This window comes from Nonomuraea coxensis DSM 45129 (assembly GCF_019397265.1).
GTDB classification, from domain to species: Bacteria; Actinomycetota; Actinomycetes; order Streptosporangiales; family Streptosporangiaceae; genus Nonomuraea; species Nonomuraea coxensis.
The window spans coordinates 4,052,080-4,106,227 of record NZ_CP068985.1 but is presented as its reverse complement, the minus strand read 5'-3'; the positions used below and the strand labels follow the sequence as shown (position 1 = coordinate 4,106,227).

Sequence of the window (54,148 nt, the reverse complement as noted above, 5' to 3'; positions counted from 1 at the left end):
GCGGCGGCGCACCGCCGGCCGGCCGAGCCAGTCGGCGGGGCGAGGGTGACGAGGGTGGCGGGCCGGGCCTACCCTGCGAGGACGAACCGCGGCAGGAACGACAGCCCGAACGCGGCGGCCAGGCCCTGCAGCAGGATGCCGGTCTCGTTGCCGAGGGTGGCCGCGAGGCCGCCGCCGCGGCCGGAGCGGATGGTCTGGCGCAGGATGACGGCGGTGCTGGCCCCGGGGGCCATGGCGACCAGGACGCACGCGCCGGCGAACGCGAGAAGGTACATGGCGGGCATCGTGACAGAGCCGGGGCGCCGCGCGCCGCCGTTTTCCCCGGGGCGCCGTCAGCCGTAGAGCTTGTGCAGCTCGGCGACGGCCTCGCGCATGAGGGCCCGCAGCTCGGGCGGCTCCAGCACCTCGACGTCGGCGCCCATGCGCAGCAGCAGCCAGCGTGCGTGCGTGATCGACTCGACCGGCAGGGTGAGCGTGAGCCAGCCCTCGGGGTCGGGCTCGCCGGCGGCGGCGAGCGCGGCCTCGACGACGTCGCGGCCCAGCGTGTACGCCAGCAGTTCCCCCCGGCCGGGCGCGAGCTTGACGACGCACTCGGCGGTGTACATCCGCTCGCGGAACTCCTTGGCGTAGCCGGCCCAGAACGTGGCCAGCTCGAAGCCCTCGGGCGGCTGGAAGTGGCCGGGCAGCGTCTCCAGCGTCAGCACCCGCGCGACCCGGTAGGTGCGGGGCGAGCCGCCGGGCGGCGCGGCCACGAGGTACCAGGAGCCGCCCTTGAGCACCAGCCCGTAGGGGTGGACCACCCGGTCGACCTCCTTCTGACCCCACCGCCGGTAGGTGATGTGGATCGGCCGCTGGTCCCACACGGCCTCGGCGACCTCGCCGAGGTACGGCACGTCGTCGCCGGAGCGGTACCAGCTCGGCACGTCCAGCAGGAACCGCTCGCGCATGCGCGCGGCGTGGGAGCGCGGCTCGGGCGGCAGCGCGGCCAGGAGTTTCAGCTCGGCGGTGGCGACGACGTCGGCCAGCCCCAGCTCGGCGGCCGGTCCCGGCAGCCCGGCCAGGAACAGCGAGGACGCCTCCTCGGCGGTCAGGCCGTTGAGCCGGGTGCGGTAGCCGTCGAGGAGCTGGTAGCCGCCAGCGGGCCCGCGGTCGGCGTAGACGGGCACGCCCGCCGCCGACAGCGCCTCGACGTCGCGGTAGACGGTGCGGACGGACACCTCCAGCTCGGCGGCCAGCTCGGGCGCGGTCATGCGGCCCCGCGTCTGCAGGAGCAGGAGCAGCGAGAGCAACCGGCTGGCACGCACCATTCCATTGTATTGCCGCCTTTCGCGGCGTTCATGGGGAAAGTACGGCGGGCCGGGGTGTCAGCCGGCGAACTGCTGCCAGCCCAGCCTCGCCACCATCGCGACCACCACGCACAGCAGCACGATCCGGACGAAGGCCGCGCCGCGTCTGATCGCCATCCGCGCGCCGAGCTGGGCGCCGGCGATGTTGCACACCGCCATGCCGAGCCCGAGCGCCCACTGCACGTGCCCCTGCGCGCCGAAGACGAGCAGCGCGCCGACGTTCGTCCCGACGTTGATGATCTTCGCGGAGGCCGAGGCGGAGACGAAGTCGAGCCCGAGGATGGTGGTGAAGGCGATGATGAGGAACGTTCCCGTGCCCGGCCCCATGATCCCGTCGTAGAAGGCGATCACCACGCCGGCCACCACGACGGCGGTCACGACCCGCCGGCCGGTCCGCAGCCGCGGCTGCGGAAGGGCGCCGAGCGAGGGCCGCAGCGTCACGAACGCCGCCACGCCGAGCAGCACCACCATCACGGCCGGGCGCAGCACCTCGGTGGAGATCGCGGCGGCGGCCCAGGCCCCGAGGCCCGCGCTCAGCACCGCCAGCCCGGCCCCCGGCAGCGCCACCCGGCGGTCGAGCTTGGCCGAGCGGGTGTAGGCGACGGCCGCCGAGGCGGTGCCGAACACCGACGACAGCTTGTTGGTCGCCATCGCCTCCACGGGCGGCAGTCCCGTGATCATGATGGCGGGCAGCTGCACCAGCCCGCCCCCGCCCACGACGGCGTCGATCCAGCCGGCGCCCGCCGCCGCGGCGAGCAACACCAGGACCTGCTCCAGCGGCACGCGCCACTCCCCCGATTTCCCCCGAGAAACCCCAAGAGTGTACAAGCGCCCCTTCAGCAGGTGGCGGAGGGGCCCGGACGGGGCCCCTCCGCGGATCAGCGCACGGCCAGGGCGTGGAGCAGGCCCGCGGTCAGCGCGGACCGTTCCAGCATTCCGGCGACGCTCACGTACTCGTGACGGGCGTGCGCGCCCTCGCCGACCGCGCCGAGGCCGTCCAGGACGGGCACGCCGAGCGCGGCGGCGAAGTTGCCGTCGCTGGCCCCGCCGACCGCGCACTCCCGCAGCTCCACCCCCATTTCGGCGGCCACCTCGCGGGCCAGGGCGAACAGCCGGGCGGTGCCGGGGCCGCGCTCCATCACCGGCCGGTTCCAGCCGCCCCGCACCTCGAACGAGGCCCGCCCGTCGTGGGGCCGAAGCGTGGCGAGCGCCGCCCCGATCCGGCCGGCCTCCGCCTGGCTGGCCACCCGGACGTCCACCTCCGCGTGGGCCGCCCCGGCGACCACGTTGGAGCCGGTGCCGCCCGACACGACGCCGACGTTGAGCGTGGTGCCGGCGTCCGGGTCGGCGAGGTCGTGCAGGTGGCGCACGGCCCTGGCCAGCTCGTCGATGGCGCTGGCGCCCTTGTCGGGTTCGAGCCCGGCGTGCGCCTCGACGCCGGTGATGGACAGGTGGAAGATGCCGACGCCCTTGCGCGCCGTCTTCAGCATGCCGTCCGCGCTCGCCTCGAAGACGAGCACCGCGGCGGCGCTCCTGGCGGACTCCTCGATGAGCGGGCGCGACAGGGGGCTGCCGATCTCCTCGTCGCCGTTGAGCAGCAGCCGCACCGGCGGGCGCGGCAGGCAGGCGGCGTCCAGCGCGCGCAGCGCCCACACGAGCTGGACCAGGCCCGCCTTCATGTCGAACGCGCCGGGGCCCGTGGCGAGGTCGCCGTCCACGGTGAACGGCCAGCCGGCCAGCGTCCCGGCGGGCCAGACCGTGTCGTAGTGGGCCAGCAGCAGCACCGGCGCCTCGCCGCGGCCCGGGTAGTCGTTGACGCGGGCGTCGCCGTACACGGCGGGCTCGCCGCGCCCGCCGGCCCCGCCGTGCGCGCCGCCGTCCATCCTGAAGGTGGCCGCCGGCGGCCCGATCCTGGCCTCCAGCCAGCCGTCGAGCCAGTGCAGGCCCGCGTCCAGCAGCGCCTTGTCGTTGCTGGGCGTCTCCAGCGACACGTACGCGGCCAGGTCGGCGAGCAGTTCCTCGCGATGCCCGCCGATCCAGTCGCGCAGCCTCACCGCGACGCCCTCCTCGTCGCTCGCCTCGTTCGCCGCCTCGTTCTGCGTGGTCATCAGGCGTCCTCCAGCGCGGCGAGGTGCTCCTCGCCCTTCGGCGCACGTCCGGCCTCCTCGTCGGCCAGGACGGCACGGTAGTGGTCGTGAACCTCGACGGGGCGGTGGCGGACGGCGATGTCGCGCCAGATGCCGCTGCGGTCCTTCGGCTGCGTGCGCAGCCATGCCGTCAGACGGTCCGTCGCCTCTTCACGTACCCGCTCCGGGGCCTCCGGAAGATAGGCGGCGGGCTCGAACGCGTCGAACGGCTCCAGCCGCCCGGCCACGGCGAACCCCTCGGCCCGCTCGTCGCCGCCGACCCGGTCGCCGGCACGTGCTCGCTCAGGTCAGCTCCTTGCCCTTGGTCTCCGGCATCGTGGCATAGACGGCCACGCCGACGAGCGCGGCGGCGGCGGCCACGTACATCCAGACCTGGTCGCGGTGGCCGTTGGAGGCCAGCCAGGTGATGACGTACGGGTCGGTGCCGCCGAAGACCGCCACGGACAGCGCGTACGGCAGCCCGATCCCGGTGGTGCGCACCTCGGCGGGGAACTGCTCGGCCATGATCGCCGCGCAGTTGGCCGAGTAGCCCACGATGAGCACCATGCCGACGATCTGGATGGCGAGCAGCGAGCCGAACCCGCCGTCCAGGAACTGGAACGCCGGCCAGGCCAGCACCAGGAACCCGAGCGCGAAGGCCAGCATCGTCGGCTTGCGCCCGATCCGGTCCGACAGCAGCCCGCCGAACGGCAGCAGCACCAGGAAGATCACCACCGCGATGGTGTTGGCGAGCAGCGCCCGGCTGAGCGGGATGCCGGTGGCGACGTGGGCGTAGGTCGGCATGTAGCTGATCCACACGTAGTAGATCAGCGTCCCCGCGACGGTCACCCCGGCCACGCGCAGCGCGGCGCGCGGGTGGTCGCGGAGCATCGTCCGCAGCGGGTCGGCCCGGGTGCGGCCGGAGGAGGCGGCCTCGGTGAACGCCTCCGTCTCGGGCACCGACACCCGCAGCCAGAGCCCGACCAGGCCGAGCAGCCCGCCGAGACCGAAGGCGACCCGCCAGCCCCAGCCGTGCAGCGCCGCCTCGTCGAGGCTGGAGGTGAGCACGAAGCCGAGCGCGGAGGCGATGAGCACGCCGCCGCCGACCGACACCTGCTGCCAGGAGCCGGCGAAGGCGCGCCGGCCGCGCGCCGCCGACTCGACGAGGAACGCCGAGGAGGTGCCGAACTCGCCGCCGGCCGAGAAGCCCTACGCGGGGGTCAGCCGGGTGGCCGGCGCGGCGGCGGTGGCGGCGCTCATCGCACCTCGGGCTCGGTGAGGGTGCGGAAGCGCGGGCAGCCGCGGCGCACCAGCGACTCCACGCGCCGTTCGGCGGTGGACTCGCTCGCGCCCACGAGCCGCGCGACGAGGCTCCAGGGGGCCCGGCCGTGGAGCTGGAGCGCGGCGGCCATGGCACGGTCCGGCTCGTCGAGTTCGACGCCATCCTGCATGGACCCATGTTCACTGACGAAATCCACCGGCGCGGCACGGAGAAGGCGGCGCGCCGTGAGGGAGGCACGCCGCCCTGAGGAGACGGAAGTGGGCTAGCGGGTGGGGACGAGGGTCCGTTTCCTGGAGGCGTAGATGTCGTCCACCAGCCGGTACGTCCGCGCCTGCTCGGCCGTGAAGATCCGGTCGCGCTCGATGTCCTTGCGGATCTCCAGCGTCGTCCGCCCCGTGTGCCGGGCCAGGATCTCCTCCTGCTGGTCGCGCATCCGCAGGATCTCCCTGGCGTGGATCTCCAGGTCGCTGCCCTGACCGCGCCCGCCCTCGGTGTGCGGCTCGTGCAGCAGCACCCGCGCGTGGGGCAGCGCGGCCCGCTTGCCCGGCGCGCCGGCCGCCAGCAGCACGGCCGCCGCCGAGGCCGCCTCGCCGATGCAGACGGTGTGGATCTCCGGCCGGACGAACTGCATCGTGTCGTAGATGGCGGTCATCGCCGTGAACGACCCGCCCGGCGAGTTGATGTAGAGGCTGATGTCCTGGTCGGGATCGATGGACTCCAGCGTCAGCAGCTGCGCCATCACGTCGTTGGCGACCGTGTCGTCGATCGGCGCCCCCAGGAAGACCACCCGGTCCTCGAACAGCTTGTTGTAGGGGTTGAGCTCCTTGATGCCGTAGGAGGTGCGCTCGGTGAAGGACGGCAGCACGTAACGCCCGCTCATCTCAGTTCATCCCTTCGGCGATGTGGTCGACGAAGCCGTACTCCAGGGCCTCCTGGGCGGTGAACCACCGGTCACGGTCGGAGTCGGCCTGGATGCGCTCCAGCGGCTGGCCGGTGTGCCGCGCGATGATCTCGGCCATCCGCCGCTTGGTGTAGAGCATGTTCTCGGCCTGGATCTGGATGTCGCTGGCCGAGCCGCCGATGCCCCCGAGCGGCTGGTGCATGACGACGCGGGCGTTGGGCATCGCGTAGCGCTTGCCCTTCGCGCCCGCCGACAGGATCACCTGTCCCATCGACGCGGCGAATCCCATCGCGACCGTCGCCACGTCGCACGGAATGAACTGCATCATGTCGTAGAGCGCCAGCCCGGCCTGCACCGAACCGCCCGGGGAATTGATGTAAAGGGTGATGTCGCGTTTGGGGTCCTCGGCTGCCAGCAGAAGGAGCTCCCCGCACAGCCGGTTGCAAATCTCGTCGTCGACCTCCTGGCCGAGAACGACGATGCGCTCCTTGAGCAGCCGCTGGCCGAGCTGATCCGGCCAGGCCGCGTGCTTGGTCTCCGTCATGAGGGTCGCCTTCCTGGTGCGGTTGATCGCTGCGGAAAACGCTAGTCCCGCACTTCCCGAATGACGGAGACTTTTCGCTGGCGGCGCATTTCTCTAAAAGCGCATTCCACCCTCGGCGAATTTATCTCGACAATTAATCGCCGATGTGCCGGGGACCCGGTGAACGCCCGTCAGCGCACGCCGCCGCGCCGCATCAGCTCGGCGGCGGGCAGCAGGGTCGCCTCGGTGGCCGTCAGCCCCGTGGCCTCCAGCGCGCGGTCCACCAGCGCCAGCCCCACCGCGTACCCGGCCATGTCCGGAATGCCGCGCGGCTCCTGGCCGAAGGCCCGCATCGCGCCGTCGCCCAGCACGTACGCCGGCGTGTGCCGCATCCCCTCCAGATCGAAGTCCTTCATGATCAGCTCGTACGCCCGGTCGAACTCCTCCCCCGTCACCATCGCCGACCACGGCCCCATCGCCTCCGGCCCGGACAGCTCCCGCACGAACGCCTCGGCCAGCCCCTCGGCGACCACGTGCTCCCCCACGGTCACCGTGACCGGGTTCCACTCCACGTTCGTGAAGCGCACGTTGTGGTGGAACTCGTGCACCGCGCAGTGCGCGATCCGCCCGATCACCTCCTCGCCGGGCCAGGCCAGCAGGAACAGCCAGCCGGGCGAGCCGCCCATGCCGTAGTAGCCGCCCGAGCGTCCCATCAGGTTCTCGTCGTCGGGGTTGCCGAGCACGAACATGACCTGCAACGACTCGGCCTGCGCGGCCCCGCTCAGCCGCTCGGAGGCGCGCTCCAGCTCCCGCCGCACCTGGCCGAGCACGTCGGCCTCGATCATCCGCTCGACGGCGGGCAGGTAGCGCGGGTCGTCGGCGTCCACCCGGAAGCCGCCCGACTGGTGGTGGATGTCCACGATGTCGCCCGGCATCGGGATGGCCGAGCGCATCGGCCCGAGCATCTCCGCCACCGCGGCCGGCCGCTCGTCCAGGGGCCGCCGCAGCAGGGCTGCCATCGCCGTCAAGGTGTCGTGCACGATGAATTCCATGACGGGGACGCTAGGACCTCACGTCACGTGAGGGTCAAACGACTAAAGCGGCGACTCCTCGCCGCTGTCGTCCCCCGGCGACCTGCCCGGCGTGAGCGGGCCGCTCTCCGTCGGCGACGGCGACAGCGACGGCGACGGCCGCGGCTCGGACGACTCCGGCGTGGGCGGCGCGGTCGGCACGAACACCGTCGGCGGCAGCTGCCGCGGCTGCGGCTCGCTGTCGCTGCGCCCGAGCACCAGCAGCAGCAGGATCGCCGTCACCAGGGCCAGCAGCAGCGCCAGCGCCAGCGCCGCCATCAGCACCCGCCGCCGCGTCTCGGTCAGCGGCCTCCGCCGCGTCACCGGCCCCGGCAGCGCGGGCGCGCGGTCGGTCAGCCAGTACGGCACGAAGTCCGGCCCGTGCGCATGCCCGATGAGCGTCCCGCCCACCATCACCGGCTCCAGGAACCACTCCGCGCCCGGCCGCCCCGGCACGTACGGCACCGCCACCCACGGCGCGCTGCCCAGCCGGCTGTCCAGCACCTCGGGCGCCCCGTCCAGCACGGCCGTCCGCTGCCGCCCCGTCCGCCCGAACCAGGGACGCCGGCCCGCGCGCTCGCCCCCCGCGCCCCTGATCGCGGTGATGAACCGCTCGCGCGCCGCGGCGTCGAACGCGGCGCCTCTCGTCAGCACGGCCAGCGACACCGCGCGCCCGTCGGACGCCTGGCCCAGGTACACGAAACCGGCCGGCGCCTGGTGCAGGCGCGCCTGCACCACGAACGGCCCCAGCCGGGGCGGATCACCGTACTGCAGCGGACTTGCCACGTTTGCCATGAAAGCACAGACGTGGCGTCGTGCACGTTTGCGGCGCGTTTGGTGGAATGGCGTCATGAGCGTCGCCGAAGAGTTGCCAGGCGGATCCGACGCGGCCCTGCTGCGTCAGAGCCTCGACGAGGTCCGGCGGGTCATCGTCGGACAGGAGCACATGGTCGAAAGACTCATCGTGGCCCTGCTCGCGCGCGGCCACTGCCTCCTGGAAGGAGTGCCGGGCGTCGCCAAGACCCTCGCCGCCTCCACCCTCGCCACCGTCGTGGGCGGCACGTTCGCCCGGATCCAGTTCACCCCCGACCTCGTGCCGAGCGACATCATCGGCACCCGCGTCTTCCATCCGTCGAACGAGAAGTTCGACGTCGAACTCGGCCCGGTGTTCGTCAACTTCCTGCTCGCCGACGAGATCAACCGCGCCCCCGCCAAGGTCCAGTCCGCCCTGCTGGAGGTCATGGCCGAGCGGCAGGTCACGCTGGCCGGCGTCACCCACCCGCTGCCCAGGCCGTTCATCGTGCTAGCCACCCAGAACCCCATCGAGTCCGAGGGCGTCTACCCGCTGCCCGAGGTGCAGCGCGACCGGTTCCTGTTCCGGGTCCGCGTCCCCCACCCCAGCGCCCACGAGGAGCTGGAGATCCTGCAGCGGATGAGCGTCACCCCGCCCGTCCCCGAGCGGGTGCTCGAACCCGACAAGCTCCTCGCCCTCCAGCGGGCCACCGAGGACGTCTCGGTCCACCAGCTCGTCGCCGACTACGTCGTCCGCCTGGTCATGTCCACCCGCGCCCCCGCCGAGTACGGCCTCGCCGACCTCGCCGACACCATCGAGATCGGCGTCAGCCCCCGCGCCACCCTCGGCCTCGTCGCCGCCGGCCGCGCCATGGCCCTGCTGCGCGGCCGTGACTACCTGCTGCCCGACGACGTGCGCGACGTCGCCGTGGACGTCATGGCCCACCGCCTCATGCTCACCTTCGACGCCCTCGCCGACGGCGTCGACCCCGAGCAGGTCGTCAAGCAGATCCTGCACGCCGTCCCCCCGCCCCTCGTCGTCTGGAACCAGAGCCGTTGAGCGCCTCGACCGCCGAGCAGGCGCTGCGCAAGCTGGAGCTCACCGTCACCAGGCGGCTCGACGGGCTGCTCCACGGGGCCCACCAGGGCCTGCTGCCCGGCGCCGGCAGCGAGGCCGGCGACAGCCGCGTCTACGTCCCCGGCGAGGACGACGTGCGCCGCATGGACTGGAACGTCACCGCCCGCACCACCGTCCCCCACGTCCGCGACCTCATCGCCGACCGCGAGCTGGAGACCTGGGCGCTCGCCGACCTGTCCCCCAGCATGGACTTCGGCACCGCCGGCACCGACAAGCGCGACCTGGTGGTCTCCGCCGTCGGCGCGATCGGGTTCCTGTCCAGCCGCCTCGGCGACCGGTTCGGCGCGCTCGTCATCCACGACGAGTTCATCCACCGCATGCCCGCCCGCACCGGCCGCCCCGCGCTCTACGGCCTCCTGCACTCCCTCATGGACGCCCCGCGCGGCCAGGCCGTGCCCGATCCACCCGACCTCGCCGAGGGCATCGAGGTGCTGTCCGCCACCCGCAGGCGCCGCGGCATGCGGCTGGTCGTCTCCGACTTCCTCGACGCCCGCCCCGAGCTCGACCCCGACGCCGAACGCCCCTGGGAGCGCCCCATCAGGCGGCTCGCCGCCCGCCACCAGGTCCTCGCCGTCGAGGTCATCGACCCCCGCGAGCTCGAACTGCCCGACGTCGGCCGGGTCGCGTTCGCCGACCCCGAGACCGGGAAAGTACGCGAGGTGCACCTGACGCCCAAAGTCCGCCAAGCGTACGCGGAGGCCGCGGAGCTGCAGCGCGAGGGCACCCGCCGGGCACTGCGCCGGGCCGGCATCGCCCACCTCGTGCTGCGCACCGACCGCGACTGGGTCTTCGACGTCGCGCAGTTCGTCCTGCGCCAGCGGCGCATGAGCCACGTGGCTCGCAAGGCCCACGGGAAGGTGACATGACGTTCCTCGCCCCCGCCTGGCTGTGGCTGTTCGTCCTCGTGGCGCTGCTGGTGGCCGGCTACGTCGTGGCGATGTTCGCCCGCCGCCGCTACACCGTGCGCTTCACCAACCTCGCCCTGCTCGACCTCGTCGCCCCCGCGGGACCCGGCTGGCGCCGCCACGTCGCCCCCGCCCTCTTCCTCGTCATGATGTCGCTCCTCGTCATCGGCGCCGCCAAGCCCGCCGACCAGGTCCGCGTCCCCCGCGACCGCGCCACCATCATGATCGCCCTCGACGTGTCGCTGTCCATGGACGCCGCCGACGTCCAGCCCAACCGCATCGCCGCCGCCAAGACCGCCGCCCAGAACTTCGCCCGCGAGCTGCCCGACCGCTTCAACGTCGGCGTCGTCTCCTTCGCCCGCTCGGCCAACGTCGTCATCTCCCCCACCACCGACCACCAGGCCGTCATCACCGCCATCGGCACCCTCACCACCCGGCCGGGCACCGCCATCGGCGAGGCCGTCTTCAACGCCCTCGACTCGCTGCGCTCCTTCGACCAGCAGGCCGCCACCGACCCGCCGCCCGCCGCCATCGTCCTGCTGTCCGACGGCGACAACACCTCCGGCCGCTCGGTCAACGAGGCCATCGAGGCCGCCCAGCAGGCCCACGTGCCGGTCTCCACCATCGCGTACGGCACCCAGGAGGGCACCGTCGACATCGACGGCCGCCCGGTCAACGTCCCGGTCAACAAGCAGACCCTGCAGTCGCTGTCCGACGGCACCTCCGGCCGCGCCTACACCGCCGAGTCCGGCGCCGAGCTGCGCGAGGTCTACGAGCAGATCGGCACCTCGCTCGGCTACAAGCTGGTCAACCAGGAGATCACCCAGTGGTTCATCGTGGCCGCGATCCTGGCCGGGCTGCTGGTGGCGGGAGCGGCGGTCATGTTCGGCACCCGCATCCCGTAACGTTTGACCACGTGGCCCACTACTTCTCCGAGCGGCCGGGCGTCGCCAGCCGGCCCGGCGCGGTCGACCTCGTCCTGCCCGACCTGCACCTGCGGCTGGAGACCGACAGCGGGGTGTTCTCCCCGGAGCGGGTCGACGTGGGCACGCGGGTGCTGCTGGAGAGCGTCCCGCCGCCGCCACAGGAGGGCGACCTGCTCGACCTGGGCTGCGGCTACGGGCCGATCGCGCTGACCATGGCCTCCCGCGCGCCCCGGGCCACCGTGTGGGCGATCGACGTCAACCGGCGCAGTGTGGAGCTGACCGCCCGCAACGCCCAGGCCGCGCGCCTTGACAAAGTAAGGTCGGTGCATGTGGACGAGGTGCCGGACGACGTCCGCTTCCGGGCGATCTGGTCCAACCCCGCCATCCGCATCGGCAAGCAGGCCCTGCACGACATGCTCACCAGGTGGCTGAACCGGCTGACGCCCGACGGCGTGGCCTACCTGGTCGTCCAGAAACACCTCGGCTCGGACTCCCTGCAGCGCTGGCTCGGCGAGCAGGGCTGGCACGCCTCCCGCGAGGCGAGCCGGGCCGCCTACCGCATCCTGAAGGTGACCCGATGAGAAGGCAGCTGCGCCCCACCGACGTCAAGCGGCTCAACCGCACCTGGCGCAGGAACACCGGCAACCGGCTGGGGATGATCCTGGAGTCGGTCACCGGCCCGTTCAACGTCGGCTCCATCTTCCGCAGCGCGGCGGCGTTCGGCGTCGACGAGATCTGGCTGGCCGGCAACGCCACCCCGCCGACCAACCCCAAGGCGGGCAAGACCGCGCTCGGCACCGAGCGCCTGGTCACCTGGCACGAGCCGGTGCCCGCCACCGAGGCGGTCAAGGCCGCCAGGGAGGCGGGCTACACCGTGCTGGCCATCGAGCTGACCGCCGAGGCGGCGCCGCTGCACCGGGCGGACCTCGCCCGCGACGTGTGCCTGGTGGTCGGCAGCGAGGACCACGGCTGCTCCCCCGCCCTGCTCGACGCCGTCGACGGCGCCTGCTACATCCCTCAGGTGGGGCGGGTGGGGTCGTTCAACGTGGCGGTGGCCGCCGCCATCGCGCTGGCCGAGGCCCGCCGCCAGGAGTGGCAGAATCTCGCCGATTCGTAACCTCAGCGTTCACCCCGAAAGGGCATACTTCTGGACGTGCTGAGCCGTCGATACCCCTTCCTCGACCATCCAGGCCCGCTCGCCTTCGCGCATCGCGGCGGCGCGGCGGAGGGCGCCGAGAACTCCGCGGCCGCCTTCGAGCGAGCGGTCGGCCTCGGCTACACCTACCTGGAGACCGACGCCCACGCGACGGCCGACGGCGTGCTGCTGGCCTTCCACGACCACACGCTCGACCGGGTCACCGACCAGCGGGGGCGCATCTCCGAGCTGCCCTACCGGGCGGTCCGGCGGGCGCGCATCGCCGGCGTCCACGAGATCCCCCTGATGGAGGACCTCCTCGGCACCTGGCCGGAGGCCCGGTTCAACATCGACGTCAAGGAGGCGGCCGCGATCGCCCCGCTGGCCGAGGCGATCCGGCGCACCAACTCCTACGACCGTGTCTGCCTGACCTCCTTCTCCGACGAGCGGCTGGTCCTGGCCAAGGCGGCGATGGGCCGCGACGTGTGCTCCTCGCTCGGGCCGCGCGGCGTGGCCGCCCTGCGCGCCGCCGCCACCACCTCCGGCTACGGCCGGCTGCTCGCCCGCCTGTCGCGCGCGGGCATCCCCTGCGCCCAGGTGCCCGTGGGCTTCCGCGGGCTGCGCGTCACCACCGGCCGCCTGATCCGCACCGCGCACGCCATCGGCATGCAGGTGCACGTGTGGACCATCAACGACCCCGCCCGCATGGAGCACCTGCTCGACCTCGGCGTGGACGGCCTCATGACCGACAACGTCACCGGCCTGCGCGAGGTGCTCACGCGGCGCGGCCAGTGGCATCCGGGCAGCCTGGCGGCCTAGCCGCTCCCCCGGCCCCGCCCGATCACGAACCCGGCCAGCGGTCTGGCCTCTAGGAGCGACACGACATCATGCCCGTACCCGCACCCCCCGCGGCTCTGGACGAATCCCCCGCAGCGCGCCGGCGCGAGCAGCGCGGCTGGTACTTCTACGACTGGGCCAACTCCGCCTTCTACACGACCGTCATCTCGGTCTTCCTCGGCCCCTACCTGATCCCGGTGGCGCGGACCGCCGCCTGCGCCCGCGACTTCCCCGGCGTGCCGGCCGAGCAGTGCTCGGCCGGCTTCGACGAGCTGATCGCCGCCAACCCCGGCCTCGGCTACGTGGACGTCCTCGGCGCCGACATCCGGCCGGCCGCCTTCTTCGGCCTGATCACGACGGTCGCGGTGTTCCTGCAGATCGTGCTGCTGCCGATCGCGGGCGCGCTGGCCGACCACACCGGCCGCAAGCGGGAGCTGCTCGGCGGGTTCGCCTACGTCGGCGCGCTGGCCGCGATGGGCCTGTTCTTCGTCGAGGGCGACCGCTACATGCTCGGCGGCGTGCTGTTCGTGCTGGCCAACCTGGCCTACGGCTGCTCGATCGTGGTCTACGACTCGTTCCTGCCGCAGATCTCCACGCCGGAGGAGCGCGACGGGGTCTCCTCGCGCGGGTGGGCCATCGGCTATCTGGGCGGCGGGCTGCTGCTGGCGCTCAACCTGGTGCTGTACCTGCAGCACGAGAGCCTGGGGCTGGGCGAGGGCGAGGCGGTGCGGATCTGCATGATGTCGGCCGGGCTGTGGTGGGCGACGTTCACCGTGGTGCCGCTGCTGCGGCTGCGCAACCGGCCGGTGCCCGCGCACGAGACGACGGCGCTGCGCTCGGTCGGCGGCAGCTTCCGCCAGCTCGGCCGCACGCTGTCCGAGCTGCGCCGCTATCCGCTGACGCTGCTGTTCCTGGTGGCGTACCTGGTCTACAACGACGGGGTGCAGACGGTGATCGGCAACAGCGCGGCCTTCGCCTCCGAGGCCCTGAAGCTGGATAAGACCGTACAGATCACCGCGATCCTGATGGTGCAGTTCGTGGCGTTCTTCGGGGCGCTGGCGCTGGGAGGGCTGGCGCGGCGGTTCGGCACCAAGCGGACGGTGCTGGCGAGCCTGGTGCTGTGGACGGCGATCGTGGCGATGGCGGTGTTCGTCCGCGAGGGCGAGGCGGTGCAGTTCTACCTGATGGCGTTCGCGATCGCGATCGTGCTGGGCGGCACGCAGGCGCTGTCGCGCTCGCTGTTCTCGCAGGTCATCCCGAAGGGGCGGGAGGCCGAGTACTTCAGCCTGCTGCAGATCAGCGACAAGGGGTCGGCGTTCATCGGCTCGCTGACGGTCACCGTCGCGCTGCAGCTCACCAACAGCTACCGCATCGCCATCGTGTCGATGGTGATCTTCTTCGTGGTCGGCTTCGTGCTGCTGGCGCTGACGAACCTGCCCAAGGCGATCCGCGCCGCCGGGAACGAGGTGCCGGCCCGCATCTGACCGGCGGCCGCCGACGCCCAGCAAACCCCTGCCGTCGGGGTCTTCCGACGTGGTTGACGCCCGATTCCATTCGGTTTCACAGCGAGACCGGGACTGACGGCTCAAGCGTCGAACATCACCTACGGGCCGATCGCGGTCAAGGGCGTGCCCGCGCTGGAGACCCGGCCACGGCCAGGACGACACGCAGCCACGGGCGGGCGGTGAAGGAGCGGTGGGTCAGCAGCCGGTGGAAGCCGACCGTCACTCCCAGCCCGGTCACCACGTAGAAGACGGCGGCCAGCAGCAGGTCGGTGAGAGTGATCCCGCTTCCCCACGCCCGCCAGATGCCGGTGCCCAGCGCGATGAACGGCGCGATGACGATCGCCGCGGTCAACGTCGCCGGGACGATGCCGGCCCGCGCGGGCTCAGCCGTGCGGGGGGACGGCGCATTGCCGTCATACCCCCTCGGCGGCGGTGCGGGTGACGCTCAGCGTGCCGGTCACGCCATGACCGGGAAGCGGTGGTCCAGGCCGGTGATGCGCAGCAGCCGGGCCATGCGCGGCGGAACGCCGGTCAGGGCCAGCATGACGCCCCGCGCCCGGGCACGGCCTTGCACGCCGACCAGGACGCCGATCCCGCCGGCCCCGCAGAAGGTGACCCGGGACAGATCCAGGACGAGCAGGTCGGTGCTGTGGTCGAGGGCGGTGATCAGCCGCTTGCGCAGCCGGGCTGTGGTGAAGATGTCGATGTCCCCCGACAGATGCACCAGGGTCGGCGCCGAGGCGCTCAACCCTGCGAGCGGGGCGATGTCGATGACGGTCATGGAAGGTCTCCTCACGGGAGAAGCTGGAAATGGATGAGATGCCTGCCGGCCGGAGATCGGCCCGCCGCCGGTACGGGCGGTGCCAGGACCGCTCGATCCAGCCGGCAGGCGGCACACGGGGTCATCGCGACGTTGTCGGCCGTCCCGTGACGGACTGCGCCGGCTACCCGATGACCGGCCCGCCCTCGTCCTCCCAGCGGGCCGAGCCGTCGGCCGTGGCACGCGGAGCGGGGCCGGCCGGCAGGTGCGCGAGGGTGAGGATGGCGTCGATGCTCAAGCCGGCGGTGTCCTGGGCGGTGAGCTTGAGCGTGGCCTGGGCGACAGCGGCGGCTGCGTGCGAAGGGATGATCAGCAGGACGACCGGCTCGCCGGCGGCGAAGCTGAGCGTGATCACGCGCGGGTCGGTGTGGCGGAACCAGCCGATGCGGACCTGGCGTCCGCGCGCCTGGATGCGGCGCGGGATGTTCTGCCACGCATCGCCATGGACGCCGATGCGGAGCGTGATGCGATCCAGCAGCCGGTCGACGGCGGCGATGAGGCCGGGCAGTTCTGCGGCCGCGTCGCGCGAGGAGGGCCACCAGGCCCCGTCCACCACCGCTCGCCGATTCGGCACCGGCCGGAGACTGAGGCGTAGCGCGGAATCGACCTGAGGAACTGCGGAGGAGGCGGCGCTGAGCGGCGCGGGGTAAGGGTGAAGCGTGGGTGTCATGATCTGCCTGACCTGTCCGGGCCCTGTGAAGAGGGCCGGTGGTGGTTCGCCGGGGGCGACGCAGACCTGAATGCCAACGCTCGGAAAGACCTCGGTACTTTCAGTGTACGTCACGGCCTCCGGAATTACGCGATTCTGGAGGTGGCGCTTGGCCGGCTCCAGCAAGACCAAGTATGTCTCCCGGCTGCCCGGCTACCGGCCTCGGCGAGGCATGCGGCATCAATGATGGCAAGCGAGCCGCGTACGGCAAAGGTGGGGCAGAGGACTCCATGACCAGATGGAACCTCGCCAACGCCGGATTCGTTCCACATCCCTGCGACCCCTGATGCGGCGCCCACAACCGAGAGCAGTGCTCTTGACGTATGCCGCCGCTCTGCGAGAGCATTGCTCTCGTCAGAGAGCGTTGCATCAATCAAGGAGCGCCGCATGCCCGTCCGTCTCACCTCCGCCGCCTTCGCAGGGACCGGCGTGCTGTTCCTGCTCTATCCGCTGCTGCGCCCCTCCACGGACGACGCCGCCGCGATGGCCTCCGCCGGCTGGGTCGCCGGGCACGCGGCGGCGATGGCCGGCTTCGTCCTGCTCGCCCTCGCGCTGCTCGGCCTGCACCAGGTCCTCGGCGACCGGCTGTCGCTGCGCGCGGCGGTGGTGACGTGGCTCGGCGCGGGCCTGACGCTGCCGTACTACGGGGCCGAGGACTTCGGGCTCAACGTGATCGCCCAGCGCTCCCTGCGCGACGGGACGCCCGCGCTGATGGAGCTGGCCGAGGAGTTCCGCTACGGGCCGGTGGCGGTGACCATGTTCGCCACGGGGCTGGTGCTGCTCGGCGTGGGCACCGCGATGGCGGCGGTGGCGGTGTGGCGCTCGGCCGCGCTGCCCCGGTGGAGCGGGGTCCCGCTGGCGCTCGGGTTCGCGCTGTTCGTTCCGCAGTTCTTCGGGCCGTACGCGCTGCGGATCGCGCACGGCGCGCTCATCCTGGCCGGCGCCTTGTGGCCGGCGCTGGCGCTGGCCGTCATCGGGCGGCGCACCACCCGCCCGGCGACCGCGTGAAGAACCCGAGCCCCTCAGCGCGATTGGATCTCCCCGAGGGTGGGAATCCCATCACGGTACCAAGCGTTAGACACCGTGGGAGACACCCCCCACGCATGGGGGCCCTGTAGGAGGCATTGAGACATGGGCGAGCGCGCGCTTCGTGGCACCCGGCTCGGGGCAACCAGCTACGAGAACGACCGTAACACGGATCTGGCCCCGCGCCAGGAGGTGTCCTATACCTGTCCGAAGGGCCATCGCTTCGAGGTTCCGCTTGCCGCCGAGGCCGAGATCCCCGCGACGTGGGAGTGCCGCATGTGCGGCGCGACGGCGCTCCGGGTGGACGGCGAGCAACCGGAGTCGAAGAAGACCAAGCCCCCGAGGACGCACTGGGACATGCTCCTGGAACGGCGGTCCATCGAGGACCTTGAGGAGGTGCTCAACGAGCGGCTGGCGGTCCTGAGGGCCCAGCGCCGCAAGAGCGCCTGACATCCTCTCACGGTGAAACCCCCGGGCCCTTCCGGCCCGGGGGTTCCTTCGTGCGTTCAGGCCCTCGGCGGGCGTCCCAGCGCGCCTCGCGGCTCCTCCTGGTCGCCGCGTTCCTCCCTGATCACCTCTCCGGTGACCACGCGGCCGCCGTGCGGCGCCTCGCCGCCCGGCGCCGTCGGGAAGAGACCGGCGTACGGGGACGCGGCGGCCAGGCGCTTGATCCGCCGCTCGAAGAACCACACCCCGAGCCGGCGCATCAGCGGCCGCGTCACCGGCAGCACGAAGGCGAGGCCGACGACGTCGGTGACGAAGCCCGGCGCCACCAGCAGCGCGCCGCCCATCAGCACGAGACCGCTGTCGGCCAGCTCGCGCTCCGGCATCCGGCCCGACCGCAGCGACTCCTGCAGCGCCCGCCAGGCCCGCCGCCCCTCGCGGCGGATGATCCACGCGCCGAGCAGGCCGCCGGCGACGAGCAGGGCCACGGTCGCGGGCCCGCCGATCGCGGACCCGACCTGGAAGAGCAGCCAGATCTCCAGCACGGGCACGATCAGGAAGCTCAGGAAGAGCAGCAGCCGCATCGTTCGTCTCTCCGATTCCGCACGCGCACGCCAGGACCGCGTACGTCAATGACAACGCCCGGCGGGCCCAGGACGTTCCTGGCCAGGACAGGTTCCTAGCCGCGCCCGCCCCTGCGGCGCAGCCGCCCCGGCAGGCCGGTCACGCCCCACAGGCCGATGCGCCACAGCGCCTCGGACATGATCTTCCCGCTCATCTTGCTCTTGCCGACCGTGCGCTCCACGAACGTGATCGGCACCTCCACCACCCGCAGCCCATGGCGGGCGGTACGCAGCGTGAGGTCGACCTGGAAGCAGTAGCCCTGCGACTCGACGCCCGACAGCCCCACCTTCTCCAGGGTGGCCGCGCGGTAGGCGCGGAAACCGGCGGTCGCGTCGCGCACCGGCAGGCCCAGCATGACGCGGGTGTAGACGTTGGCGCCCTTGGACAGCAGCTCCCGCCGCCGCGGCCAGTTGACGATCCGCCCTCCGCGGACGTAGCGGGACCCGATCGCCAGGTCCGCGCCCCCGTCCAGCGCCGCCAGCAGCCTCGGCAGCTCCTCGGGCTGGTGCGAACCGTCGGCGTCCATCTCCACCAGCACGTCGAAGCCCCGCTCCAGGCCCCAGCGGAACCCCGCGATGTAGGCCGCGCCGAGGCCCTGCTTGCCGGGCCGGTGCAGGACGTGCACCTGCTCGTCGCCCGCGGCCAGCCCGTCGGCGACCTCGCCGGTGCCGTCGGGGCTGTCGTCGTCGGCCACGAGCACGTGGGCCCGCGGCACGGCCGAACGGACACGCTCGACGATGGAGGGCAGATTGTCGCGCTCGTTGTAGGTCGGGACGACGACGAGCACCCTGCCGAGCGTCTCCATGTCCGGTCGTCCCTCACCCATCGACTCGCCGCCTGCCCCGCCATGCGGCGGCCCCGGCCGCCGCGACTCCCATCACCATCAATGCCCATTCCGGCCAGGCGCCCACCTTGGTGGCGAGCGTCTCCCCGGCGCGTACGGGCACCGTCACCACGTTCATGTCCGCGACCAGTTCGCGCGTCTGCCAGGAGACCTTACCCTCCGGTGTGACGAACGCGGAGATCCCCGTGGTGGCGGCGGTCACGACAGCCCGGTTGTGCTCGACCGCGCGCAGCTGCGACATGGCGAGCTGCTGCGGCGGCAGGTTGGACAGGGCGTAGCTGGCGTTGTTCGTCTGCACGACGATCGGCGTGCCGCCGGCCCGGACCGTGCCGCGCACGGTCGCGTCGTAGGCCACCTCGTAGCAGTTGACCGCGCCGATGGTGACCGGGCCGAGCCTGAGGTCGCCGGGCCGGTCGCCGGGCACCGACTGGCGGCCCACCAGGCTCGCCCGCTCCCACAGGGCCAGTACGAGGTCCTTGAACGGGGTGTACTCGCCGAACGGCACCAGGTTCTGCTTGTCGTAGTAGGCGCCGGGGCCGGTGACCGGGTCCCAGGTGAGGCTGCGGGTGGCGCGGCTGTCGTCGCCGATGGCCACGACGGCCCCGACGAGCGTGGGCACCCCGACGTCGGCCACCGAGTCCTGGATGATCTGACGGGCGGTCTCGTCGCGGTAGGGGTCGATGTCGGTGGAGTTCTCCGGCAGGACGACGATGTCGGGCCTCGGCAGCTTGCCGTCGCGGACGGCCTGGGCCAGGCGCTTGGTCTCCCCGGCGTGGTTGCGCAGCACGACGGCGGGCTCGTCGCCCAGGACGTACATGCCGCGGCCGGGGACGTTGCCCTGCACGATCCCGACGTTGACCGAGCGGCCCTCGTCGCCGGGGCGCGGCACGGCCAGGGTCAGCAGGGGCACCGCCAGCGCCAGGAACGCCGGAGCCGCCCGCAGCCACGGCCGGGCCGCAGGAGGCCGGACCAGGACGGCGTGGGCCAGCAGGGCGCCGCACAGGGCCACCGCGAACGACACCAGGGGCGCGCCGCCGAGCGCGGCGTACCGGGTGAAGAGCGACTCGCCCTGGCTGAAGGCCACCCGCGCCCACGGGAAGCCGCCGATCGGCACCAGGCCGCGCGCCCACTCCATCGCCACCCACAGCCCGCCGAACCACAGGGGCCAGGCGCGCAGCCGGAACACCGGCGCGGCCAGGGCGGACATGACGGCGTAGAAGACGGTCTCGGTGGCGACCAGCATCACCCAGACGTCGTCGCCGATGGTCCTGACCCAGGCGAGGGCCGGGAACAGGAACACCGCGGCGGCGAGCGCCCCGATCCAGGCCGCGCGCCTCGGGCGGGTGCCGTACAGGGAGCCGGCGACGAGCGCGAGGCCGAGGGGCGCGAGCGGCCACCAGCCGAGCGGCGGGAACGCGGCGAACAACGCCAGCCCGCCGGCCACGGCCGCCGCCGTCCGGCCCGCCAGCCGCCCCCGCGACTCCCGCCCGGCCCCGCCCCGCCGCCCCTCCCCAGGATTCCCGGCGAGGGCCGCGGAACCCCCGCCGCCCGGCGTCCCGGACGCGGCCGGCTCCCCTTCGGCCAGGACTCGGGCCGCGGACGACTCCCCTTCGCCCGGGACCTGGGCCGCGGCCGGCTCACCTTCGCCCGGGACCTGGGCCGCGGCCGGCTCACCTTCGCCCGGGACCTGGGCCCCCTCCGGCTCAGGGACCGGGGACAAGTCGGCGAGGTCAGAGCCCGTCGGGCCCGATGACAAAGTGGCGGGGTCGGAGCCCGTCGGGGCCGACGACGAGGAGACGGGGCCCGGCGACGAGGAGACGGGGCCGGTGCCGCTGGGGGCGGGCGGCGACGGGGCCGGGTCGGGGCCCGTGGGGGGCGGCGGGCTCGTGCGTTCCTGAACCACTCCGGGTCTCCTCAGCCACCGTCGAACACCTGCTTGCTCGCGAAAACGCTACCGCCCCGCGGCCGCGCTCAAGCCTGCGCGCGCCCACGCGAGGGGGATCGGAGGATGCGGAACGGGTGGCGGCAGGGTGATCCCGCGGCCGACGGGACCACCCGGCGCACTCGCAAGGTCCGGCGCACGGGAGCGGGAAGAGGGCCCGGAAACCCTTCGGACCGGACCCGTCTCGTCGGCGGCGAGCGCGGAATTCCGTTGTCTACTGGGCTCCCGGACCCGTCCCGGGTCCAACCCCCCGCCCGGTTGGGGTGCCCCGACTCGACGGACCGACGGCCCTGCACCTGGCTGTGTGGACGAAGTCACGCTCCGTCACGGACGCAGGATCCGGCGATGTCAGAGACGGCCAACCGGCCAAGTCCCGTGCTGGACTGCGCAGCAAACTACCGACTCCACCTCAGATGTCAACCGTGTCCCGATCAGCGGGAACATCAAGTTTCCGCAGGTGGGACATGCGGGGCCGACCGCCGCAAAGCCGATCAAAGCCCATCGGAGGGTGCTCCCGGCCTGCTCGGCAGCCCTCGCAGGGCCGTGGGAAGCGGCCGCTCGTGGACGACGCCGAGCCGCTGCGTCGCGCGCGTGAGAGCAACATACAGGTCGCTGAGCCCCCGTGGCGACTGGGCGGCGATGAGCTCGGGCTCGGCCACCACGACGGAGTCGAACTCCAGGCCCTTGGCGTCCGCCACCCCCATGACCGCGACGGGGGCGTCCAGCGCCTCCGCCCCCCTGGCCCGGCCGGCCCCCGGCGTGACGACGACCGCGCCGGGCACGACCTCGGCGACCCGCGCCCCGAGCCGGTCGAGCAGCGCGTCCGGCGCCACCACCGCGACCTTGCCGCCCTCCCCCACCTCGGCCTTGACCAGCTCGGGCAGCGCGGCCAGCGGGGCGGCCCACGGCTCCGCGCCGCTCTCGCGCACCGACGTGGGCGCCTTCAGCGCCGGGTCGATCGCGGCGAGGACGCCGGCGGCCACCGCCATCAGCTCGACCGGCGTGCGGTAGTTGACGGTGAGCCGCTCCTGCCGCCAGCGCCCGGCCACGTACGGGTCCAGCACCTCGCCCCACGACCGCGCACCGGCGGCCGAGCCGGTCTGCGCGATGTCGCCGACGATCGTCATGGACCGGGTGGGGCAGCGGCGCATCACGGCACGCCACGCCATCGGCGACAGCTCCTGCGCCTCGTCCACGATGACGTGCCCGTAGGCCCAGGTGCGGTCGGCGGCGGCGCGTTCGGCGGTGGTGAGGTAGGGGCCGCCGCCGCGCTGGCGCTCGGCCAGCCGCTCGGCCTCCATGACGTCGGACAGGCCGGTCAGCTCCAGCACCTCGCGGGCGTAGGCGAGCTCCGCCTCACGCTCGTGCTCCTCGGCCCGGCGGGCGGCGGCCAGCTCCTCCTCGGCCTGCATGGCGGTGGCGCGCAGCACCTGCTCGTCGATGTCGCCGAGCAGCTCGGCGGCCTCGTCGAGGAGCGGCACGTCGGACTCTGTCCACTCACCGGCCCTGGAGCCCTCGCGGCGCAGCAGCGCCCGCTCGGCGGGCGTGAGGTGCGCCGCGGCGTACCCCAGGCGCTCGGGCGAGCCGTAGAGGCCGAGCAGCAGCCGCTGGGGCGTCAGGTACGGCCACAGCCGGTTGAGCGCGGACTTGACGGCCGGCTCGGTGCGCAGCTCCTCGCGCAGGTCGGCCAGCTCGTCCTCGTCGATGAGCCCCTTGCCGATCTTGCGGGCCTGCTGCCGGGCGAGCGCGTTCAGCAGCGAGCGGACGAACACCGCCCGCGCCTGGTTGTGCGGCCGGCGCGAGCGGGCCGCCTTGTTCCTGGCCGCGTCCAGCATGGACCGGTCGGCGGTCAGCGTGATCCGGCCGAGGACGATCTCGACGGGCTTGCGCGGCACCTTCTGCCGGTCGCGCACGGCCCTGGCGATGACCTCGGCCATGCGCGGGTCGCCCTTGAGCGCGGCCACCTCGGGACGCTCCCTGGCGGTGGCGGTCACGCCGGGGTAGAGCTCGCCGACGGTGGACAGCAGCACGTCGGTCTCGCCGAGCGAGGGCAGCACCTGCTCGATGTAGCGCAGGAACGTCAGGTTGGGGCCGAGGATGAGCACGCCGCGGCGCTCCAGCCGCTCGCGGTGGGTGTAGAGCAGGTAGGCGGCCCGGTGCAGGGCCACGACGGTCTTGCCGGTGCCGGGGCCGCCCTGGACGACGAGGACGCCGCCGAGGTCGCCGCGGATGACCCGGTCCTGCTCGGCCTGGATGGTCGCGACGATGTCGCGCATGCGGCCGGTGCGCCGCTCGTCGAGCGCGGCCAGCAGCGCGGCCTCGCCGTTGAGCGTGGCACGGTCGTCGTCGGTGAGCGCGTCGAGGTCGAGCAGGTCGTCGTCGACGCCGATCACCGCGCGGCCCTTGGTCTGCAGGTGGCGGCGCCGGGTGACGCCCATGGGCGCGGCCGGGGTGGCGCGGTAGAAGGGCTGCGCCACCGGGGCGCGCCAGTCGATCAGCAGGCGTCGCTGGTCGTCGTCGGTGAGGCCGAGCTTGCCGATGTAGAGCCGGCCCTCCTCCTGGTGGTCCAGCCGGCCGAAAACCAGGCCGCGCTCGACCGCCCAGAGCCGGGCGAGCCTGGAGGCGTACATGTCGGCGAACGTGTCGCGCTCGGACCTGTTCTGCATCGTGCCGACGGCGCCCGTGGCCAGCACCTCCTTGAGCTGGGTCTGGGTGCGCTCGCGCAGGGCGTCGAGGCGGTCGTAGAGCGCGGTGACGTACTCCTGCTCCTTGGCGAGCTCCGTTTGACGTGTTGCCGCCTGACCATTAATGTGGTTAATGGGACACTCCGGGCCATTCTGCTTGTTGTTACGACAAACGACGACATTAGCATGCCGGTCGCGGCACTCCGCTCGGTTTTCCTTCCCTCTCCCGCCTCCGTTACGGCTTCGTATCGCCTCTTGACCGTTCCCGCCGGGGCTCCTTATGTTCCTCGTGAGTTAGGAAAGTTTCCTAACTCACAGGGAAGGAGCGGTCGTGAGCGATCCGGTGCCGGGGACCCCCAGTCTGCTACGCGCCATCAACGATCGCGCGGCCCTGCGTGCCCTCCTCGACCGCGGCCCGCTCACCCGCCCCCAGATCGGCACGCTGACCGGCCTGTCCAAGCCCACGGCCTCCCAGCTCCTCGCCCGGCTCCAGGAGGCCGGCCTGGTGGTCCTGGACGGCGTGCGGGAGGGCCTGCCGGGGCGGACGGCGGAGGTCTACCGGATCAACCCGGCGGCGGCGTACGCGGGCGCGCTCGACGTCACCCCCGACCGCATCGAGGCGCGGATCGCCGACCTCACCGGCACGGTCGTGGGCGAGCACACGCTGCCCACGACCCGCCGCCGCCCGGCCGGCGAGCTGGTGGAGCGGCTCGGCGCGGCGCTGGCGGGCGCGAACCCGCCGGACAAGCTGCGCAGGGTCGTCATCGGCGTGCAGGCCGCGATCGACCCGGCGACGGGCCGGCTGGGGTACGCCGCGGCCAAGGACGTGCCGGGCTGGCAGATCCCCGACCTGGTGCCCGCCCTGTCCGCCGGCCTGGGCGTGCCGGTGGACGTCGAGAACAACGTCAACCTCGTCGCGCTCGCCGAGCAGGCGCACGGCGCGGCCCGCGACAGCCGGGACTTCGTGCTGCTGTGGGCCGACGAGGGCATCGGCTCGGCCGCCGTCCTCGGCGGGCGCATGCACCGGGGCGCGACCGGCGGCGCGGGCGAGGTGGGCTACATGCCCACGCCGGGCGCGCCGACCGCCCGCGAGGCAGGCCGCTACGCCAACCACGGCTACCAGGCGCTCACCGGCGGGCCCGCGGTGCTGAAGCTGCTGCGCTCGTACGGCGTGCGCGGCGCCGACTTCCGCCAGGCCGTCGCGAACGCCGTCCGCCTCGCCGAGGGCGGCGGGCAGCGGGCCGACGACGCGCGGGCCGGGCTGCGCGACATCGCCGCCCGGCTGGCGGTGGGCCTGGCCGCCATCACCTCCGTCGTCGATCCCGGGCTCATCGTGCTGACCGGCGGCGTCGTGCTGTCGGGCGGCGAGACGCTGCGCGAGCTCGTCGAGCACGAGCTGCACGCGCTGACCATCCCGCGGCCCCGCGTGCGGCTGTCGAGCGTCGCGGGCAACCCGGTGCTCGCCGGCGCGCTCGACCTGGCCCTCGACACCGTGCGTGAGGAGGTGTTCGGCTCCACCGTCCGCTCGTGACCCTCGTCACCCCCCACCGCAGGAGGCACCCCCCGTGCGCTTCGTCCCCCTGGCGGCCGCCGCGGCACTGCTGTGCTCGGCGGCGCTGACCGCCTGCACCGCAGGAAAGGAGGCCGGGCCCTCGCTCGGCGCTCCCCGGCCCTCCGGATCCGCCGCGCAGTCCCTGCCCGCCGCCACCATCGAGCTGTGGCACGGCTTCTCCACCGACGCCGAGGTGAAGGCGTTCGAGGACGCCATCGCGGCGTTCAACCAGAAGTTTCCGCAGATCACCGTCAAGGCCACCAAGGGCGTCCAGGACGACCAGATCACCCAGGCGATCCGGGGCGGCGGCGCCCCCGACGTGGCCGCCTCGTTCACCACGGACAACGTCGCCCAGTGGTGCAGGTCGGGGGCGTTCCAGGACCTGACGCCGGTGATCGCGCAGGACGGGATCGACCTGTCGGTGCTGCCGGCCGCGGCCCGTTCCTACACCGCCTTCGAGGGCCGCCAGTGCACGCTGCCGCTGCTGGCCGACGCCTACGGCCTCTATTACAACAAGGCGCTGATGAAGGGCCACGAGCCGCCGAGGACGCTGAGCGAGCTGGCGGACCTGGCCAAGAAGCTCACGGTCCGCGACGCCGACGGCACGATCAAGGTCGCCGGGTTCATCCCGAGTGTCCAGTACTACGAGAACAGCCCGAGCCACCTCGGCCCGATGGTGGGCGCGAAGTGGTACAACGCCGACGGCACGTCGGCGATCGGTTCCGACCCTGCCTGGAGGGAGCTGCTGACCTGGCAGAAGGAGCTGGTCGACTGGTACGGCCACGACAAGCTGGAGAAGTTCAGGAAGAGCCTGGGCGACGAGTGGAGCGCGGAGCACCCGTTCCACGAGGGCAAGGTCGCGATGGTCCTGGACGGCGAGTGGCGCAACGCGATGATCGCCCTCGACGCCAAGGGCCTGGACTACGGCACCGCTCCCCTGCCGGTCGCCGACGACCGGCCCGAGCTGTACGGCAGCGGCTTCACCGCCGGGACCGTGATCGGCGTGCCGAAGGGCGCCAAGCACCCGCGGCAGGCGTGGGAGCTGGTGAAGTACCTGACGACCGACACCCGCTCGCTGGTGACGCTGTCGAACGCGCTGCGCAACGTGCCCACGACCAAGGCCGCCATGGACTCGCCCGACCTGACCAAGGACGCCAACTTCCAGACCTTCCTCGACGTCTTCGCCCATCCCATGACCTCGACACTGCCGGCGAGCGTGAACAGCGTCTTCAACCAGGAGGCGTTCGCCGCGTTCGTCGCCAAGTGGGAGCGCGGCTCGGTGAAGGACCTGGAGGCCGGGCTGAAGGACGTGGACCGGCAGATCGACGACAAGCTGAAGCTGTCCGGAGGGTGATCGTGACCTCCCTGCCCGCCGCGCCGCCGCGTCCCCGGTGGTGGCGCGGCGAGGGCGCGCGTGCGCTCCTGTGGCTGTCGCCGTGGATCGCGGGGGTGTCGGTCTTCTTCGTCTACCCGCTGCTGTCCGCGGTGTACTTCTCCTTCCACCGCTACGACATGTACACCCTCGAGTTCGCCGGGCTCGACAACTACCGCTACCTGCTGCGCGATCCCCGGGTGGGGGTCTCGGCGCGCAACACGCTGTGGCTGGTGGCCGTGATGGTCCCGGCGACGGTGCTGTTCTCGCTGGCCCTCGCCCAGCTCGTGGTCCGGCTCAAGGCCGGGGCCGGGCTGCTGCGCACGGTGTTCTACCTGCCGTCGCTGGTGCCGATGACGGCGGGCACGATCACGTTCGTCTTCCTGCTCAACCCCGGCACCGGCCCGGTCGACCACCTGCTGTCGCTGGCGGGGGTGCGGGGTCCTGACTGGTTCGGCGACCCGGACTGGTCGAAGCCGAGCCTCACGCTGCTGTCGCTGTGGGGCTGCGGCCAGCTCATGGTGATCTTCCTGGCGGCGCTGCTGGACGTGCCCAGGCACCTGTACGAGGCCGCCGCCATCGACGGCGCGGGGGCCTGGCGGCAGTTCCTCAGCGTGACGCTGCCGACGATCGCGCCGGTGCTGATGTTCGCCCTGGTCACGAACGTCATCTACGCCCTGCAGTACTTCTCGCAGGCGATGGTCGCCTCCCGGGTCGCCTCGGGCGCGACCGACTCGCCCGGCAGCTCGTTCTCGCCGGGCTATCCGGAGGAGTCGCTGCTCACGCTGCCGCAGTGGCTGTTCCAGGTGGGCTTCCGCGACTATTCGATGGGGTACGCGTGTGTGCTCGCGCTGCTGCTGTTCGCCGTCTCGATGATCTTCACGCTGGTGCTGCTGCGGCAGTTCCGCCGGTCCGGGGAGGCGTCGTGAGCGGCCGGGGGCGGCGGCTGCTGCTGTGGGTCGCCACGCACGCCTTCGCGGTGGCGCTGGCGCTGATGTTCCTCGCCCCGGTGGCGTTCATGGCGCTGACCGCGCTGATGACCGACGAGCAGGCGCTGACCAGCGACCTGTGGCCGCGGAGCTGGAACTGGGCCAACTTCGCCGAGGTCTTCGACAGGTCGCTGCTGCTGCGGTGGGCGGGCAACACGCTGCTGTACGCGGCGCTCGGGACGCTGTTCACGGTCGTGTCGTCGGTGCCGGTGGCCTACGCGCTGGCCCGCTTCCGCTTCCGGGGGCGGCGGGCGGCGTTCCTCGTGGTGATCGCCGCGATGATGCTGCCGCCGCAGGTCGTGGCCGTGCCGATCTACCTGGTGTGGGCGCGGCTGGGACTGACGGACAGCCTGTGGCCGCTGATCCTGCCGATGCTGCTCGGCGACGCGTTCTCCATCTTCCTGCTGCGCCAGTTCCTGGTCACGATCCCGCGCGACTACACGGACGCGGCGAAGGTGGACGGCTGCTCGGACCTGCGCACGCTGGTGCGGGTGGTGCTGCCGATGGCGCGCCCGGCGGTCGCGGCGGTCGCGCTGTTCCAGTTCTTCTACTGCTGGAACGACTACTACGGGCCGCTGCTCTACGCCGGCGTGCAGCAGGACCATCTGACGCTGTCGCTGGGCCTCGCGACCTTCAAGGCGTTCCACAGCGTGCAGTGGAACCTCACCATGGCGGCCACGCTGCTGGTGACGGCGCCGGTGATCGTGCTGTTCTTCCTCGCCCAGTGGGTGTTCATCGAGGGCGTGACGTTGACCGGGGTGAAAGGGTGACGGGGGTGGAAGGGTGAAGGTGGCCGTGGTCGGGGGCGGCTCGACGTACACGCCGGAGCTCGTGGACGGGTTCGCCCGGCTGCGCGGGGAGCTGCCGGTGTCGGAGCTCGCGCTGATCGATCCTGACCCGCGCCGGCTGGAGCTGGTGGCGGGGATGGCGCGGCGGATGCTCGCGCACGCCGGGCATCCGGCGCGGGTGCTGGCGACCTCCTCGGCCGCCGAGGGCGTGGCGGGGGCCGCGGTGGTGCTGTTCCAGCTCAGGGTGGGCGGGCAGGCGGCCCGCGAGCTGGACGAGACGGTGCCGGGGCGGTGCGGCTGCGTCGGGCAGGAGACGACGGGCGCGGGCGGGCTGGCCAAGGCGCTGCGCACGGTCCCGGTGGTGCTGTCGATCGCCGAGACCGTGCGGAAGCACGCGCCGGACGCCTGGATCGTGGACTTCACGAACCCGGTCGGCATCGTCACCCGGGCGCTGCTGGACGCGGGGCACCGGGCGATCGGGCTGTGCAACGTGGCGATCGGGTTCCAGCGCCGCTTCGCCGCGTGGCTGGGGGCCGATCCTTCGCGGGTGTCGCTCGGGCACGTGGGGCTCAACCACCTGTCGTGGGAGCGCGCGGTGTTCCTGGACGGGGCCGACGTGCTGCCCGCGCTGCTGGAGCGGCACGGCGCGGAGCTCGCCGCCATGGTGGGGCTGCGGCCGGGGCTGCCGGCCCGGCTGGGCGCGGTGCCGTCGTACTACCTGCGTTACTTCTACGCCCACGACGAGGTGGTGCGCGAGCAGCGGGCCGCGCCGTCGCGGGCGTCGGAGGTGGCGGCGCTGGAGGAGCGGCTGCTGGAGCTGTACGCCGACCCCGCCGTCGTCACCAAGCCGGAGCTGCTGGCGGGGCGGGGCGGGGCGTTCTACTCGGAGGCGGCGGTGGCGCTCATCGCGTCCCTGCTCGGCGACCGGCGGGACGTGCAGGTGGTGAACGTGCGCAACGGCGGCACGCTGCCGTTCCTGCCCGAGGAGGCGGTCATCGAGGTGCCCGCGGTCGTCGGGGCGGCGGGCGCGCGGCCGCTGCCGGTGCCGCCGGTCGAGCCCCTGTACGCGGGGCTGATCGGGCACGTGTCGGCGTACGAGACGCTGGCCCTGGAGGCGGCCGTGCACGGCGGCGCGGACCGGGTGCGCGCCGCGCTTCTCGCCCATCCGCTGGTCGGGCAGGACGACCTCGCGGAGGAGCTGACGGCGCTGCTGCTGGAGGCGGGCCGCGCGCACCTGCCGTGGGCGCGCGGGACGGTGGGCGCGTGAGCGGGCGGCTCGTCCTGGCCGTGGACGGCGGCAACAGCAAGACGGACGTCGCCGTGGTGGCGGAGGACGGCCGGGTGCTGGCCGAGACGCGGGCGGGGGCGTTCGCGCCGCAGCGGGACGGCGTGGCCGCCGCCGTGGACGTCGTCACGGCGGCCGTCGCCGCGCTCGGCGCGCCCGCGTGGGGTGGCGGCGGGCGGTTCGACCAGGTGTCGGCGTGCCTGGCCGGGGCGGACCTGCCCGAGGAGGAGGAGGCGCTGGCGCGGGAGTTCGCCGCGCGGGGCCTGGGCCGTGACGTGGTGGTGCGGAACGACACGTTCGCGCTGCTGCGGGCGGGGGCGTCCGCGCCGTGGGGCGTGGCGGTGGTGTGCGGGGCGGGCATCAACGCCGTCGGCGTCTCCCCCGGGGGCGCGGTGGCGCGGTTCCCCGCGCTCGGCCGGATCAGCGGCGACTGGGGCGGTGGGCTCGCGCTCGGCGAGGAGGTCCTGTGGCACGCCGCGCGCGCCGAGGACGGCCGTGGCGTCCCGACCGCACTCGCCGGGCTGGTCGCCGCCTGCTTCGGGGCGGCGACGGTGACGGAGGTGGTCCTCGCGCTGCACACCGGCCGGCTGGACGGCGGGCGGCTGCACGAGCTCGCGCCCGCCGTGTTCGCCGCCGCGGCGGACGGGGACGCGGTGGCCACGGCGCTGGTGGAGCGGCAGGCCGAGGAGGTGGCGGTGATGGCGGAGGTGTGCCTGCGCCGGCTCGGCCTGCTGGCGACGCCGGCCGAGGTGGTGCTCGGCGGCGGCCTGCTGACGGCGCGGGACCCGCTGCTGACGTCCCTGCTGGAGAGCGAGTTCGCGCTGCGGATGCCGCTGGCGGCGCCGGTGGTGGCGGACGAGCCCCCGGTGCTGGGGGCGGCGCTGCTCGGCCTGGACCGCCTGGGCGCCCCTGAGGCGGCCGGTGATCGCCTCAGGGGCCACTACCGGCACTCGACCCTCCCTGGACCGCCCGGCGCCGCCCGGGCGGCGTCCTGAGGATCACGGGAGGGGGTCGCGGGAGTCGCGGAGGAGGCGGGCGCGGCTGTTGGCCAGGTGGACGCGGACGGCCGCCCGCGCGGCCTCGGCGTCCCCCCGCTCGACGGCGGCGTGGATGTCCTCGTGCTCGGCGACGATCCTGGCGAAGGCGGCCGGATCGGGTTCGAGCCGGTCACGCGGCACCACGATCATCGACGGGCCGAGCGAGGCGAGCAGGCCGGCGTAGTACCGGTTGCCGGTGGCCAGGGCGATCCGCAGGTGGAACAGGTGGTCGGCGTGGACCGCCGCGCCCGGGTTCCCCGCCGCCGCCGCGAAGGCGTCCAGGGCCTCGCGCAGCCCCGCCAGCGCCGCCTCCGTACGCCGGGCGGCGGCGAGCCCGGCCGACTCCGTCTCCACCCCCATGCGGAAGTCCAGCAGGTCGAGCACCTCCTGCCGGGTACGGGCGGGCGCCGGGTCGAAGCCGGTCTCGCTCGGCCCGGCCAGCACGAAGCTGCCGCGCCCGTGCTGGGTCTCGACCAGGCCCGCGGCCTTGAGCCTGGCGATGGCCTCGCGGACGACGGTCCGGCTCACGCCGTGGGCGCCGACCAGGTCGCTCTCGGTCGGCAGCCGCTCCCCCGGCCGGATCACGCCCTCCCTGATGCGCGCCGTCAGGATGTCGACGAGCTGCTGGGTGCGGCTGGTCACGGCGTCTCGAAGCGTTCGGCGGTCCATCCGGCGGCCCGCTCGCTCAGTGTGAGGCCGAGGCCGGGCCGCTCGGGGACGAGCATGCGCCCGTCGCGGATCTCCATCCGCTCCTCGAACAGCGGCTCCAGCCATTCGAAGTGCTCCACCCACGGCTCCAGCGGGTAGGCGGCGGCCAGGTGGAGGTGGACCTCCATGGCGAAGTGGGGGGCGAGCTGGAGGCGTTCGTGCCCGGCCAGGGCGGCCAGCCGCAGGAACGGGGTGATGCCGCCGATGCGGGGCGCGTCCGGCTGGAGGACGTCCGCGCCGCGCGCCCTGATCAGCTCGGCGTGCTCGGCGACGCTGGTCAGCATCTCGCCGGTGGCGATCGGGGTGTCGAGGGCGGCGGCGAGGGCGGCGTGCCCGGCGTGGTCGTAGGCGTCCAGGGGCTCCTCGATCCAGACCAGGCCGTGCTCCTCCAGCGCCCGGCCCATGCGGGCGGCGGTGGGGCGGTCCCACTGCTGGTTGGCGTCCACCATGAGCGGGACGTGGTCGCCGAGGTGCTCGCGCACCGCCCGTACGCGGGCGAGGTCGGCGCGGGTGTCAGGCTGGCCGACCTTGATCTTGACGCCGCCGATGCCGCGCTCCAGCGCCGCGGTGGCGTTCTCCAGCGCCTGCTCGACGGGGGTGTGCAGGAACCCGCCGGAGGTGTTGTAGCAGCGCACGGAGTCGCGGTGCGCGCCGAGCAGCTTGGCCAGCGGCAGGGCGGCGCGCCTGGCCTTCATGTCCCACAGGGCGAGGTCGAGGGCGGCGATGGCCTGCACCGCCAGGCCGCTGCGGCCCACGGACGCGCCCGCCCAGCACAGCTTGTCCCAGAGGCGGGCGATGTCGTTGGGGTCCTCGCCGACGAGGTCGTTCGCGATCTCCTTGGCGTGGGCGTACTGGCCGGGGCCGCCGGCGCGCTTGGAGTAGGCGAAGCCCATGCCCTCGTGCCCCTGCTCGCTGACGATCTCGGCGAACAGGAACGCGATCTCGGTCATGGGGCGCTGGCGGCCGGTGAGGACCTTGGCGTCGCTGACGGGGGCGTCGAGGGGCAGGCGGACGGACGAGAGCCGGACTCGGGCGACACGGTCCCCTGAAGTCATCATGACGACATGCTAAGTCGTCGTGATGACTTCAGGGCGTGTCGGGTGCGGGTTCGGGGGCGACCTCGGGGGTGCGGTGCTCGTACGGCGTGCTCAGCACCACCGTCGTGCGCGTCGAGACGTGGGCGGCGGCCCGGATCTGCTGCAGCAGGTCCTCCAGCGCCACCGGCGAGGCCACCCGCACCTTGAGGATGTAGCTCTCGTCGCCCGCGACGCTGTGGCAGGCCTCGATGGCCGTCAGGTGGGCGAGGCGCTCGGGGGCGTCGTCGGGCGCGGCGGGGTCGATCGGCTTGATCGACACGAACGCGGTCAGCGGCAGGCCGATCGCGTCGTGGTCGACGATCGCGGCGTAGCCGCGCACCACGCCGCGCTTCTCCAGGCGGCGCACCCGCTGGTGCACCGCCGACACCGAGAGCCCGGTCTCCCTGGCCAGGTCGGTGAAGCTCATGCGGCCGTCGCGGGCCAGCAGCGTGACGATCCGGCGGTCGATCTCCTCCATCGGATCAAAGGTAGCCGGTCATGGTCACGACATGGTCCCGACCGGGGACGCTCCCCGTCGCATCGCGTGCTCGACGAGCGTGATGAGGACCTCCCTGCCGGAGTCGCGGCGGCGGGCGTCGCAGCGCACGATGGGGATGTCGGGCTCCAGGCCGATGGCGTCGCGCACCTCTCCGACGGTGAAGTGCTGCGTGCCCTCGAAGCAGTTGAGCGCCACGACGAACGGCTGGTCACGCTTCTCGAAGTAGTCGACGGACGGGAAGCAGTCGTCGAGCCGCCGGGTGTCGGCGAGCACGACGGCGCCAAGCGCGCCCATCGCGAGCTCGTCCCACACGAAGAAGAAGCGCTCCTGCCCGGGCGTGCCGAACAGGTAGAGCATGTAGTCGTTCGCGATCGTGATGCGGCCGAAGTCCATGGCGACGGTGGTGGTGAGCTTGCGCTCGACGCCGGACAGGTCGTCGACGTACGTGCCGGCCTGCGTGAGCGTCTCCTCCGTGCGCAGTGGCCGGGTCTCGGACACGGCGCCCACCATGGTGGTCTTGCCCGCGCCGAATCCACCGGCGATCAAGATCTTGATCGCCGTCGGCAGTCGCCAATGGTCAGAGCGACCGAATTCCATCCAGCACCGCCCGTACATCTCCCGCGCATGCGCGGCCCCGCCCTGAGGTGCCGCGGTCAGTGGTACCTGTCAAGGTGTGTTGAGAAGGCCGATCCACATGCCTGGCATCGAGACACCCTAGCAACGCCACATTTTCCACTCAAGCCGCAAGTTTTTACAAGAAACCAAATGTCACGGTTTGTAGCGCTGAGCCCTCTTATTCGCCGACTTACCGCTCGTCCAGTCAAGGAACGCTGTCAGGTGATCCGACAGACCCTTTACGCCGCCCCTCACCGTCCGAAAAGCCCTCGGGCCAGCGGTGGGACCACGAGCCGCAGCCGATCGCGCCACCGCCCGCGCGCGTCCGCGACGACGGGCCCGGCACCTGAACCCCTCGTGCGGTAACGGGCGTCCGTTGCCGTCCCCGGCATCCTGATTGCACGCAAGCGCTCGCGGCTCCAGCATGCCGTACGCCGCAGATTCGGTCAGGGCCGCCCGCACGGCCAGGAGGGCGGGATCGCCCTCATGCCCCGCCGGCCGTGACCTTGGCGGCGAGGGCCACGCGGGACCCGATGCCGAGCTTGGTGTAGATCTTGCCGATGTGGTACTCGACCGTCTTGACGCTGATGAACAGCTCGGCGGCGATCTGGCGGTTGGTCAGCCCGTGGGCCACCAGGGTGGCGGTGCTGAGCTCCTGCGGGGTGAGCCCGAGCCTGGCCGTCGCGGACGTCTCCAGACCGCAGGCCTCCAGCTCCTGAAGGCAACGTTCAGCGGGCGACGGGGCGCCGAGCCGCACGAAGACCGCCCGCGCGGCCGCCAGCCGCCCGGCCGCGGCCCGCCGCCGCCCGGTCCTCCGCAGCAGCCGCCCGAGGTCCAGCAGCACCCGCGCCTCCTCCAGCGCCTTCAGGGGGTCGCCGAGCCGGCCCGCGACGGCGGCGGCCACGTGCAGGGGGCAGCCGTCGCCGAGGACGGCGCAGGCGGTGACGAGGCGTCTGGCGGCGGGCGCGCAGGAGCCCAGGCGGCGGGCGAAGGGGCGGGCGTAGGTGGCGGGGGCGGGCAGGCGTACGGCGGGGTCCTCCAGCACGGGCAGCGGTACGGCGTCCAGCAGGGCACGGGCGTGGAGCGGGTTCCCGAGCGTGTGGTCGTGCAGCCGTCCGGCGGCCTCGGCGCCGAGCGTTCCCTGGGGCCGGTCCGGTGGGCGGGGCGTGGCGGCGGACAGGTCGGCGAGGTCGGTCGCGGTGAGCCCGCCGAGGGGGACGTGCACGGCGTCGTCGGCGGTCAGGAGGCGGCGCAGACCGTCCGGCAGCCACGGGCCGCCCAGGTCGCGGCAGGCGACGATCGTGAGCACGGGGACGCCCCGCAGCCGCCGCAGGACGTACGCGAGGGCGTGCAGGGACGCCGTGTCCGCCCACTGGGCGTCGTCCACGACGAGCACGATCGGCCCACCCGCCGGGGCTCCGGCGAGGGCGTCGCAGACGGCCTGACCCGCCGCCGTCACCCGCTCCCTGCCGGGCAGGCCACAGGGCGGCCAGCGGACGGGGACCGGCAGGCGGCCGGCCTCGGCGGCGAGCTCGCGCAGCAGCCCCAGGCGGAGGCCGCGCTCGCCCGCCTCCCCGGCGACGGCGAGCACCCGGCAGCCCCGTTCCGCCGCCTCGCCGTCCACGAGCCGCCGGACGAGCGCGGTCTTGCCGATCCCCTCGGGCCCGTCGACCACCACCGTCCTGGCGCGGCCCGCGCAGGCCGCGCGCAACTCGGCGCCCAGCAGGGCGAGTTCCGCCGTACGTCCGACGAACATCGCCGTTCTCCCTCCGCCCCGGCCCCCCTACGTCTGGGAAGAGGCGGGGCGGCCGGGCCAGATACCTGCGGTCAGGCCCCGGGGAGGCGCGCCCACACGGCGGTGGCGTCGTCGTGGACCTTGCCGCGCAGCGGCCCGCGAGCGGTCTCCAGGGCGCGCACGGCGCCGACGGCCGCCCGCGGGCCCCGGGTCTCCAGCTCCGTGGCCAGGCGGTCCCAGGTCCAGCCGTACCAGTCGACGAGCCGGGTGACGCCGTCGGTGCACAGCCCGGCCGCGCGCAGCTCGCGCAGGCCGACGCTGCCGTGGACGGCCTCGGCGGCGGCCTCGGGACGGGCGGCGGCCACCCAGAACCCGCCGGCCGCGTTGCGCAGGCGCCGCACCAGTTCCAGCGAGTACGGCCGCCCGCCGGGCAGCCGCTCCAGCCGGTCGTCGGCCACGACCCGCACCCCGCCGCCCGCCAGGCCGAGCAGCACCGGCGAGTCCCCCAGCACGAGGTAGTCCAGCCGGCCGCCCGCCACCCTGATCATGGCGACGGTCGCCGACGGCGTATCGGGGTTGCCCAGGTCGCAGCCACCCCCGTGCGCCCCGGCGGTGTCGGCAATGGCCTCCGCCAGCAGCGCGGGCAGCGACCCGGGCACAGGCGGGGGGACGCCGGCGGACAGCCGGGCCGCGAGGGCCCCGCCGAGCCGCGCCACCAGCCACGCGACGTCGTGCGCGCACCCGCTGTCCACCCCGGCCGGCGCCGTCGCCCCGTCGATGACGACGGCCCAGGACGGCCCGGCGATCGCCAGGTCCTCGTTAGGCCGCGCGGCGTCGCCGGGGGCGGAGGCGCAGGTGACCTCGGTGAACATCTACGCCGGGAGTGGCGGCCCGGACCGGCCGGGGCCGCCCCCGCCGCCCGGCACGCCGCCGCTCAGACGATCACCAGCTCGCGCGGCGTGTTGTTGAGCCGCTCGCCGCCGTTCTCGGTGCACACGACGATGTCCTCGATGCGCGCGCCGTGCCGCCCGGGCAGGTAGATGCCGGGCTCGACGGAGAAGGCGTGCCCGGGCTCCAGCGGCTCGCCGTTGCCCGCCACGATGTAGGGCTCCTCGTGCGTCTCGATGCCGATGCCGTGCCCGGTGCGGTGGACGAAGTGCTCGCCGTGGCCGGCGGCGGCGATGAGCTCGCGCGCGGCGGCGTCGACCGACTCGCACGACACGCCGGGCCGCACCGCCGCGCACGCGGCCTCCTGCGCCTGGCGCAGCACCTCGTAGTAGGCGGCGAACTCGGCCGGCGGCTCGCCGACGCTGTAGGTGCGGGTGGAGTCGGAGCAGTAGCCGTTGTGGAGCTGGCCGCCGATGTCGACCACGACCGGCTCGCCCGGCTGGATGACCCGGTCGGACACATCGTGGTGGGGGCTCGCGCCGTTGGGGCCGGAGGCGACGATCACGAAGTCGACGGTGGCGTGCCCGGAGGCCAGGATGGCCTCGGCGATGTCGCGGGCCACCTCGCGCTCGGTGCGCCCGGCGCGCAGCAGCTCGGGCACCCTGCGGTGGACGGCGTCGATCGCCTCCCCCGCCTCGCGCAACGCCGCCACCTCGGCCGGGGACTTGCGCATCCGCAGGTCCCGCAGCACGCTGCCGGCCAGCACCTGCTCGGCGCCGGGCAGCACCTCGCGGAAGCGCAACGACGACATGGCCCACATGCGGTCGGCCAGCCCCACCTTCGCCACCTCGCCGAGGCGGGCCGCGGCGAGCGCGTAGGGGTCGTCGGTCTCGTCCCAGGCCACGAACTCCAGCCCGAGCCGCGAGGCGGGCGAGGCCTCGGCGGCGGGCAGCTCCAGTCGGGGCACCATCATGAACGGCTCGCCGGCCGCCGGGACCACGAGGCACGTCAGCCGCTCCAGCGGCTTGGCGTCGTAGCCGCTGACGTAGCGCAGATCGGGGCCGGGCGTGAGGAGCAGGGCGTCGAGCCCGCCCTTGGCGGTGGCCTCCTGGACGGCGGCCAGCCGGGACACGGGATACAAGTCTGAGGACGTCACGAGGCCAATCTACTCTCGGCCGCCCCTCCTAAAATCCGCGGAAAGCTCTCCCCGGCGCTTCGGATCGCTACAGACCGTTCCTATTCGATCACGTAGTGTGGGAACAATTGTCCAGATCCACTGCGCTTTGGAAGCGAGATTATGGTCGACGTCATGAGCGCGGCCGGGCTGCTCGGGCCGGAAACCGACGCGGAGATGCTGGCCGCCAGGCTGGCTCACGCGCAGCGGCTCGGCAACCTGGGCTGGGCCGAGTGGCACTTCCACACCGGCGAGACGACCTGGTCCGACCAGGTGTACACGATCTTCGGCCGCGACCCGGACAAGGGCCCGATCGCGCTGCCCCTGCTGGCCGAGCACGTGGTGCCGTCCGACGTGGCCGCGCTCGACCGGCTGCTGTGGGCCGCGCTGCGCTGCGCGGAGCCGGTCCAGGCGGAGCTGCGCATCCGGCGGGGCGGCAACTGGAGCGACCTGCGCGACGTGCGCGTGGTGCTGGAGCCGCTGATGGGCGACGGCGGGGCGGTCGGGCTGCACGGCGTCATCCAGGACATCACCGGCCGCCGCCGGGCCGAGCGCATGATGTCGGAGTCGCGCCGCCAGCTCCTGGAGGCGCGCGAGCGGGCCGCCGAGGAGCGCCACGTGATGCTGGCGCTGCGTGAGGCGATCCTGCCCGACCCGGCCTGCTCGCCGGGCCTGCCGGACGTACGGGTCGCGGTCCGTTACGTCCCCGCCGAGAAGACCGCGAACCTCGGCGGCGACTGGTTCGAGGCGGCCCCGGCCCCCGACGGCCGGCTGCTGCTGGCCGTCGGCGACGTCTCCGGCCACGGCCTGCCCGCCATCGCCCACATGGCCCAGCTCCGGCATGCCCTGGTGGGCCTGGCCATGACCGGCCGGCCCGCGCACCGGCTGCTCGACTGGCTCAACGAGCTGGTGCTGCACCAGATCAGGGACACCACCGCCACGGCGGTCATCGGGCATCTGGACCCGGAGACGCGGGTGTTCGCCTGGAGCCAGGCCGGGCACCTGGCGCCCGTCCTGGTGCGCGACGGGACCGCGACGCCGCTGGACCCGCCGAGAGGGGTGCTGCTGGGGGCCGCGGAGGGGCGGCCGTACGAGCTGGCCACGACCCGGCTGAAGCCGGGCGACGTGCTGCTGATGTTCACCGACGGTCTGGTGGAGCGGCGCACCCGCGATCTCGACGTCGGCCTCGACCTGGTCATGGCCGCCGCCCGCGAGGTGCCGGGCCGTGACCTGGAGCGCGACCTGGAGCCGGGGCTGGACAAGCTGCTGGCCGACATCGGGGGCCCCAATCCTGAGGACGACGCGTGCCTGCTGGGGGTGGGCATACTGGGGTAGTGCTGATGCTCCTGGACACCCCGTCCCTCTACTTCCGCGCCTTCTTCGGCGTGCCGGAGACGATCAAGGCTCCCGACGGCACGCCGGTGAACGCGGTCCGCGGCCTGATCGACATGATCGCCACGCTCGTGCGCGACCACTCCCCCGCCGAGCTCGTGGCCACGATGGACGCTGACTGGCGGCCGGCGTTCCGGGTGGCGGCGATCCCGACGTACAAGGCGCACCGGGTCGCCCAGGGCGACGCCGAGGAGGTGCCGGCGACGCTGGTGCCGCAGATCGCCGTCATCAACGAGGTGCTGGACGCGGTCGGCATCGCCCGCCTGGAGTCGCCTGGCTACGAGGCCGACGACGTCATCGGCACGCTCACCCACCGCGCGGGCCGGGGCGCGGTCGACATCGTCACCGGCGACCGCGACCTGTTCCAGCTCGTGGACGACGCCCGCCCGGTCAGGGTGCTCTACACCGCGCGCGGCATCCGCAACCTGCAGATCGTGGACGAGGAATTCGTCACCGGGAAGTACGGCGTCCCCGGCCGCTCCTACGCCGACTTCGCCACCCTGCGCGGCGACCCCAGCGACGGCCTGCCCGGGGTGCCGGGCGTCGGCGACAAGACCGCCGCCGCCCTCATCACCCGGTTCGGCTCGCTGCCCGCGCTGCTGGAGGCGCTCGACGGGGGCGTCACCGAGGGCTTCCCCGCCGGCAGCCGCGCCAGGCTGGCCGCCGCCCGCGACTACCTGAGCGCCGCGCCCGCGGTCGTGAAGGTCGCCCACGACGCGCCGCTCCCCGACGCCGACCTCACGGTGCCGGCCAAGCCGCGCGACCCGGAGGCGCTGGTGGCGCTGGCCGACCGCTGGGGCCTCGACGGCCCGCTCAACCGGCTGCTCGCCGTCCTGGACCGCTGAGCGGCTGTCCGCGCGGCGGCTTCCCGCCGGGCGGGGCTTCCGCCGGGCGGGGCTTCCGCCGGGCGGCTTCCCGCACGGCCGGTCAGGCGGCCAGGGCCGCCCGGACCGCCGCCTGGGCGGCCTCGCGCAGGCGGGCGTGCACGCGCACGTTCTCCTCGCGGTCGGTGCGCACCTCGACGATCCGCGGCCCCTCGCCGCGCATCGCCTTGGGCAGGTCGGACAGGTCCGGCACCAGCGTGTACGGCGTCCCGGTGGCCGCCGCGACATAGCCGAGGTCGACGCCGTGCGGCGTGCCGAAGACCCGCTCGAACGGGTCGCGCACCGCGGCCTGCGGCAGCAGCGAGAAGATCCCGCCGCCGTCGTTGTTGACCACGACGAAGCACACGTCGGGCCGCGGCTCGCGGGGCCCGAGGATCAGCCCGTTCTGGTCGTGCAGGAACGTCAGGTCGCCGAGCAGCGCGTACGACGGCCCGTTGTGCGCCAGCGCCGCCCCCATCGCCGTGGACACCAGCCCGTCGATGCCGGACGCGCCCCGGTTGGCCATGAGCCTGATGCCGCGCCGCGGCCGCATCGCCTGGTCGAGGTCGCGGATCGGCATCGAGGAGCCGCAGAACAGCAGCGCCCCGTTGGGCAGCGCGTCCACGAGGTCCCTGGCCAGGCGCGGCTCGCTGAGGCCGGAGGCGTCGAGCACCTCGTCGACGGCGGTCCTGGCGGCCCGGTCGGCGTGCCGCCAGGCGTGCAGCCAGCTGTCGTCGCCGGCCGCGACCGGGATCTCCACGGCCTGGGCGACCTGCGTGGCGGAACGGGTCGGGTCGGGCCAGCGGCCGAGGTCGGGGGCGACCACGATGTGCTCGCCGGCCCGCCGCAGCCAGGACAGCAGCGGCCGCGACAGCCCGGGGCGGCCGAGCGTGACGACCACGTCGGGCTGGTGGGCGTCGGCGAACTCGGGCGTGCTCAGCAGGTGGTGGTAGGTGGAGACGGCGTGGTCGCCGTAGCGGGCGCCGCCGTTGGGCTCCGACAGCACCGGCCAGCCCGCCATGCCGGCGGCGGCGACGTAGCGGCGCACGTTGGCGGCGCCGTCGCCGACGACGAGCACGCCGCGCCGGGTGGGCGGGAGGTGCAGGGCGATCGGCGGGGGCGCGACGCGGGCGCGCACCCAGGGGCCGTTCGCGCCGCCGTCCAGCGGCTCGCACCAGGAGGTGTCGCCGTCGGGGATCAGCGGCTCGCGGAAGGCCAGGTTGAGGTGGACGGGGCCGGGGTCGGCCGGGCCGCTGGCGCGCTGGTAGGCGCGGCAGGCGAGCGAGCGCCAGTAGGCGACCTGGCCGGGGCGGTCCTCGGGGACGCCGACCTCGGCGAACCAGCGGGTCGCGGAGCCGTACATCTTGAGCTGGTCGATGGTCTGGTTGGCGCCGGTGCCGCGCAGCTCGGGCGGCCGGTCGGCGGTGAGCACCAGCAGGGGGACGCCGGACTCGGCGGCCTCGATCACGGCGGGGTGGAAGTTGGCCGTGGCGGTGCCCGAGGAGCAGATCAGCGCCACCGGCCGCTCGCTCCGTTTGGCCAGCCCCAGCGCCAGGTAGGACGCCGAGCGCTCGTCGATGCGCACGTGCAGCCGCACCCGCGACTCGGCGTGCAGCGCCATCGCCAGCGGGGCCGAGCGCGAGCCTGGGGCGAGCACCACGTCGGTGAGGCCGCAGCGCACCAGCTCGTCGACGAGCACCGTGGCCAGCGCGGTGGCGGGGTTCAACGTGACGCCTCCTGCATCCGGCGAAGCCACTGGGGAGAATCAATCTCGAATGCCGACAAATGCTGAAAATTCACCTCGGGGCGGCGGACCGTCAGCTCCCCGTCCACGGGCACCAGCGAGTCGTCCGCCACATCGCCGCTGAGCAGCGCCATCGTGCCGAGCCCGCACGCGTACGGGAGCGACGGCAGCGCGGCCGCCAGCGCCAGCCCCGCCGCGAGCCCCACGGACGTCTCCACCGCGCTGGAGACCACGGCGGGCAGCCCGCACGCCTCCACCACGCGCAGCGCCGCGCGCACGCCGCCGAGCGGCTGCACCTTGACCACCGCCACGTCGGCCGCCTCGGCCGCGCGCACCCGCAGCGGGTCCTCGGCGCGGCGGATCGACTCGTCGGCGGCGATCGGCACGTCACAGGCCCGCCGTACGGCGGCCAGCTCCTCCAGGGTGGCGCACGGCTGCTCGGCGTACTCCAGGTCGTACTTGTCGAGGCGCTTGAGCCGGGAGACGGCCTCGTCGACGCTCCACGCGCCGTTGACGTCCACCCGCAGCCTGCCGGACGGCCCGAGCGCGTCGCGCACGGCCTCGACCCTCGCCACGTCGTCGTCGAAGCCCTGCCCGCGCTCGGCCACCTTGACCTTGGCCGTGCCGCACCCGGAGCGCCGCACGATCGCGTGCGCCTCCTCGGGGTCGACGGCCGGGACCGTGGCGTTGACGGGGACACGCGCGCGCACCGGCGCGGGCCAGCCCTCGAAGGCGGCCTCACGGGCGCAGGCGAGCCAGCGGGCGCACTCGCGCGGGCCGTACTCGGGGAACGGGGAGAACTCGCCCCACCCGGCAGGGCCGCGCAGCAGCACGCCTTCCCTGACGGTCTGGCCCCGGAACCGCGTCCGCATCGGGATCCTGAAGACCACCGGGGCCTCGGGAGAACGCGCCACGACCCTCCCCCGCTCTGCGCCGCTGTCCGACCTGTCGCCATTAACCTTACGAGCATGTGGAGGAACCCGTCGCATCCGGACCGCCCGCTGCATGCCATTGTGCAGCCTCCCGGGCCCGCCCTCTTCACGGCGATCCGTGAGGCGCTCGACGGCACAGGACCGGCCGTCCTGCCGCTGACGCCCGGCGGCTCCTCCGCCGCCGCGATCGCCTCGCTGCGCCCCACCCACGCCGACGGCGTCCCGCTCGACGGCGGCGAGGGCGTCCCCGAGGACGTCGCCGTCGTGATCGCCACCAGCGGCAGCACCGGCGCGCCCAAAGGTGTCATGCTGTCGGCCACCGCGCTGCGGGCCTCGGCGGCGGCCTCGCTGCGCCGCCTGGAGGCGTCCAAGGGCGAGCGCTGGCTGTGCTGCCTGCCGGTCGCGCACGTCTCCGGGCTGCAGGTGCTGGTCCGCGCGCTGCTGTCGGGCACCGAGCCGGTCGTCCACCCGCGCTTCGACCCGCGCGCGGTGCTGGAGTCGGGGGCCGAGCACGTCTCGATGGTGCCGACGCAGCTCCACCGGCTGGTCGAGCTGGGGGCCGACCTGTCGGTGTTCAGGACGATCCTGCTCGGCGGCGCCGTGCCCCGCCCCGGCCTGCTGGAGCAGGCCAGGGACCTCGGCGCGCGGGTCGTGACGTCGTACGGCAGCAGCGAGACCAGCGGCGGCTGCGTGTACGACGGCCTGCCCCTTCACCACGTGGATGTCAAGATCGGCGCGGACGGGCTGATCAGGATCGCCGGTCCCGTGCTGTTCTCCGGCTACCGCTCCGGCCCCCCTGAGCCCTTCGACGGCGGCTGGTTCGTCACCTCCGACCTCGGCGAGCTGTCCGGCGGGCGGCTGCGCGTGCTGGGCCGGGCCGACGACGTCGTCAACACCGGCGGCGAGAAGGTGGTGGCCGGCGCGGTGGCGGCCGTCCTGGGCGAGCATCCCGCGATCGCCGACGTGGCCGTGATCGGCGTTCCCGATCCCGAATGGGGCGAACGGGTCACCGCCGTCGTCGTCCCCGCCCATCCCGACACACCACCCACGCTTGAGCAATTGCGGGCGTACTCCCACGATAGGCTGCCCCCTTACGCCGCCCCCCGCGAGCTGCGCCTCGTCGCCGCCCTGCCCCTGCTGCCGAACGGCAAGACCGACCTGGTCAGCCTGAAGGCAGGAACCTGACGAAGTGCCGCTGCGTCATAGTGGGGAGAAGGAGGGAGCCTTCATGGACCAGACCCGCAAGATGTGGGCATCCGCGGCCGTCGTCGGCGTCATCGTCGCCGGAGGCGTCTCCATCGCGGCGGCCGCCTCGGCGGGCAGGCTCGACCAGGCGGCGGAGGAGACCAGAGCAGTGGTGGAGAGGCAGCCGGCCCCGTCCCCCGGGCCCTCCGGCGGCGCCGACGACGGCGTCGTGGTCTCCGAGGAGGTCAACCCCGACCCCGACAAGGTCTTCGAGTACTGGACCGACGACCGCATGGAGGGCGCCGAGCCCATGCCCATGCCGGTGGTCACCGAGGGTGGCGTCTTCCACATCACGGAGTGACGAGTCGGGATTCCCGCGGATCGGGGGCTTCTGCCGCTTTTTCGGCAGTTCGTCCCCTCGGGAACAAATGGCGGAAATTGGCGTTATTGATACTGGTGCGCCGTGCGGACAGCGAAGCCGCCCCGCCACAACCTGCCTGATCGCTTCTTACTCCGTACGGAGGAGGTGTCCTCATGCCCAGAACCGCCGTGGCGACCCCGCACGCGACTCTCGACCAACTGATCGAACGAGGACGTTACCAGGGTCACCTTTCTCTGGCGGAGCTGCGTGACGCGTTCGCCCAGGCCGGCGTCAGCCCTTCCGAGGGCCGCACGATCCTGCGCGAGCTCTCCGAGGCCGGCGTCAGCCTGGCCGCCGAGAACGAGCCGTCTCTCAGCAAGACCGCCCCCGGAAAGACCCGCAAGACCGACGAGTCCACGCCCGCCGAGGAAGACGCCCCGAAGAAGACCCCGTCCCCGCGTGCAAAGGCTACCGGCCGCAAGGCCGCCAAGGCAAAAAGCACCGCGCCCAACGGCGCCGGCGAGAACGCGGCGCCCGCCGACGGCAAGCCGGAGCACGAGGAGGACGTCCCCGACGACCTCGTGATCGAGGAGGCCGAGCTGGAGCACGAGCAGGTCGACCTGGACGACACGCAGTCGGTCATGGGCGACTCGGTGCACACGTACCTGAAGTCGATCGGCCGCCGCACCCTGCTGACCGCCGCCCAGGAGGTCGAGCTGGCCCGGCGCATCGAGGCCGGCCTCTACGCCGAGTACAAACTGGAGACCCAGCCCGACCTGGCACCGGACGTCCGCGACGACCTGCGCCTGGTGGTCGAGGACGGCCGGCGGGCCAAGGACCACATGTTGGAGGCCAACCTCCGGCTGGTGGTCTCGGTGGCCAAGAAGTACACCGACCGCGGCATGTCGCTGCTGGACGTGGTGCAGGAGGGCAACCTCGGCCTCATCAGGGCCGTGGAGAAGTTCGACTACACCAAGGGCTTCAAGTTCTCGACGTACGCGATGTGGTGGATCCGGCAGGCCATCCAGCGCGGCTTCGCCGACTCGGCCCGGACGATCCGGCTGCCCGTCCACGTGCTGGAGATGCTCTCCAAGCTGTCGCGCGTGGAGCGGGACATGCACCAGCGCCTCGGCCGCGAGCCCACCCCCGAGGAGCTGGCCGTCGAGCTGGACAAGACCCCCGACCAGATCGAGGAGCTGCTGCGCACCAGCCGCCAGCCGATCTCCCTCAACGCGACGATCGGCGAGGACGGCGAGACCACGATCGGCGACCTCATCGAGGACGTCGACTCGCCGGAGGCGTCGGAGATCGTCGACCGCCAGTTGCTGGGCGACCAGCTCCGCGGCGTGCTCGACAACCTCTCGCCGCGCGAGTCGAAGATCATGGCGCTGCGCTTCGGCCTGGTGGACGGCAAGCCGCACACCCTGGACGAGATCGGCAAGCACCTGGGCCTGACCCGGGAGCGGATCCGCCAGCTCGAGAAGGAGTCGCTGTCGAAGCTGCGGCACCCGAGCAACACCCGCCCGCTGCTCGACTGGGCGAGCTGAGCCCCCCGCCCGAGCACACCGGAAGCCCCGGCGCCCCTCACGAGGAGGAGCGCCGGGGCTTCCGCGTGTCCAGCCCCGGGGCCCGCGTGACTACTGGGTCGCGGGGACCGGGCGCGGGACGCGCGGGATGCCCCACAGGCGGTTCTCCTCGCGCAGCGTGCGCAGCCGGTCGACCTCGGCCGTCCACTCGCGCCCGCGCGGCGTCGCCCTGGCCTTGCGGCGGGCGATGCGGTCGTCGTAGGACTTGACCCCGAAGGTGGCCCGCCGGCCCGCCTCGGCGGCGCGCAGCGCCTCGGTCAGCGCGTGGTCGAACGCCCGGCCCGCGGCCAGCAGCTCGATCTCGTCGGCCGCCGCGGCCCGCAGCTCCCGCAGCGTCCGCTCGGCCTGCCGGGCCCGCTCCAGCAGCTCGGGATAGCTCCTGGAGATCTCGCGGTCCGCGTGGTAGCGAACCTCGGCCTCCCGGCTCACCCGCGGACGGAAAAACGCCATGGACCCTGCCCCTTCACCAGCCGGTAAGTCATGCCAGGCCCAAGAGTACGCCTCCCCGCGACACGTGCGGAAATCGCCCCGCGGCGCCGCCCTTTACATAGTAAGATGATCTTCATGCCCGCCAAGAGACCACCGATCCCCCTCTCCCGCGAGCGGATCATCGAGGCCGCGCTGCACATCGCCGACAGCCAGGGGCTGCGCCGGCTCACCATGCGCCGCCTCGGCGACGCGCTGCAGGTCGAGGCCATGGCCATCTACCACCACCTGCCCCGGGGCAAGGAGGCGCTGATGGACGCCCTGGCCGAGCACGTGACCACCGTCCACGTCGAGCAGCGCCCCACCTGGCAGGAGACGGCCAAGGCGTGGTGCCGGGCGGAGCGGGAGCTGCTGCGCGAGCACCCCGGCGTGCTGGCCCTGGCCCTCACCAAGCCGCCCAAGGGCACCACGCTCATCGCCCTGCGCGAGCAGACCGAGCAACTGGCCGACGGCGGCCTCGGCGACGCCCCCGACGCGGTGCGGGCGCTGCGCGCGTTCGTGTACGGCAGCGTCGCCGTCGAGATCCAGCGCTCCGGCTGGGCCGATCCCGAGGTCGACGAATGGGTACGGCGGGACGAACGTGCCGACGCGGACTTCGAGCGCGGACTTGACGCTCTTCTCAAGGGTTTGCAAACGTGATGCGCGTGTCGCGCTTGGCCCGTTATCCTGCATAAGGCACCCTGTGTCGAAGGTCACACGTCACGGTGACGGCACCGCACGCGCCAAAAGAACAACCCGAGCCGCTCCCGCCCCTCACAACGGGAGCATCCCACGAGATATCGGAGGCACGCCGATGTGCCCGCACGTCCCGGCCTGTCCGGATGCAGAGGCGCCCGACCGCGAGGCGGCACGCACCCTCGCCTGCCATCCCGAGCAGGGGTGGAGCCTGCTCTGCAACGGCGTGGTCCTGTTCGAGGACACCGGGGAGCTCCTGCCGAGCGGCGCCACGATCGAGCCGCACCGCCCCGTGGGCGTCTGAGCCCCCGGCCTAGGAGAGCCGCCGGCTCCGCCGGCCGGTCAGCGCGTAGCGGCCCAGCCACTCCGCCACGATCCCGCCGACCCGGGCGGGATCCTTCTTGAGGTCGTGCCCCTCGCCGGGCAGCACCACCAGCCGCGCCGCGTCCGCCGCGTCGGGGACGCCGAACGGATCACGGTCGCCGTTGACGACCAGCACGTCCACCCCCGCACCGCGCAGCTCGCCGGCCCTGGACCTGTCGGGCCGGCCCGGCGGGTGCAGGGGGAAGGCCAGCGCCACCACCGCCGCCGCGCCCACCGCCGCCGCGGTGCGGCAGGCCACCCGCGCCCCGTTGCTCCGCCCGCCCTGCACGAGGGGCAGGCCGGGCCGGCGCGCCCGCAGCTCCGCCAGGACCGCCTCCCACGCCTCGTCCTGCCGGGCCGGCGAGCCGGGGGCCCGCGCCCCCGCCAGCCGGAACGCCTGCGTCACCCGGGCCACCCCGAACCCCGCCGCGAGCGCCGCGTCGCGCACGGCCAGCAGGTCGGGGGCGTCCACTCCCCCGGCCGAGCCGTGGGTGAGGACGAGCAGCAGCCGCGGGTCGTCCGGCTCCTCCAGATCCACCCGTGCCGGCCCCCGCGGGGTCGTGATCTCCATGGTGCAGAACGGTACCTTCGGAGGAGGCCGCAGTGGCTCTCAGGGCTGATGACGGCGCGCCGCGCGTGCAGCATGATGTCCTCATGCAGCACGATCGTCCTCTCCGTGAGGACCTCAAGGCCACGCTCGACGCCCGTCGCGACCTCGGCCCCGACTACGAGAACGCGCTCCTCGAGTCCTTCGCCGACCGCCTCGACGAGACGATCGCCCTCCGGGTGCGGGCCGAGCTGGCCGCCCACGGCGCCGGGCCCGGCCCCTACGGAGCCGGCCCCCGGCCCAAGGCCAAGAGCCCGGGCTCCGCGATGATCCCGATCGCGCTGGGCTCGCTCGGCATCGGCGTGCCGCTGACCGCGATCGCGTCGAGCAACGCGGGCCTGCTGGGGCTCACCATCTCCTGGATCGCCATCGTCATCATCAACGTGGCCGCCGCTGCGGCCATCATGCGCCGCGACTGACCCGGCCCGGCGGACGGGGTCAGGAGTCGCGCTCGTAGCGCAGGCGCACCTCGGCGGCGAGCGTCTCGTCGGCGTGCCCCAGCCCGTACGACCACACCTGGTCGGCGTCCTCCGGCCGCCCGCGCAGCGGCAGTGTGCGGGCCAGCAGCTCGATGGCCAGGGCGCTGGTCTGGGCGTCGGCCCCGCTCTCCACGGTCTCGGCGAACTCGGCGCAGGCCAGCTCCAGGTGCGCGATGCCGAGCCGCACCCGCAGCCCCGGCACCTCGGACTCGGGGGCGATGCCGAGGGCCTCGATGAGCACGTCGGCCGCCTGGCCGGGCTCGCCGTGCTCCAGCAGCAGGTCGGCGAGCTGCCGCGCGGCCAGCGCCGCCACCTGCTCGTCGCCGGTCGCCACGGCCTCGCGCAGCTCCGTCTCCGCCTCGCCCAGGGTCTCGGCCAGCCGGGCCAGCGCCAGGTGGGCGTGCGGCAGGTAGGCGGGGGTGCCGACGCCCAGCACGGCCTGCCAGGCGGCTCTTGCCTGCTCGGTGCGTCCTTCGCGTTCGAAGCCCTGGGCCAGGTGGCAGGCGGCCTGGGCGGCGTACTCGGGGTGGTTGGTGGCCAGGGCGGTGCGGGCGGCCGCGCGGGCCGCCTCGACGTCGCCGCGCTCCTCCAGCACCACGGCGAGCCCGACGGCGGCCTGGGCGCGGTCGGGCCCCTCGGGGTCGGCGACGAGCCGCCGCAGGATCGCCGCGGCGCCGTCGAGGTCACCGCTCTCGGCGAGCCGGCGGGCGGTGTCGAGGGGCGGGGTCTCCAGCTCCGATGACGTCAAGAGAGCTCCTTACGGCGCCGCGTGGCCTGGGTCGCACCGAAGCCTAACCACTTCCGGCGATCATGTCTGCTCACTTGACGATGCCGGACTGGATCCCCGCCCGCGGCCGGCTCAGTCCTCGTACGCCTCCAGCGGAGGGCACGAGCAGACCAGGTTGCGGTCGCCGTAGGCCTGGTCGATGCGGCGCACCGGCACCCAGTACTTGCCCTCGCGCAGCGACGCCACCGGATAGGCGGCCTCGCTCCGGGTGTAGGGGTGCGGCCACTCGTCGGCGGTGACCGACTCGGCCGTGTGCGGGGCGTTGCGCAGCGGGTTGTCGGCCGGGTCGTACGCGCCCGACGCCACCTTGGCGATCTCCTCGCGGATGGCGATCATGGCGTCGGCGAACCGGTCGAGCTCGCCGAGGTCCTCGCTCTCGGTGGGCTCGATCATGAGCGTCCCCGCCACGGGGAACGACATGGTGGGCGCGTGGAAGCCGTAGTCGATGAGGCGCTTGGCCACGTCGTCCACGGTGACGCCGGTCTCCTTGGTGATCTGCCGCAGGTCGACGATGCACTCGTGCGCGACCAGCCCGCCGCGCCCGGTGTAGAGCACCGGGTAGTGCGGGGCCAGCCGCCTGGCCAGGTAGTTGGCCGACAGGATGGCCTGCTCGGTGGCGGCGGTGAGGCCGTCGGCGCCCATCATCCTGATGTAGGCCCACGAGATCGGCAGGATGCCCGCCGAGCCGTGCGGAGCGGCCGAGACCGGGCCGACGGGGGTGCCGCCGGTCAGCGGGTGGCCGGGCAGGTAGGGGGCCAGGTGGCCGCGGACCGCGACCGGGCCGACGCCGGGGCCGCCGCCGCCGTGCGGGATGCAGAAGGTCTTGTGCAGGTTGAGGTGGGACACGTCGGCCCCGAACTCGCCCGGCCTGGCCAGCCCGACCAGGGCGTTGAGGTTGGCGCCGTCCACGTAGACCTGGCCGCCGGCCTCGTGCACCTTGGCGCAGATCTCGGTGATGCTCTCCTCGTACACGCCGTGGGTGGAGGGGTAGGTGACCATGATCGCGGCGAGCGCGTCGCGGTGCTTGGCGATCTTGGCGTCGAGGTCGGCGAGGTCCACGTTGCCGTCGGCGTCGCAGGCGACGACCACGACCCGCATGCCGGCCATGACGGCGCTGGCGGCGTTGGTGCCGTGCGCCGAGGACGGGATGAGGCAGACGTCGCGGCCGTTCTCGCCGTTGGCCCGGTGGTAGGCGCGGATGGCCAGCAGCCCGGCGAACTCGCCCTGCGAGCCGGCGTTGGGCTGCAGCGAGACCGCGTCGTAGCCGGTGACCTCGGCGAGCCAGCGCTCCAGCGTGCCGATCAGCTCCAGGTAGCCCTCGGCCTGCTCGACCGGCGCGTACGGGTGCACGCCCGCGAACTCCGGCCAGGTGATCGGCTCCATCTCGGTGCTGGCGTTGAGCTTCATCGTGCAGGAGCCGAGCGGGATCATCGACCGGTCGAGCGCGATGTCCTTGTCCTGGAGCCGGCGCAGGTAGCGCAGCATCGCGGTCTCGGAGCGGTGGCTGTGGAAGACCGGGTGGGTGAGGTAGCCGGACTCGCGCAGCAGCTCGGCGGGCAGCGCGTCGGCGGTGGCCTCGACGTCGACGTCCTGCCCTGGCACGCCGAACGCGGCCCAGACGGCGCGCAGCTCGGCCGCGCCGGTCTTCTCGTCGCAGGCGACCGAGACGTGGTCGTCGTCGGCCCGCCACAGGTTGACGCCGCGCTCGGCGGCGGCGGCGACCACCTCGGAGGCCCGTCCGGGCACCCGGACGAGGACGGTGTCGAAGAACGCGCCGTGCACGACCTCCAGCCCGCCCGCGCGCAGGCCCTCGGCGAGGGCGGCGGCGTGCCGGTGGGCGCGCAGCGCGATGCGGCGCAGGCCCTCGGGGCCGTGGTAGACGGCGTACATGCCGGCGATGACGGCCAGCAGCACCTGCGCGGTGCAGATGTTGCTGGTGGCCTTCTCGCGGCGGATGTGCTGCTCGCGGGTCTGCAGGGCGAGCCGGTAGGCGGGGTCGCCGTCGGCGTCCACGGACACGCCGACCAGCCGGCCGGGGAGCTGGCGCTGCAGGCCCTCGCGGACGGACATGTAGGCGGCGTGCGGGCCGCCGAAGCCGAACGGCACGCCGAAGCGCTGGGAGGAGCCGATCGCGATGTCGGCGCCCAGCTCGCCCGGCGCGGCCACGAGGGTGAGCGCGAGCAGGTCGGCGGCGGCCACGACGAGCGCCCCGGCCTCGTGCGCGGCGGCGGCCACGGCGCGGAAGTCGCGCAGCCGCCCGGAGGCGCCCGGGTACTGGACGAGCACGCCGAAGCACTCGGGCAGCGGGCTCCCGTCGAGCGGGTGCTCGGCGAGCTCGATGCCGAGCGGCTCGGCGCGGGTGGCGAGCACCCGCTTGGTCTGCGGCAGGGCGTCGGCGTCGACCACGAACACGTGGCTCTTGGAGCGGCCGGCGCGCCGGGCGAGGGTCATGGCCTCGGCGGCGGCGGTGGCCTCGTCGAGCAGGGACGCGCCGGCGACGGGGAGTCCGGTCAGGTCGGAGACGACGGTCTGGAAGTTGAGCAGCGCCTCCAGCCGCCCCTGCGAGATCTCCGGCTGGTACGGCGTGTACGCGGTGTACCAGCCCGGGTTCTCCAGCAGGTTGCGGCGGATCACCGCGGGCGTGACCGTGTCGTGGTAGCCGAGGCCGATCATGGAGGTGAGCACCCGGTTGCGGCCGGCCAGGGCGCGCAGTTCGGCGATCGCCTCGCTCTCGCCGACGGCGGCGGGCAGCGTGAGCCGGTCCTTGGCCCGGATGGCCTCGGGGACCGCCACGGCCACCAGGTCGGCGACGGACTCGAAGCCCACGGTCTCCAGCATGCGCTGCTGGTCGGCCTCGGACGGGCCGATGTGGCGGCCGGCGAACGGCGGCTCGGCCAGGGACGTGGGCGCGGACGGCGGCGGCGAAGCCGGCAGGGACTCTGACAGAGCGGTCATGGACGGTGCCTCCCGAGGCTTATGGAGACCGGCGCCGGGGCGCGGGCGGATGCCGGGTCTCCCCCTCTGTCAGCGCGGGCGTCACCGCGACCTGAGAGCTTCGCCTCGAACGGAGGCTTGCACCGTCGGTGAGGCGCGCCTGGCGGGCGTGCCTGCTTTCCAGAGTTGCCTCACCCGAGCGGTACCGGTTGCCTGAGAGATTCCGGGGAGGGTTGCTCCTTCGGCGCCCCAGGACCAGGTGGTGCCCGGGGACTCTCCCGCACGGGGTCGTCAGCCTTACCTGTCCTAGGTTACTACTCTGGACGTTACGGGCGAATTACTACCCCAGGCGCCGGGCACGGCGGCGCTGGGCGAGCTCGTCAGCGGGGTGGTCGGCCGGGACGTTGTCCTCGACCGCCGCGCGTTCCCCCGGCAGCTCCGCGAGGCTTCCCTCGACCTCACGCCAGACCCGGCCGAGCGCGATGCCGAACACGCCCTGGCCGCCCTGGAGGAGGTCTATCACCTCGTCGGCCGAGGTGCACTCGTAGACGCTGACGCCGTCGCTCATGAGCGTGATCTGCGCGAGGTCGGCGACCCCGCGGTCACGCAGGTGCTGCACGGCCGTGCGGATCTGCTGCAGCGACACCCCGGTGTCGAGGAGCCGCTTGACGACCTTGAGCACCAGGATGTCGCGGAAGCTGTAGAGCCGCTGGGAGCCCGAGCCGTGCGCGGCCCGGATGGTCGGCTCCACCAGGCCCGTCCGGGCCCAGTAGTCGAGCTGCCTGTAGGTGATGCCGGCCGCCGCACAGGCGGTGGGCCCGCGGTACCCGATGTCGTCCGGCACGGCCGCCGGACGCTCGTCGAAGAGCAGCCCCTGCTCCCCGGCACGCTGCCGCGCGTCCTCGCGCCGCACCGGATCTTCCTGGCCGGCCGTCTTTCCCTCGCCGCTGCTGACCGCCACGCGGACCTCCGGCTTTCTCTCATCCCGCGGCCCGATCTGGGGGTTCATATAGGGCGACCGCGGGTTTCACTTGCACCGTAGGACCGTGACCATGCTCAGTCAACGATCCGGCTCGGCGCGTCGTGAAGCGTAAATGCACCGAAATACCTACCCCGCCCTGCCAAAGTCCTCGGGAGTGATCGTGTCAAGGAACTCCCTGAACTTCTCCACCTCGTCCTCCTGGTCGTCCGGGATGACCACGCCGGCCTCCTGGACCACCTCCTCGCTGGCGAAGATGCGTGCTCCGGTGCGCAGGGCGAGCGCGATGGAGTCGGAGGGCCGCGCGCTCACCTCCACGCCGTTGGAGAACACCAGGTCGGCGAAGAAGATGCCGTCACGCAGTGCGACGATGTTGACCGCGCGCAGGCCGACGCCCAGCGCGCTCAGCACGTCGCGGAACAGGTCGTGGGTAAGCGGCCGCGGCGGCGGTTCCTCCGCTTGGGCGAGGGCGATGGCCGTCGCCTCGGTCATGCCGATCCAGATGGGAAGGAACCGTTCCCCGTGTGCCTCCTTGAGCAAGACGATCGGTTGATTTGTGGGCATTTCGACTCTTACGCCCACGACCTCCATCTGCAACACGGGCTGCTCCGTATTCCTGACCGGTGACCCGGCACAGCTCTTGGTTCGTCGCTTCTGCTGACTGGCTACTTCATTTCAACGTAACACCCGGGAGGCCCCGATTGCTCCCCGGCCGCCGGTCGGGTCTCCCTCAGCGCCCCAGCACCGAACGTACCCCGGTCCGGACCAGCGACGCGTGCAGGTCGAGCAGCAGGCTGGACAGCTCCCGCGCGGTCTCCTCGGCCTCGCCGATGGCGCCCGGGGCGCGGCGTTTCAGCACCGGCGCGACGCTCTGCTCGACCAGGCCGCACTCGCGCTCGGCGGCGGCCTTGACCGCGCGCAGGTGCCGGGCGCCCAGGCCGAAGCGGGCCAGCGCGCCGACCGTGCGGGCGATCTTGAGCGCCTCCTCGTCGTAGCGGCGGGCGACCGGGGCCAGCAGGCCGTAGTCCTCGCACTCGGCGAGGGTCTCCTCGTCGATGCCGGCGGCCTCCAGCAGCTCGGCGCGGCCGAGCCGGACCTCCTGCCTGTCGGGCACGGCCCGGGGGCGGCCGAAGCTCTCGGCCATGCGGTCCTTGATGACCCGCAGCGGCAGGTAGTGGTCGCGCTGCTCGGTGAGGATGAAGCGGAGCTGCTCGACGTGCAGATGGGTGAACTTGCGATAGCCGGAGGGGCTGCGCTCGGGCTCGATGAGCCCTTCGCCCTCCAAGAACCTGATCTTGGAGATCGTCACATCGGGGAACTCGCCCTGCAGCAGGGCGAGCACCTCCCCGATGCTCATGTGCGAGCGGGCCGCCTGGGAAGTCATGCGCTGTGGTTGCCCCGCATGAGGAAGACCAGCCGGAACTTGCCGATCTGCACCTCGTCGCCGGAGTGCAGCGGAACCTCCTCGATCCGCTCGC

Annotated in this window: 59 protein-coding genes, 1 pseudogene and 1 riboswitch (1 of these 61 cut by a window edge); of the genes and pseudogenes, 25 read left to right on the top strand and 35 right to left on the bottom strand. The window is 73.3% G+C overall.

Annotated elements, in window-relative coordinates; translation table 11 throughout:
• Nucleotides 1–68: 68 nt before the first annotated feature.
• The 6 genes and pseudogenes from Nocox_RS43105 to Nocox_RS19200 all read right to left on the bottom strand — a co-directional run.
• Entirely contained in the window at nucleotides 69–275 is a 207-nt protein-coding gene (locus tag Nocox_RS43105) for a hypothetical protein (RefSeq protein ID WP_033407462.1), read from the bottom strand.
• A 57-nt stretch (nucleotides 276–332) separates the two neighbouring features.
• Nucleotides 333–1,307, bottom strand: a complete 975-nt coding sequence (locus Nocox_RS19220; RefSeq protein ID WP_020539773.1) for a helix-turn-helix transcriptional regulator — start codon at nucleotides 1,305–1,307, stop codon at nucleotides 333–335.
• Nucleotides 1,308–1,364: 57 nt separating this feature from the next.
• Nucleotides 1,365–2,129, bottom strand: coding sequence for a TSUP family transporter (locus tag Nocox_RS19215; RefSeq protein ID WP_020539774.1), 765 nt, complete (start codon nucleotides 2,127–2,129; stop codon nucleotides 1,365–1,367).
• 95 nt (nucleotides 2,130–2,224) lie between these two features.
• On the bottom strand, nucleotides 2,225–3,454 hold the full coding sequence (locus Nocox_RS19210; RefSeq protein ID WP_020539775.1) for a M20 family metallopeptidase: 1,230 nt from the start codon (nucleotides 3,452–3,454) through the stop codon (nucleotides 2,225–2,227).
• Entirely contained in the window at nucleotides 3,454–3,720 is a 267-nt protein-coding gene (locus Nocox_RS19205; RefSeq protein WP_020539776.1) for a hypothetical protein, read from the bottom strand. The genes Nocox_RS19210 and Nocox_RS19205 overlap by 1 nt, the downstream gene beginning before the upstream one ends.
• Nucleotides 3,721–3,775: 55 nt before the next feature.
• Nucleotides 3,776–4,621 (bottom strand): annotated as a pseudogene (locus Nocox_RS19200) (MFS transporter); the annotation flags it as partial.
• Between Nocox_RS19200 and Nocox_RS19195 the strand changes: the two are divergent.
• Complete coding sequence (locus Nocox_RS19195) at nucleotides 4,560–4,751, top strand: hypothetical protein (protein WP_020539778.1); 192 nt, start codon at nucleotides 4,560–4,562, stop codon at nucleotides 4,749–4,751. The pseudogene Nocox_RS19200 and the gene Nocox_RS19195 overlap by 62 nt on opposite strands.
• On the opposite strand, the gene Nocox_RS19190 is transcribed toward Nocox_RS19195, so the two are convergent.
• The 5 genes from Nocox_RS19190 to Nocox_RS19170 all read right to left on the bottom strand — a co-directional run bounded on the left by Nocox_RS19190 (nucleotide 4,729) and on the right by Nocox_RS19170 (nucleotide 8,043).
• Nucleotides 4,729–4,923, bottom strand: coding sequence for an AsnC family transcriptional regulator (locus Nocox_RS19190; protein ID WP_084685149.1), 195 nt, complete (start codon nucleotides 4,921–4,923; stop codon nucleotides 4,729–4,731). The genes Nocox_RS19195 and Nocox_RS19190 overlap by 23 nt on opposite strands.
• Nucleotides 4,924–5,016: 93 nt before the next feature.
• On the bottom strand, nucleotides 5,017–5,634 hold the full coding sequence (locus Nocox_RS19185) for an ATP-dependent Clp protease proteolytic subunit (RefSeq protein WP_020539781.1): 618 nt from the start codon (nucleotides 5,632–5,634) through the stop codon (nucleotides 5,017–5,019).
• 1 nt (nucleotide 5,635) lies between these two features.
• On the bottom strand, nucleotides 5,636–6,199 hold the full coding sequence (locus tag Nocox_RS19180) for a ClpP family protease (protein ID WP_020539782.1): 564 nt from the start codon (nucleotides 6,197–6,199) through the stop codon (nucleotides 5,636–5,638).
• A 170-nt stretch (nucleotides 6,200–6,369) separates the two neighbouring features.
• Nucleotides 6,370–7,230, bottom strand: coding sequence for a DUF2268 domain-containing putative Zn-dependent protease (locus tag Nocox_RS19175; RefSeq protein ID WP_020539783.1), 861 nt, complete (start codon nucleotides 7,228–7,230; stop codon nucleotides 6,370–6,372).
• A gap of 42 nt (nucleotides 7,231–7,272) precedes the next feature.
• Nucleotides 7,273–8,043 (bottom strand): hypothetical protein, encoded by a 771-nt coding sequence (locus Nocox_RS19170; protein WP_026213664.1) that lies wholly within the window; start codon nucleotides 8,041–8,043, stop codon nucleotides 7,273–7,275.
• 55 nt (nucleotides 8,044–8,098) lie between these two features.
• Here Nocox_RS19170 and Nocox_RS19165 point away from each other — a divergent pair, with 55 nt between their 5' ends.
• The 7 genes from Nocox_RS19165 to Nocox_RS19135 all read left to right on the top strand — a co-directional run bounded on the left by Nocox_RS19165 (nucleotide 8,099) and on the right by Nocox_RS19135 (nucleotide 14,465).
• On the top strand, nucleotides 8,099–9,100 hold the full coding sequence (locus tag Nocox_RS19165) for an AAA family ATPase (protein ID WP_020539785.1): 1,002 nt from the start codon (nucleotides 8,099–8,101) through the stop codon (nucleotides 9,098–9,100).
• Nucleotides 9,097–10,044 carry a DUF58 domain-containing protein gene (locus Nocox_RS19160; RefSeq protein WP_020539786.1) on the top strand — a complete coding sequence of 316 codons (948 nt, stop codon included), beginning with the start codon at nucleotides 9,097–9,099 and terminating at the stop codon, nucleotides 10,042–10,044. The genes Nocox_RS19165 and Nocox_RS19160 overlap by 4 nt, the downstream gene beginning before the upstream one ends.
• The gene (locus tag Nocox_RS19155) at nucleotides 10,041–10,988 is read left to right on the top strand and encodes a VWA domain-containing protein (RefSeq protein ID WP_020539787.1); all 948 of its coding nucleotides are present in this window, start codon (nucleotides 10,041–10,043) and stop codon (nucleotides 10,986–10,988) included. The genes Nocox_RS19160 and Nocox_RS19155 overlap by 4 nt, the downstream gene beginning before the upstream one ends.
• A gap of 11 nt (nucleotides 10,989–10,999) precedes the next feature.
• Nucleotides 11,000–11,590 (top strand): class I SAM-dependent methyltransferase, encoded by a 591-nt coding sequence (locus Nocox_RS19150; RefSeq protein WP_020539788.1) that lies wholly within the window; start codon nucleotides 11,000–11,002, stop codon nucleotides 11,588–11,590.
• Nucleotides 11,587–12,126, top strand: a complete 540-nt coding sequence (locus Nocox_RS19145) for a TrmH family RNA methyltransferase (RefSeq protein ID WP_020539789.1) — start codon at nucleotides 11,587–11,589, stop codon at nucleotides 12,124–12,126. The genes Nocox_RS19150 and Nocox_RS19145 overlap by 4 nt, the downstream gene beginning before the upstream one ends.
• A 39-nt stretch (nucleotides 12,127–12,165) precedes the next feature.
• Nucleotides 12,166–12,963: a glycerophosphodiester phosphodiesterase family protein gene (locus tag Nocox_RS19140; RefSeq protein WP_051112379.1), complete on the top strand. Its 798-nt coding sequence runs from the start codon at nucleotides 12,166–12,168 to the stop codon at nucleotides 12,961–12,963.
• Between the two features lie 68 nt (nucleotides 12,964–13,031).
• Nucleotides 13,032–14,465 (top strand): MFS transporter, encoded by a 1,434-nt coding sequence (locus tag Nocox_RS19135; protein WP_020539791.1) that lies wholly within the window; start codon nucleotides 13,032–13,034, stop codon nucleotides 14,463–14,465.
• 136 nt (nucleotides 14,466–14,601) lie between these two features.
• On the opposite strand, the gene Nocox_RS19130 is transcribed toward Nocox_RS19135, so the two are convergent.
• The 3 genes from Nocox_RS19130 to Nocox_RS19120 all read right to left on the bottom strand — a co-directional run bounded on the left by Nocox_RS19130 (nucleotide 14,602) and on the right by Nocox_RS19120 (nucleotide 15,880).
• On the bottom strand, nucleotides 14,602–14,838 hold the full coding sequence (locus Nocox_RS19130; RefSeq protein WP_020539792.1) for a hypothetical protein: 237 nt from the start codon (nucleotides 14,836–14,838) through the stop codon (nucleotides 14,602–14,604).
• Between the two features lie 105 nt (nucleotides 14,839–14,943).
• Nucleotides 14,944–15,267: an STAS domain-containing protein gene (locus Nocox_RS19125; protein ID WP_020539793.1), complete on the bottom strand. Its 324-nt coding sequence runs from the start codon at nucleotides 15,265–15,267 to the stop codon at nucleotides 14,944–14,946.
• A gap of 163 nt (nucleotides 15,268–15,430) precedes the next feature.
• Nucleotides 15,431–15,880, bottom strand: coding sequence for a DUF5994 family protein (locus Nocox_RS19120; RefSeq protein ID WP_157382698.1), 450 nt, complete (start codon nucleotides 15,878–15,880; stop codon nucleotides 15,431–15,433).
• Nucleotides 15,881–16,402: 522 nt separating this feature from the next.
• On the opposite strand from Nocox_RS19120, the gene Nocox_RS19115 reads away from it, so the two are divergent.
• Nucleotides 16,403–17,023, top strand: coding sequence for a hypothetical protein (locus Nocox_RS19115; protein ID WP_020539795.1), 621 nt, complete (start codon nucleotides 16,403–16,405; stop codon nucleotides 17,021–17,023).
• A gap of 123 nt (nucleotides 17,024–17,146) precedes the next feature.
• Complete coding sequence (locus Nocox_RS19110) at nucleotides 17,147–17,491, top strand: RNA polymerase-binding protein RbpA (protein WP_020539796.1); 345 nt, start codon at nucleotides 17,147–17,149, stop codon at nucleotides 17,489–17,491.
• A 56-nt stretch (nucleotides 17,492–17,547) separates the two neighbouring features.
• Here the strand turns inward: Nocox_RS19110 and Nocox_RS19105 are convergent, their stop codons facing one another.
• The 3 genes from Nocox_RS19105 to lnt form a co-directional block, all read right to left on the bottom strand.
• A complete protein-coding gene (locus tag Nocox_RS19105; protein ID WP_020539797.1) occupies nucleotides 17,548–18,069 on the bottom strand; it encodes an FxsA family protein in 522 nt (173 codons plus the stop codon).
• Between the two features lie 95 nt (nucleotides 18,070–18,164).
• Nucleotides 18,165–18,935, bottom strand: a complete 771-nt coding sequence (locus Nocox_RS19100; protein WP_246649817.1) for a polyprenol monophosphomannose synthase — start codon at nucleotides 18,933–18,935, stop codon at nucleotides 18,165–18,167.
• A complete protein-coding gene (lnt, locus tag Nocox_RS19095) occupies nucleotides 18,928–20,673 on the bottom strand; it encodes an apolipoprotein N-acyltransferase (RefSeq protein WP_246649816.1) in 1,746 nt (581 codons plus the stop codon). The genes Nocox_RS19100 and lnt overlap by 8 nt, the downstream gene beginning before the upstream one ends.
• A gap of 37 nt (nucleotides 20,674–20,710) precedes the next feature.
• Between lnt and Nocox_RS19090 the strand changes: the two genes are divergently transcribed.
• Nucleotides 20,711–20,851 (top strand): hypothetical protein, encoded by a 141-nt coding sequence (locus Nocox_RS19090; protein ID WP_020539800.1) that lies wholly within the window; start codon nucleotides 20,711–20,713, stop codon nucleotides 20,849–20,851.
• Nucleotides 20,852–21,386: 535 nt separating this feature from the next.
• On the opposite strand, the gene Nocox_RS19085 is transcribed toward Nocox_RS19090, so the two are convergent.
• Nucleotides 21,387–23,588, bottom strand: a complete 2,202-nt coding sequence (locus tag Nocox_RS19085) for a HelD family protein (RefSeq protein WP_020539801.1) — start codon at nucleotides 23,586–23,588, stop codon at nucleotides 21,387–21,389.
• A gap of 322 nt (nucleotides 23,589–23,910) precedes the next feature.
• Here Nocox_RS19085 and Nocox_RS19080 point away from each other — a divergent pair, with 322 nt between their 5' ends.
• From Nocox_RS19080 to Nocox_RS19055, 6 genes are read left to right on the top strand one after another with little or no spacing between them, the layout of a single operon-like run.
• On the top strand, nucleotides 23,911–25,110 hold the full coding sequence (locus Nocox_RS19080) for an ROK family transcriptional regulator (protein WP_020539802.1): 1,200 nt from the start codon (nucleotides 23,911–23,913) through the stop codon (nucleotides 25,108–25,110).
• A gap of 34 nt (nucleotides 25,111–25,144) precedes the next feature.
• Complete coding sequence (locus Nocox_RS19075; protein ID WP_020539803.1) at nucleotides 25,145–26,485, top strand: ABC transporter substrate-binding protein; 1,341 nt, start codon at nucleotides 25,145–25,147, stop codon at nucleotides 26,483–26,485.
• Entirely contained in the window at nucleotides 26,482–27,432 is a 951-nt protein-coding gene (locus tag Nocox_RS19070) for a carbohydrate ABC transporter permease (RefSeq protein WP_020539804.1), read from the top strand. The genes Nocox_RS19075 and Nocox_RS19070 overlap by 4 nt, the downstream gene beginning before the upstream one ends.
• Entirely contained in the window at nucleotides 27,429–28,262 is an 834-nt protein-coding gene (locus Nocox_RS19065) for a carbohydrate ABC transporter permease (protein WP_020539805.1), read from the top strand. The genes Nocox_RS19070 and Nocox_RS19065 overlap by 4 nt, the downstream gene beginning before the upstream one ends.
• Nucleotides 28,263–28,275: 13 nt before the next feature.
• Nucleotides 28,276–29,547 (top strand): family 4 glycosyl hydrolase, encoded by a 1,272-nt coding sequence (locus Nocox_RS19060; RefSeq protein WP_020539806.1) that lies wholly within the window; start codon nucleotides 28,276–28,278, stop codon nucleotides 29,545–29,547.
• Nucleotides 29,544–30,560 (top strand): N-acetylglucosamine kinase, encoded by a 1,017-nt coding sequence (locus Nocox_RS19055; protein ID WP_157382699.1) that lies wholly within the window; start codon nucleotides 29,544–29,546, stop codon nucleotides 30,558–30,560. Before Nocox_RS19060 ends, Nocox_RS19055 begins: the two co-directional genes overlap by 4 nt.
• A gap of 3 nt (nucleotides 30,561–30,563) precedes the next feature.
• On the opposite strand, the gene Nocox_RS19050 is transcribed toward Nocox_RS19055, so the two are convergent.
• The 7 genes from Nocox_RS19050 to Nocox_RS19020 all read right to left on the bottom strand — a co-directional run bounded on the left by Nocox_RS19050 (nucleotide 30,564) and on the right by Nocox_RS19020 (nucleotide 37,279).
• A complete protein-coding gene (locus Nocox_RS19050) occupies nucleotides 30,564–31,244 on the bottom strand; it encodes a FadR/GntR family transcriptional regulator (protein ID WP_020539808.1) in 681 nt (226 codons plus the stop codon).
• Entirely contained in the window at nucleotides 31,241–32,368 is a 1,128-nt protein-coding gene (locus tag Nocox_RS19045; RefSeq protein WP_020539809.1) for an L-talarate/galactarate dehydratase, read from the bottom strand. Before Nocox_RS19045 ends, Nocox_RS19050 begins: the two co-directional genes overlap by 4 nt.
• 28 nt (nucleotides 32,369–32,396) lie before the next feature.
• Nucleotides 32,397–32,864 (bottom strand): Lrp/AsnC family transcriptional regulator, encoded by a 468-nt coding sequence (locus Nocox_RS19040; protein ID WP_020539810.1) that lies wholly within the window; start codon nucleotides 32,862–32,864, stop codon nucleotides 32,397–32,399.
• A 24-nt stretch (nucleotides 32,865–32,888) separates the two neighbouring features.
• Complete coding sequence (locus tag Nocox_RS19035; protein ID WP_026213666.1) at nucleotides 32,889–33,482, bottom strand: GTP-binding protein; 594 nt, start codon at nucleotides 33,480–33,482, stop codon at nucleotides 32,889–32,891.
• Nucleotides 33,483–33,984: 502 nt separating this feature from the next.
• Nucleotides 33,985–35,256 (bottom strand): helix-turn-helix transcriptional regulator, encoded by a 1,272-nt coding sequence (locus Nocox_RS19030; RefSeq protein WP_020539812.1) that lies wholly within the window; start codon nucleotides 35,254–35,256, stop codon nucleotides 33,985–33,987.
• 71 nt (nucleotides 35,257–35,327) lie between these two features.
• Nucleotides 35,328–36,107: a protein phosphatase 2C domain-containing protein gene (locus Nocox_RS19025; RefSeq protein ID WP_020539813.1), complete on the bottom strand. Its 780-nt coding sequence runs from the start codon at nucleotides 36,105–36,107 to the stop codon at nucleotides 35,328–35,330.
• Between the two features lie 62 nt (nucleotides 36,108–36,169).
• A complete protein-coding gene (locus Nocox_RS19020; protein ID WP_026213667.1) occupies nucleotides 36,170–37,279 on the bottom strand; it encodes a M24 family metallopeptidase in 1,110 nt (369 codons plus the stop codon).
• A 153-nt stretch (nucleotides 37,280–37,432) separates the two neighbouring features.
• Here Nocox_RS19020 and Nocox_RS19015 point away from each other — a divergent pair, with 153 nt between their 5' ends.
• Together Nocox_RS19015 and Nocox_RS19010 are read left to right on the top strand one after the other, a co-directional pair.
• On the top strand, nucleotides 37,433–38,632 hold the full coding sequence (locus Nocox_RS19015) for a PP2C family protein-serine/threonine phosphatase (RefSeq protein WP_246649815.1): 1,200 nt from the start codon (nucleotides 37,433–37,435) through the stop codon (nucleotides 38,630–38,632).
• 5 nt (nucleotides 38,633–38,637) lie between these two features.
• Nucleotides 38,638–39,534 (top strand): 5'-3' exonuclease, encoded by an 897-nt coding sequence (locus Nocox_RS19010; RefSeq protein WP_033407574.1) that lies wholly within the window; start codon nucleotides 38,638–38,640, stop codon nucleotides 39,532–39,534.
• An 82-nt stretch (nucleotides 39,535–39,616) separates the two neighbouring features.
• Here Nocox_RS19010 and menD read toward each other — a convergent pair whose 3' ends face one another.
• Nucleotides 39,617–41,278, bottom strand: coding sequence for a 2-succinyl-5-enolpyruvyl-6-hydroxy-3-cyclohexene-1-carboxylic-acid synthase (gene menD, locus Nocox_RS19005; protein WP_020539817.1), 1,662 nt, complete (start codon nucleotides 41,276–41,278; stop codon nucleotides 39,617–39,619).
• Nucleotides 41,275–42,168 (bottom strand): o-succinylbenzoate synthase, encoded by an 894-nt coding sequence (locus Nocox_RS19000; RefSeq protein ID WP_246649876.1) that lies wholly within the window; start codon nucleotides 42,166–42,168, stop codon nucleotides 41,275–41,277. The genes menD and Nocox_RS19000 overlap by 4 nt, the downstream gene beginning before the upstream one ends.
• A 96-nt stretch (nucleotides 42,169–42,264) precedes the next feature.
• Here Nocox_RS19000 and Nocox_RS18995 point away from each other — a divergent pair, with 96 nt between their 5' ends.
• The 3 genes from Nocox_RS18995 to Nocox_RS18985 all read left to right on the top strand — a co-directional run bounded on the left by Nocox_RS18995 (nucleotide 42,265) and on the right by Nocox_RS18985 (nucleotide 45,321).
• A complete protein-coding gene (locus tag Nocox_RS18995; protein ID WP_033407466.1) occupies nucleotides 42,265–43,413 on the top strand; it encodes an AMP-binding protein in 1,149 nt (382 codons plus the stop codon).
• 43 nt (nucleotides 43,414–43,456) lie between these two features.
• Entirely contained in the window at nucleotides 43,457–43,774 is a 318-nt protein-coding gene (locus tag Nocox_RS18990; RefSeq protein ID WP_020539820.1) for a hypothetical protein, read from the top strand.
• Between the two features lie 173 nt (nucleotides 43,775–43,947).
• Nucleotides 43,948–45,321 (top strand): RNA polymerase sigma factor, encoded by a 1,374-nt coding sequence (locus tag Nocox_RS18985; RefSeq protein WP_020539821.1) that lies wholly within the window; start codon nucleotides 43,948–43,950, stop codon nucleotides 45,319–45,321.
• 90 nt (nucleotides 45,322–45,411) lie between these two features.
• Here Nocox_RS18985 and Nocox_RS18980 read toward each other — a convergent pair whose 3' ends face one another.
• Complete coding sequence (locus Nocox_RS18980; protein WP_026213671.1) at nucleotides 45,412–45,810, bottom strand: hypothetical protein; 399 nt, start codon at nucleotides 45,808–45,810, stop codon at nucleotides 45,412–45,414.
• Nucleotides 45,811–45,924: 114 nt separating this feature from the next.
• On the opposite strand from Nocox_RS18980, the gene Nocox_RS18975 reads away from it, so the two are divergent.
• Both Nocox_RS18975 and Nocox_RS18970 read left to right on the top strand, forming a co-directional pair.
• Nucleotides 45,925–46,485 (top strand): TetR/AcrR family transcriptional regulator C-terminal domain-containing protein, encoded by a 561-nt coding sequence (locus Nocox_RS18975; protein ID WP_033407575.1) that lies wholly within the window; start codon nucleotides 45,925–45,927, stop codon nucleotides 46,483–46,485.
• Between the two features lie 154 nt (nucleotides 46,486–46,639).
• Nucleotides 46,640–46,825, top strand: coding sequence for a DUF5999 family protein (locus Nocox_RS18970; RefSeq protein ID WP_020539824.1), 186 nt, complete (start codon nucleotides 46,640–46,642; stop codon nucleotides 46,823–46,825).
• 9 nt (nucleotides 46,826–46,834) lie between these two features.
• On the opposite strand, the gene Nocox_RS18965 is transcribed toward Nocox_RS18970, so the two are convergent.
• Entirely contained in the window at nucleotides 46,835–47,455 is a 621-nt protein-coding gene (locus Nocox_RS18965) for an alpha/beta hydrolase family protein (RefSeq protein ID WP_033407468.1), read from the bottom strand.
• Between the two features lie 83 nt (nucleotides 47,456–47,538).
• Between Nocox_RS18965 and Nocox_RS18960 the strand changes: the two genes are divergently transcribed.
• Nucleotides 47,539–47,910, top strand: a complete 372-nt coding sequence (locus Nocox_RS18960; RefSeq protein ID WP_020539826.1) for a hypothetical protein — start codon at nucleotides 47,539–47,541, stop codon at nucleotides 47,908–47,910.
• Between the two features lie 19 nt (nucleotides 47,911–47,929).
• Here the strand turns inward: Nocox_RS18960 and Nocox_RS18955 are convergent, their stop codons facing one another.
• The 6 genes from Nocox_RS18955 to Nocox_RS18930 form a co-directional block, all read right to left on the bottom strand.
• Nucleotides 47,930–48,718, bottom strand: a complete 789-nt coding sequence (locus Nocox_RS18955) for a tetratricopeptide repeat protein (RefSeq protein WP_020539827.1) — start codon at nucleotides 48,716–48,718, stop codon at nucleotides 47,930–47,932.
• A gap of 111 nt (nucleotides 48,719–48,829) precedes the next feature.
• Nucleotides 48,830–51,712: an aminomethyl-transferring glycine dehydrogenase gene (gene gcvP, locus Nocox_RS18950; protein WP_020539828.1), complete on the bottom strand. Its 2,883-nt coding sequence runs from the start codon at nucleotides 51,710–51,712 to the stop codon at nucleotides 48,830–48,832.
• Nucleotides 51,713–51,881: 169 nt separating this feature from the next.
• A riboswitch (glycine riboswitch) is annotated at nucleotides 51,882–51,982 on the bottom strand.
• Nucleotides 51,983–52,031: 49 nt separating this feature from the next.
• Entirely contained in the window at nucleotides 52,032–52,652 is a 621-nt protein-coding gene (locus Nocox_RS18945) for a MerR family transcriptional regulator (protein WP_026213673.1), read from the bottom strand.
• A gap of 147 nt (nucleotides 52,653–52,799) precedes the next feature.
• Entirely contained in the window at nucleotides 52,800–53,270 is a 471-nt protein-coding gene (locus Nocox_RS18940) for a bifunctional nuclease family protein (protein ID WP_020539830.1), read from the bottom strand.
• Between the two features lie 130 nt (nucleotides 53,271–53,400).
• On the bottom strand, nucleotides 53,401–54,054 hold the full coding sequence (gene ftsR / locus Nocox_RS18935) for a transcriptional regulator FtsR (protein ID WP_026213674.1): 654 nt from the start codon (nucleotides 54,052–54,054) through the stop codon (nucleotides 53,401–53,403).
• A protein-coding gene (locus tag Nocox_RS18930; RefSeq protein WP_026213675.1) for a double zinc ribbon and FHA domain-containing protein crosses the window boundary here: on the bottom strand, nucleotides 54,051–54,148 show its 3' end. Its footprint extends 415 nt past the window's final position; only the last 98 of its 513 coding nucleotides appear in the window; its start codon lies beyond the right edge, outside the window; its stop codon occupies nucleotides 54,051–54,053. Before Nocox_RS18930 ends, ftsR begins: the two co-directional genes overlap by 4 nt.

Excerpts from the sequence above, each read along its gene's own strand:
- Nocox_RS43105 (WP_033407462.1), bottom strand. The coding sequence starts at position 275 with ATGTACCTTCTCGCGTTCGCCGGCGCGTGCGTCCTGGTCGCCATGGCC.
- Nocox_RS19220 (WP_020539773.1), bottom strand. The coding sequence starts at position 1,307 with ATGGTGCGTGCCAGCCGGTTGCTCTCGCTGCTCCTGCTCCTGCAGACG.
- Nocox_RS19210 (WP_020539775.1), bottom strand. The coding sequence starts at position 3,454 with ATGACCACGCAGAACGAGGCGGCGAACGAGGCGAGCGACGAGGAGGGC.
- Nocox_RS19195 (WP_020539778.1), top strand. The coding sequence starts at position 4,560 with ATGAGCACGCCGCCGCCGACCGACACCTGCTGCCAGGAGCCGGCGAAG.
- Nocox_RS19190 (WP_084685149.1), bottom strand. The coding sequence starts at position 4,923 with ATGCAGGATGGCGTCGAACTCGACGAGCCGGACCGTGCCATGGCCGCC.
- Nocox_RS19185 (WP_020539781.1), bottom strand. The coding sequence starts at position 5,634 with ATGAGCGGGCGTTACGTGCTGCCGTCCTTCACCGAGCGCACCTCCTAC.
- Nocox_RS19180 (WP_020539782.1), bottom strand. The coding sequence starts at position 6,199 with ATGACGGAGACCAAGCACGCGGCCTGGCCGGATCAGCTCGGCCAGCGG.
- Nocox_RS19175 (WP_020539783.1), bottom strand. The coding sequence starts at position 7,230 with ATGGAATTCATCGTGCACGACACCTTGACGGCGATGGCAGCCCTGCTG.
- Nocox_RS19170 (WP_026213664.1), bottom strand. The coding sequence starts at position 8,043 with ATGGCAAACGTGGCAAGTCCGCTGCAGTACGGTGATCCGCCCCGGCTG.
- Nocox_RS19165 (WP_020539785.1), top strand. The coding sequence starts at position 8,099 with ATGAGCGTCGCCGAAGAGTTGCCAGGCGGATCCGACGCGGCCCTGCTG.
- Nocox_RS19155 (WP_020539787.1), top strand. The coding sequence starts at position 10,041 with ATGACGTTCCTCGCCCCCGCCTGGCTGTGGCTGTTCGTCCTCGTGGCG.
- Nocox_RS19145 (WP_020539789.1), top strand. The coding sequence starts at position 11,587 with ATGAGAAGGCAGCTGCGCCCCACCGACGTCAAGCGGCTCAACCGCACC.
- Nocox_RS19135 (WP_020539791.1), top strand. The coding sequence starts at position 13,032 with ATGCCCGTACCCGCACCCCCCGCGGCTCTGGACGAATCCCCCGCAGCG.
- Nocox_RS19125 (WP_020539793.1), bottom strand. The coding sequence starts at position 15,267 with ATGACCGTCATCGACATCGCCCCGCTCGCAGGGTTGAGCGCCTCGGCG.
- Nocox_RS19115 (WP_020539795.1), top strand. The coding sequence starts at position 16,403 with ATGCCCGTCCGTCTCACCTCCGCCGCCTTCGCAGGGACCGGCGTGCTG.
- Nocox_RS19110 (WP_020539796.1), top strand. The coding sequence starts at position 17,147 with ATGGGCGAGCGCGCGCTTCGTGGCACCCGGCTCGGGGCAACCAGCTAC.
- Nocox_RS19105 (WP_020539797.1), bottom strand. The coding sequence starts at position 18,069 with ATGCGGCTGCTGCTCTTCCTGAGCTTCCTGATCGTGCCCGTGCTGGAG.
- Nocox_RS19100 (WP_246649817.1), bottom strand. The coding sequence starts at position 18,935 with ATGGGTGAGGGACGACCGGACATGGAGACGCTCGGCAGGGTGCTCGTC.
- Nocox_RS19045 (WP_020539809.1), bottom strand. The coding sequence starts at position 32,368 with ATGATGACTTCAGGGGACCGTGTCGCCCGAGTCCGGCTCTCGTCCGTC.
- Nocox_RS19040 (WP_020539810.1), bottom strand. The coding sequence starts at position 32,864 with ATGGAGGAGATCGACCGCCGGATCGTCACGCTGCTGGCCCGCGACGGC.
- Nocox_RS19035 (WP_026213666.1), bottom strand. The coding sequence starts at position 33,482 with ATGGAATTCGGTCGCTCTGACCATTGGCGACTGCCGACGGCGATCAAG.
- Nocox_RS19030 (WP_020539812.1), bottom strand. The coding sequence starts at position 35,256 with ATGTTCGTCGGACGTACGGCGGAACTCGCCCTGCTGGGCGCCGAGTTG.
- Nocox_RS19025 (WP_020539813.1), bottom strand. The coding sequence starts at position 36,107 with ATGTTCACCGAGGTCACCTGCGCCTCCGCCCCCGGCGACGCCGCGCGG.
- Nocox_RS19015 (WP_246649815.1), top strand. The coding sequence starts at position 37,433 with ATGAGCGCGGCCGGGCTGCTCGGGCCGGAAACCGACGCGGAGATGCTG.
- Nocox_RS19010 (WP_033407574.1), top strand. The coding sequence starts at position 38,638 with ATGCTCCTGGACACCCCGTCCCTCTACTTCCGCGCCTTCTTCGGCGTG.
- Nocox_RS19000 (WP_246649876.1), bottom strand. The coding sequence starts at position 42,168 with ATGCGGACGCGGTTCCGGGGCCAGACCGTCAGGGAAGGCGTGCTGCTG.
- Nocox_RS18995 (WP_033407466.1), top strand. The coding sequence starts at position 42,265 with ATGTGGAGGAACCCGTCGCATCCGGACCGCCCGCTGCATGCCATTGTG.
- Nocox_RS18990 (WP_020539820.1), top strand. The coding sequence starts at position 43,457 with ATGGACCAGACCCGCAAGATGTGGGCATCCGCGGCCGTCGTCGGCGTC.
- Nocox_RS18985 (WP_020539821.1), top strand. The coding sequence starts at position 43,948 with ATGCCCAGAACCGCCGTGGCGACCCCGCACGCGACTCTCGACCAACTG.
- Nocox_RS18980 (WP_026213671.1), bottom strand. The coding sequence starts at position 45,810 with ATGGCGTTTTTCCGTCCGCGGGTGAGCCGGGAGGCCGAGGTTCGCTAC.
- Nocox_RS18975 (WP_033407575.1), top strand. The coding sequence starts at position 45,925 with ATGCCCGCCAAGAGACCACCGATCCCCCTCTCCCGCGAGCGGATCATC.
- Nocox_RS18970 (WP_020539824.1), top strand. The coding sequence starts at position 46,640 with ATGTGCCCGCACGTCCCGGCCTGTCCGGATGCAGAGGCGCCCGACCGC.
- Nocox_RS18965 (WP_033407468.1), bottom strand. The coding sequence starts at position 47,455 with ATGGAGATCACGACCCCGCGGGGGCCGGCACGGGTGGATCTGGAGGAG.
- Nocox_RS18960 (WP_020539826.1), top strand. The coding sequence starts at position 47,539 with ATGCAGCACGATCGTCCTCTCCGTGAGGACCTCAAGGCCACGCTCGAC.
- gcvP (WP_020539828.1), bottom strand. The coding sequence starts at position 51,712 with ATGACCGCTCTGTCAGAGTCCCTGCCGGCTTCGCCGCCGCCGTCCGCG.
- ftsR (WP_026213674.1), bottom strand. The coding sequence starts at position 54,054 with ATGACTTCCCAGGCGGCCCGCTCGCACATGAGCATCGGGGAGGTGCTC.